This is a genomic window from Streptomyces sp. NPDC055189 (assembly GCF_053606765.1).
Genome location: NZ_JBSGSG010000066.1, coordinates 1 through 55465, shown reverse-complemented (window position 1 = coordinate 55465; position 55465 = coordinate 1). Strand labels below are relative to the sequence as shown.

General features: G+C 69.8%; 43 protein-coding genes and 3 pseudogenes. 18 read left to right on the top strand and 28 right to left on the bottom strand.

Annotation, left to right across the window (positions count from 1 at the left end):
* Positions 1-109 precede the first annotated feature (109 nt).
* The 3 genes from ACWFR3_RS33870 to ACWFR3_RS33860 all read left to right on the top strand — a co-directional run bounded on the left by ACWFR3_RS33870 (position 110) and on the right by ACWFR3_RS33860 (position 2128).
* Positions 110-553 carry an RrF2 family transcriptional regulator gene (locus ACWFR3_RS33870; RefSeq protein ID WP_453738508.1) on the top strand — a complete coding sequence of 148 codons (444 nt, stop codon included), beginning with the start codon at positions 110-112 and terminating at the stop codon, positions 551-553.
* Positions 554-627: 74 nt separating this feature from the next.
* A complete protein-coding gene (locus tag ACWFR3_RS33865; protein ID WP_453738507.1) occupies positions 628-1815 on the top strand; it encodes a globin domain-containing protein in 1188 nt (395 codons plus the stop codon).
* 7 nt (positions 1816-1822) lie between these two features.
* Positions 1823-2128, top strand: a complete 306-nt coding sequence (locus tag ACWFR3_RS33860) for a hypothetical protein (protein WP_453738506.1) — start codon at positions 1823-1825, stop codon at positions 2126-2128.
* Positions 2129-2429: 301 nt separating this feature from the next.
* Here the strand turns inward: ACWFR3_RS33860 and ACWFR3_RS33855 are convergent, their stop codons facing one another.
* On the bottom strand, positions 2430-3548 hold the full coding sequence (locus ACWFR3_RS33855; RefSeq protein WP_453738505.1) for an FAD-dependent oxidoreductase: 1119 nt from the start codon (positions 3546-3548) through the stop codon (positions 2430-2432).
* 142 nt (positions 3549-3690) lie between these two features.
* Between ACWFR3_RS33855 and ACWFR3_RS33850 the strand changes: the two genes are divergently transcribed.
* Positions 3691-4377 (top strand): TetR/AcrR family transcriptional regulator, encoded by a 687-nt coding sequence (locus tag ACWFR3_RS33850; protein WP_453738504.1) that lies wholly within the window; start codon positions 3691-3693, stop codon positions 4375-4377.
* A 65-nt stretch (positions 4378-4442) separates the two neighbouring features.
* Here ACWFR3_RS33850 and ACWFR3_RS33845 read toward each other — a convergent pair whose 3' ends face one another.
* From ACWFR3_RS33845 to ACWFR3_RS33820, 6 genes and pseudogenes are all read right to left on the bottom strand, one after another.
* Entirely contained in the window at positions 4443-6368 is a 1926-nt protein-coding gene (locus ACWFR3_RS33845) for a glycosyl hydrolase family 28-related protein (protein WP_453738503.1), read from the bottom strand.
* Between the two features lie 14 nt (positions 6369-6382).
* Positions 6383-8047, bottom strand: a pseudogene (locus ACWFR3_RS33840) (glycosyl hydrolase); the annotation flags it as partial.
* Between the two features lie 831 nt (positions 8048-8878).
* Positions 8879-10441, bottom strand: a complete 1563-nt coding sequence (locus ACWFR3_RS33835) for a glycoside hydrolase family 13 protein (protein ID WP_453738502.1) — start codon at positions 10439-10441, stop codon at positions 8879-8881.
* A 65-nt stretch (positions 10442-10506) separates the two neighbouring features.
* Complete coding sequence (locus tag ACWFR3_RS33830; RefSeq protein WP_453738501.1) at positions 10507-11388, bottom strand: carbohydrate ABC transporter permease; 882 nt, start codon at positions 11386-11388, stop codon at positions 10507-10509.
* Positions 11389-11393: 5 nt separating this feature from the next.
* Positions 11394-12341 carry a carbohydrate ABC transporter permease gene (locus ACWFR3_RS33825; RefSeq protein ID WP_453738500.1) on the bottom strand — a complete coding sequence of 316 codons (948 nt, stop codon included), beginning with the start codon at positions 12339-12341 and terminating at the stop codon, positions 11394-11396.
* A 5-nt stretch (positions 12342-12346) separates the two neighbouring features.
* The gene (locus ACWFR3_RS33820; protein ID WP_453738499.1) at positions 12347-13714 is read right to left on the bottom strand and encodes an ABC transporter substrate-binding protein; all 1368 of its coding nucleotides are present in this window, start codon (positions 13712-13714) and stop codon (positions 12347-12349) included.
* Positions 13715-14119: 405 nt separating this feature from the next.
* On the opposite strand from ACWFR3_RS33820, the gene ACWFR3_RS33815 reads away from it, so the two are divergent.
* The gene (locus ACWFR3_RS33815; protein WP_453738498.1) at positions 14120-18403 is read left to right on the top strand and encodes a discoidin domain-containing protein; all 4284 of its coding nucleotides are present in this window, start codon (positions 14120-14122) and stop codon (positions 18401-18403) included.
* Positions 18404-18540: 137 nt separating this feature from the next.
* Positions 18541-19566: a LacI family DNA-binding transcriptional regulator gene (locus tag ACWFR3_RS33810; protein WP_453738497.1), complete on the top strand. Its 1026-nt coding sequence runs from the start codon at positions 18541-18543 to the stop codon at positions 19564-19566.
* Between the two features lie 17 nt (positions 19567-19583).
* Here ACWFR3_RS33810 and ACWFR3_RS33805 read toward each other — a convergent pair whose 3' ends face one another.
* The 3 genes from ACWFR3_RS33805 to ACWFR3_RS33795 are packed head-to-tail and all read right to left on the bottom strand — an operon-like array spanning position 19584 to position 21299.
* Positions 19584-20600, bottom strand: a complete 1017-nt coding sequence (locus ACWFR3_RS33805; protein WP_453738496.1) for an NADPH:quinone oxidoreductase family protein — start codon at positions 20598-20600, stop codon at positions 19584-19586.
* Between the two features lie 46 nt (positions 20601-20646).
* Positions 20647-21018 (bottom strand): MerR family transcriptional regulator, encoded by a 372-nt coding sequence (locus ACWFR3_RS33800; RefSeq protein WP_453738495.1) that lies wholly within the window; start codon positions 21016-21018, stop codon positions 20647-20649.
* A gap of 44 nt (positions 21019-21062) precedes the next feature.
* Positions 21063-21299, bottom strand: coding sequence for a hypothetical protein (locus ACWFR3_RS33795; protein WP_453738494.1), 237 nt, complete (start codon positions 21297-21299; stop codon positions 21063-21065).
* Positions 21300-21540: 241 nt separating this feature from the next.
* Here ACWFR3_RS33795 and ACWFR3_RS33790 point away from each other — a divergent pair, with 241 nt between their 5' ends.
* A complete protein-coding gene (locus tag ACWFR3_RS33790; RefSeq protein ID WP_453738493.1) occupies positions 21541-22713 on the top strand; it encodes an acyltransferase family protein in 1173 nt (390 codons plus the stop codon).
* Positions 22714-22740: 27 nt separating this feature from the next.
* Here ACWFR3_RS33790 and ACWFR3_RS33785 read toward each other — a convergent pair whose 3' ends face one another.
* Together ACWFR3_RS33785 and ACWFR3_RS33780 are read right to left on the bottom strand one after the other, a co-directional pair.
* Positions 22741-24057, bottom strand: a complete 1317-nt coding sequence (locus ACWFR3_RS33785) for a lipase (protein WP_453738492.1) — start codon at positions 24055-24057, stop codon at positions 22741-22743.
* A 111-nt stretch (positions 24058-24168) separates the two neighbouring features.
* Complete coding sequence (locus ACWFR3_RS33780) at positions 24169-24915, bottom strand: haloacid dehalogenase type II (protein ID WP_453738491.1); 747 nt, start codon at positions 24913-24915, stop codon at positions 24169-24171.
* 90 nt (positions 24916-25005) lie between these two features.
* Between ACWFR3_RS33780 and ACWFR3_RS33775 the strand changes: the two genes are divergently transcribed.
* Complete coding sequence (locus tag ACWFR3_RS33775) at positions 25006-25545, top strand: CGNR zinc finger domain-containing protein (RefSeq protein WP_453738490.1); 540 nt, start codon at positions 25006-25008, stop codon at positions 25543-25545.
* Between the two features lie 22 nt (positions 25546-25567).
* Here ACWFR3_RS33775 and ACWFR3_RS33770 read toward each other — a convergent pair whose 3' ends face one another.
* A complete protein-coding gene (locus tag ACWFR3_RS33770; protein WP_453738489.1) occupies positions 25568-26782 on the bottom strand; it encodes a serine hydrolase domain-containing protein in 1215 nt (404 codons plus the stop codon).
* Positions 26783-26919: 137 nt separating this feature from the next.
* Complete coding sequence (locus ACWFR3_RS33765) at positions 26920-28437, bottom strand: hypothetical protein (protein WP_453738488.1); 1518 nt, start codon at positions 28435-28437, stop codon at positions 26920-26922.
* 244 nt (positions 28438-28681) lie between these two features.
* Here ACWFR3_RS33765 and ACWFR3_RS33760 point away from each other — a divergent pair, with 244 nt between their 5' ends.
* Positions 28682-29287, top strand: coding sequence for a hypothetical protein (locus ACWFR3_RS33760; RefSeq protein WP_453738487.1), 606 nt, complete (start codon positions 28682-28684; stop codon positions 29285-29287).
* An 80-nt stretch (positions 29288-29367) separates the two neighbouring features.
* Entirely contained in the window at positions 29368-30015 is a 648-nt protein-coding gene (gene thpR / locus ACWFR3_RS33755; RefSeq protein ID WP_453738486.1) for an RNA 2',3'-cyclic phosphodiesterase, read from the top strand.
* Here thpR and ACWFR3_RS33750 read toward each other — a convergent pair.
* Entirely contained in the window at positions 29967-30584 is a 618-nt protein-coding gene (locus ACWFR3_RS33750) for a CGNR zinc finger domain-containing protein (RefSeq protein WP_453738485.1), read from the bottom strand. The two genes, thpR and ACWFR3_RS33750, sit on opposite strands and share 49 nt — an antisense overlap.
* Positions 30585-30745: 161 nt before the next feature.
* Between ACWFR3_RS33750 and ACWFR3_RS33745 the strand changes: the two genes are divergently transcribed.
* Positions 30746-31489: a metallophosphoesterase gene (locus ACWFR3_RS33745; protein ID WP_453738484.1), complete on the top strand. Its 744-nt coding sequence runs from the start codon at positions 30746-30748 to the stop codon at positions 31487-31489.
* 115 nt (positions 31490-31604) lie between these two features.
* On the opposite strand, the pseudogene ACWFR3_RS33740 reads toward ACWFR3_RS33745, so the two are convergent.
* Positions 31605-33104, bottom strand: a pseudogene (locus ACWFR3_RS33740) (glycoside hydrolase family 30 protein); the annotation flags it as partial.
* Between the two features lie 286 nt (positions 33105-33390).
* Between ACWFR3_RS33740 and ACWFR3_RS33735 the strand changes: the two are divergent.
* Positions 33391-33933 (top strand): TetR family transcriptional regulator C-terminal domain-containing protein, encoded by a 543-nt coding sequence (locus ACWFR3_RS33735; protein ID WP_453738510.1) that lies wholly within the window; start codon positions 33391-33393, stop codon positions 33931-33933.
* Between the two features lie 132 nt (positions 33934-34065).
* Here the strand turns inward: ACWFR3_RS33735 and ACWFR3_RS33730 are convergent, their stop codons facing one another.
* Complete coding sequence (locus tag ACWFR3_RS33730; protein WP_453738483.1) at positions 34066-34254, bottom strand: antitoxin; 189 nt, start codon at positions 34252-34254, stop codon at positions 34066-34068.
* A 197-nt stretch (positions 34255-34451) separates the two neighbouring features.
* On the opposite strand from ACWFR3_RS33730, the gene ACWFR3_RS33725 reads away from it, so the two are divergent.
* A complete protein-coding gene (locus ACWFR3_RS33725; RefSeq protein WP_453738482.1) occupies positions 34452-36017 on the top strand; it encodes an oleate hydratase in 1566 nt (521 codons plus the stop codon).
* Positions 36018-36052: 35 nt separating this feature from the next.
* Here the strand turns inward: ACWFR3_RS33725 and ACWFR3_RS33720 are convergent, their stop codons facing one another.
* The 8 genes from ACWFR3_RS33720 to ACWFR3_RS33685 all read right to left on the bottom strand — a co-directional run bounded on the left by ACWFR3_RS33720 (position 36053) and on the right by ACWFR3_RS33685 (position 45220).
* Positions 36053-37093 (bottom strand): LacI family DNA-binding transcriptional regulator, encoded by a 1041-nt coding sequence (locus ACWFR3_RS33720; RefSeq protein WP_453738481.1) that lies wholly within the window; start codon positions 37091-37093, stop codon positions 36053-36055.
* 62 nt (positions 37094-37155) lie between these two features.
* Positions 37156-39603, bottom strand: a complete 2448-nt coding sequence (locus tag ACWFR3_RS33715) for a glycoside hydrolase family 3 C-terminal domain-containing protein (RefSeq protein ID WP_453738480.1) — start codon at positions 39601-39603, stop codon at positions 37156-37158.
* Positions 39604-39649: 46 nt separating this feature from the next.
* A complete protein-coding gene (locus tag ACWFR3_RS33710; protein WP_453738479.1) occupies positions 39650-41401 on the bottom strand; it encodes a discoidin domain-containing protein in 1752 nt (583 codons plus the stop codon).
* A gap of 89 nt (positions 41402-41490) precedes the next feature.
* On the bottom strand, positions 41491-42579 hold the full coding sequence (locus ACWFR3_RS33705) for a DUF1996 domain-containing protein (RefSeq protein ID WP_453738478.1): 1089 nt from the start codon (positions 42577-42579) through the stop codon (positions 41491-41493).
* Between the two features lie 547 nt (positions 42580-43126).
* Entirely contained in the window at positions 43127-43480 is a 354-nt protein-coding gene (locus ACWFR3_RS33700; protein ID WP_453738477.1) for a hypothetical protein, read from the bottom strand.
* 86 nt (positions 43481-43566) lie between these two features.
* A complete protein-coding gene (locus ACWFR3_RS33695) occupies positions 43567-44400 on the bottom strand; it encodes an MBL fold metallo-hydrolase (RefSeq protein ID WP_453738476.1) in 834 nt (277 codons plus the stop codon).
* 177 nt (positions 44401-44577) lie between these two features.
* Positions 44578-44886, bottom strand: a complete 309-nt coding sequence (locus tag ACWFR3_RS33690; RefSeq protein WP_453738475.1) for a hypothetical protein — start codon at positions 44884-44886, stop codon at positions 44578-44580.
* 100 nt (positions 44887-44986) lie between these two features.
* Positions 44987-45220, bottom strand: a complete 234-nt coding sequence (locus ACWFR3_RS33685; protein WP_453738474.1) for a hypothetical protein — start codon at positions 45218-45220, stop codon at positions 44987-44989.
* A 125-nt stretch (positions 45221-45345) separates the two neighbouring features.
* Between ACWFR3_RS33685 and ACWFR3_RS33680 the strand changes: the two genes are divergently transcribed.
* Complete coding sequence (locus ACWFR3_RS33680; protein WP_453738473.1) at positions 45346-46365, top strand: YdcF family protein; 1020 nt, start codon at positions 45346-45348, stop codon at positions 46363-46365.
* Between the two features lie 90 nt (positions 46366-46455).
* On the opposite strand, the gene ACWFR3_RS33675 is transcribed toward ACWFR3_RS33680, so the two are convergent.
* Positions 46456-47265 (bottom strand): LysR family substrate-binding domain-containing protein, encoded by an 810-nt coding sequence (locus ACWFR3_RS33675; RefSeq protein WP_453738472.1) that lies wholly within the window; start codon positions 47263-47265, stop codon positions 46456-46458.
* Positions 47266-47323: 58 nt separating this feature from the next.
* Between ACWFR3_RS33675 and ACWFR3_RS33670 the strand changes: the two genes are divergently transcribed.
* Both ACWFR3_RS33670 and ACWFR3_RS33665 read left to right on the top strand, forming a co-directional pair.
* Positions 47324-47722, top strand: coding sequence for a DUF5997 family protein (locus tag ACWFR3_RS33670; RefSeq protein WP_453738471.1), 399 nt, complete (start codon positions 47324-47326; stop codon positions 47720-47722).
* 103 nt (positions 47723-47825) lie between these two features.
* Entirely contained in the window at positions 47826-48647 is an 822-nt protein-coding gene (locus ACWFR3_RS33665; protein WP_453738509.1) for a YqjF family protein, read from the top strand.
* 36 nt (positions 48648-48683) lie between these two features.
* Here ACWFR3_RS33665 and ACWFR3_RS33660 read toward each other — a convergent pair.
* A pseudogene (locus ACWFR3_RS33660) lies at positions 48684-50101 on the bottom strand (SLC13 family permease).
* A 248-nt stretch (positions 50102-50349) separates the two neighbouring features.
* A complete protein-coding gene (locus ACWFR3_RS33655) occupies positions 50350-51141 on the bottom strand; it encodes an IclR family transcriptional regulator (protein WP_453738470.1) in 792 nt (263 codons plus the stop codon).
* Positions 51142-51237: 96 nt separating this feature from the next.
* On the opposite strand from ACWFR3_RS33655, the gene ACWFR3_RS33650 reads away from it, so the two are divergent.
* Together ACWFR3_RS33650 and ACWFR3_RS33645 are read left to right on the top strand one after the other, a co-directional pair.
* Positions 51238-52404 carry a pyridoxal-phosphate-dependent aminotransferase family protein gene (locus ACWFR3_RS33650; RefSeq protein ID WP_453738469.1) on the top strand — a complete coding sequence of 389 codons (1167 nt, stop codon included), beginning with the start codon at positions 51238-51240 and terminating at the stop codon, positions 52402-52404.
* A 52-nt stretch (positions 52405-52456) separates the two neighbouring features.
* Positions 52457-55408: an FAD-binding and (Fe-S)-binding domain-containing protein gene (locus ACWFR3_RS33645; protein ID WP_453738468.1), complete on the top strand. Its 2952-nt coding sequence runs from the start codon at positions 52457-52459 to the stop codon at positions 55406-55408.
* Positions 55409-55465: the final 57 nt, after the last annotated feature.

The window sequence follows — 55465 nt, the reverse complement described above, 5'->3', positions numbered from 1 at the left end:
GGGCCCCGGAACATCCGGGGCCCCTCGCCGCGTCCGGAACCCGACCCCCGGGACGGACCGGCGCCCCTTTAAATTCGCCTTTCAGATGCAACATTAATAGCGTGCGGCCATGCGGCTCACACGGTTCACGGATCTGGCTCTTCGCGTACTGATGCGCCTCGCCGTCCAGGAGGGGGACCTGCCCACCACGCGCGAGGTCGCCGCCGCCATGGACGTTCCCTACACGCACGCGGCGAAGGTCGTCGCCAGGTTGCAGCACATGAGCCTCGTCGAAGCACGGCGCGGCCGGGGCGGCGGGCTCGCGCTGACCGCGGCGGGGCGCGAGGCCTCGGTCGGCGGGCTCGTGCGCGAGCTCGAAGGGTCGGGGGAAGTCGTGGACTGCGACGGCACGACGCCGTGCCCGCTGCGTTCCGCGTGCCGCCTGCGCGGAGCTCTGCGCCAGGCCCAGGAGGCATTCTTCGCCGCGCTCGATCCGCTCTCGCTCGACGACCTCACCAAGTCGCCCACCGGCCCGCTCCTCGTCTCGCTCTCCCCCGCTCCCCGGACGCACTGACCGCACCACCGGCGGCCCGGCGTCGCCGCACACCCTTAAATACGAATCTCAAATGCATATTAAGGAGTCCGCTGATGCTCACCGAGTCGTCGGCCGCCGTCGTCCGCGCCACGCTTCCCGCCGTCGGCGCCGCCATCGAGGACATCACCGAGCGCTTCTACGGGAAGCTGTTCGCGGCCTATCCGGCGTTGCTCCGCGACCTGTTCAACCGCGGCAACCAGGCCGCAGGCACCCAACGCCAGGCGCTCGCGGGATCCATCGCCGCCTTCGCCACGTATCTGGTCGAGCACCCGGACGAGCGGCCCGACGTGATGCTGCGCCGCATCGCGCACAAGCACGCGTCCCTGGGCGTGCGGGCCGACCAGTATCCGGTCGTGCACCAGCACCTGTTCGACGCCATCGCCGAGGTACTCGGCGACGCGGTCACGCCCGAGGTCGCCGCTGCCTGGGACGAGGTGTACTGGCTGATGGCGAACGCCCTGATCGCGATCGAGGCCGGCCTGTACGCGGAGCAGGGCGTGGTCGACGCGGACGTGTGGCGGACGTGGGAGGTGGTGGACCGCACCGAGGAGTCGCCGCGGGTCGCGTCGTTCCTGCTGCGCCCGGCCGACGGCGGTCCTGTCCCCTCCTTCAGAGCCGGACAGTACGTCTCCGTGCAGGTCCAACTGGCCGACGGCGCACGGCAGATACGCCAGTACAGCCTCATCGGCGCGCCGTCCGCCACTACCCGCGCGATCGCGGTCAAACAGGTCGACGGGACCGGCACGGACCCCGACGGAGAGGTCTCGCACCACCTGCACACGCACGTCCGCCGGGGCGACCTGCTGCGTGTCTCGGCACCCTACGGCGACCTCGTCCTGGAACCGGGCGACGCGCCCCTGCTGCTCGCCTCCGCCGGCATCGGCTGCACGCCCATGCTGGCCATGCTCGAAGAGCTGGCGGCCGCGGGGCACCAGGGCCCCGTGACGGTCGTGCACGCCGACCGTTCCCCCGAAAGCCACGCGCTGCGTGCCCACCACGAGGCACTGGCGGCCAAACTCCCCGCCGCCACGGCCCACTTCTGGTACGAGCAGCCCGGCTCGGGACACCGCACCGGCCGCGTCGACCTCGCCGATGTCCCGCCGGCGCCCGGCACCCGCGCCTATCTCTGCGGACCGCTGCCGTTCATGCGCGCGGTGCGCGGACAGCTCCTGGGCCAGGGGGTGGCGGCGGCCGACATCCACTACGAGGTGTTCGGCCCCGACCTGTGGCTGGCCTCATGATGGCTTCGTGGCGGCAGACGACATGCAGTACACCGAGGACGGCCATTTCGTCATCATCAAGGGCAGGCGCTGGCGGGCCACCGACCCCCGGCTGCCCGAAACAGTGGAAAAGCGTCTGACCCACCACCTGATGTCCGCCCGCCGGGCCGTGGCCGCCGCAGGCGACGACGACAAGGCACGGAAGGCGGCCCGTGCGCGCGTGCAGCTCGCCAAGACGGGGCTGGGGGAACGCGGCACGGCCTGGTGGGAGCAGACCCTGGCGCAGCGGCGCCGGCGCTGGAACGACTGCCTGCACCAGCTGGACGAGCACTAGTTTCCTGCTGGCCGCTCCCGGCTCCCGGCAGTGTGCTGTAGTTCACCCCGTGAGCCCTACTGGCCAGGAACATCCGGGCCCGGGTCCTCGTTCTTCTAGGTGTGGCTGCGGAGGGGACAGTGTCCCCGGGCCTCACCTATAGCCCATGGGGAAGATCGTTCGGCTGAAGCCCCATGGAGCCTTTCGCCGAGAGGCGACCGCCCTCCGCTTGCCACGCTCTACGGCCCCGGTTGGTCTCCCCCGTCCAGCCGGGGCCCCTTTATGCCCGGAGCCATCCCAGCACTCATCCGGCCCGCTTCGGCTACTCACTCTCGGCGAACATGCGCAGCAGGCCGTGGGGTGCCTCGTCGCCGTAGAGCAGCTCCAGGAGCTGGTCGCCGTCGGTGGCGGCCGCGGTGCTGCGCCGGAACATGGCCTGCTCGTACTCGGCAAGCGCGGCCTCGATGTCGTCGGGGCGCGCGGCGATGGCCTTGCCGAGTTCCGCGCCGTCGTACATCGCCAGGTTGGCTCCTTCTCCGTTCGGGGCCGCCAGGTGCGCGGCGTCGCCGAGCAGGGTCACGCCCGGCACCCGCTCCCAGCGGTGATCGGCGGGCAGGGCGTTGAGGGTGCGCAGGACCGGTGCGGTCTCGCCGTCGGTGATCAGCGCGGTGAGCTCCGGCGCCCAGCCCTCGAATTCCCGCGCGATCCGCGCGGCGGCCGCGGCCGGATCGGCGAAATCGATGCCGTCGAACCACTCCCGCGGCTCGGTCAGCACCACGTAGGTGTGCAGGGTGCCGCCGCTCTCCCGGTGTGCCTGGATCCCCCTGCCCGGCGTGAGCGCGAACATGGACCCGCCGCCGACCGCTTTCGCGCTGGCCGGGTGCCGACTGTCGGCGTCGTAGAGGTAGGTCTCGACGAACGATCTGCCGATGTACGAGGGGGTCGCGTCGGAGAGCAGCGGGCGGACCCGTGACCATGCGCCGTCCGCGCCGACCAGCAGGCCGGTGACGGTAGTGGTGCCGTCGGCGAAGGCCACCTCGTGGCGGCCCTCGCCCAGGGCGCGGACGCCGCTGACCTTGTGCCCCCAGCGGACGGTGCCGGCGGGGAGCGATTCGAGCAGGATGCGTCGCAGTTCGCCGCGCAGTACCTCGGGGCGCCCGCGCTCGCTGTCGTCGTCGAACAGGATGGACCCGTCCGTATCGAGGACGCGGGTGGCCTCGCGGCCTTCGAGGATGAGGCTGCGGAACTCGTCCGTCAGGCCTGCGGCCTGGAGCGCCGGCTGGCCGTTGTCCTCGTGGATGTCGAGCATTCCGCCCTGTGCGCGCGCCGTCGCGGAGGCCTCCGCCTCGTAGACCGTGGCCGGTATGCCGTGGACGTGCAGGACGCGGGCGAGCGTGAGGCCGCCGAGTCCGGCGCCGATGATCGTGACGTGGGTATTCATGGCAGGGCTCCTTGTCTGTCGTACGCCCGCCGGTGAAGCCACGGCAGGACATCTTTGGAATGACGTTCCATGAACAGACTGGAACCTCGTTCCAGAGATGTCAAGCTGGAACGGTATTCCAGAGATGTGCCAGGATGTGTGCATGGCAACCAGGACGCGTCGTACCGAGCGACGAGAGGAACCGCTCTCCCGCGAGCGCATCGTCGGGGCGGCGATCGAGCTGCTCGACTCGGTGGGCGAGCGCGGGCTCACCTTCCGCGCGCTGGCCGAGCGCCTCACCACCGGACCCGGCGCGATCTACTGGCACGTCACGGGCAAGGACGAACTGCTCGGCGCCGCCACCGACGCCGTCGTCGCGACCACCATGCCCGCGGGCCCCGCCGACACGACGCCGCAGGAGGCGATCCGCGTCCTCGCCCTCGGCGTGTTCGACGCGATCGAGACCCACCCGTGGATCGGCACGCAGCTCGCCCGCTCCCCCGGCAAGTCCCCGATGCTGCGGGTCTTCGAACACCTCGGACGCCAGGTCCAGGCCCTCGGCGTACCAGCGGCCTCCCAGTTCACCGCCACGTCCGCGCTGCTGAACTACATCGTCGGGGTGGGCGGCCAGAACGCGGCCGACGCCCGCGCGCACCACGCGCGCACGCCGGACACGGGACGGGCCGAGTTCCTCGGCAACGCCGCGGCCGCCTGGGCCGACCTCGACCCCGTCGAGTACACGTTCACCCGCAGCGTCGCCGACCAGCTGCGCGAGCACGACGACCGGACCGAGTTCCTCGCGGGCATCGACCTCATCGTCGGCGGCATCGTCCACCGGCGGACGGGCTGACATCGGGCTGACACACGAATCCGCCGGGGCGCGAAGGCCCCGGCGGATTCGGTCGAACCGAGCGGCTACCGCTGTGCCCGGGGCTTCTCCCGGGCGGCCGCGCAGCCCTCGTTGACCGTGAACTGGGATCCGGGCTCGACCAGGATGTCGCCGTCGGCCGAGTCGGTGATCGTCACGTCGCAGAGCGCCGCGCTGCCGCGGGCCCCGCCGTGGGCGCGTACGCCCGCGCCGTTGCCGGACTTGGAGATCTTCACGTTCGTGATCTTCACGTCCGGTGTGGCGCCGCCTCCCGACTTGAACTGGATGCCGTCGTAGGTCGAATCGTGGATGTCGGTGTCCCGGATGGTGACACCGGGGATGTCCTGGCCCTGCGCGAACAGGGTGATCGCGCCGAACTCCTGCTGCTCTCCCCAGAACGCCCCGCCCGTGCGGTACAGACCGTTGTTCGCGATCAGCGTCTGCCCGGAGAAGGGCAGCGGGTCGTGGTCGGTGGCGAGCATGATGCCGGGGTAGTTCATCGTGTCGGAGACAAGGTTGTTCTCGATGCGGTTGCCGTAACCCCCGTAGACCGCGATGCCGTTGGCGCGCCAGGGCAGCTGGATGGTGTTGCCGGTGAAGGTGTTGTCGTGGCCGACGTCCGTCGAGGGGTCCTTGACGTACTTGTTGGCCCAGACGGCCAGGGCGTCGTCACCGGTGTTGCGGAAGGAGGAGTCCGCCACCGTGGAGTTGCGGGTGCCGTTGGAGAAGTTCACGCCGTCCGCGTAGGTGTTGCGGATGCGCATGTCGCTGAACTCCAGGCCGTCGCCCGGATTCCACAACTCGGGGATGTTGCCGTGGTCGCGGCCGACCCAGGCGCCGACGTTGGCGTGCTCGATCCACACATCATTGATCTTGGTGTTCTTGCCGAAGCGGCCGTTGAGGCCGACCCCGCCCTCCTGGCCGCCGTCGCCGCCGCGGATGGTGCCCGAGCCGAAGATGGCCAGGTCGGAGATCTTGGTGTTGTCGTCGATGTCGAAGCCGAAGTTGCCCTCGTGCGGATGGTTGATGCCGCCCGCCTCGTGCGGCGGGGTCAGCGTGTACAGCTGCGAGTGCCACATGCCCGCGCCGCGGATCGTCACATCACGGATGCCCACCTGGTTGTGCGGGTTGCCGGGGTGCTTCGGGTCGACGGCCAGGATCTTCTGCTCCTGGCGCCACTGACCGGCCGGGATCCACACGCAGTCGATCTCGCCCTTCTGGTCGGCGTCCACCGCCGCCTGGATCGCCTTGGTGTCGTCCTCGCCGTCGTCCGGCTTCGCGCCGTACTCGGTGACGGAGGTGCACTCGGCCGGCTTCTCGGCGGGCGGCGCGACCTGCTCCAGGTCGACCAGGTCGACGACGTAGTACGCCGCGTCGTCGTCGGCGTCGCGCTGCAGCCGGAACTTGGTGCCCGCCGGGTAGGACTCCTTCAGGAGCGCGTGCGACTCGTCGAAGAGCCGCCGGGCGTCGCCGCCCGGCCGGTTGGTCAGACCCTCGGGGTCGTCGGTGCTGCCGTACAGCCAGCTGTGCTTGGAGGACAGCTTCACCTTCTGCACGAACGTGCCGTCCGCGTAGAGGCTCAGGGTCTTCTCCTGGCCGCCGCCGTCCGGCGCGTCGGGGATGGAGTTGCGCACGACGATGGAGTTGCTCGTCTTGGTGGTGGTGAACTCCACGTGCTGGCCGGTGGAGTTGAGCCGGACCGACTTGCGGCCCGAGGACTCGGTGGCGAAATTGGTGTGGCCGAAGGGGCGGGTGGGCTCGGCTTCCAGGAGCGTGCCCTCGTACGTCCCGTCCTCCGCCTCGTACTCGACGTAGGGCACGTTCGCCCCGCGTTCGGCCGCGGCGGTCTTCTTCGGCCCGGCGGGCGGGGCGTCGGTGACCGCGCCGGCCGTGGCGGGCAGGAGTTCCGCGGTGGCCAGGCCCAGGCCGAGTGCCGCGGCGATCAGGCGACTGCGGCGTGGTGTGCGTGTCATGGCAGTCCTCCGCATCAGTCGGTGTTGATCGTGAAGGTGGACGTGGTGTTCCGGATGTCCTCGGCGTTGTCTTTGAGCGTGAGCCCCTTGAACGTGGCCTCGCCGACCGCCGGGCCCTGTCCCTGCTCGGGCATCTCGTTGGCCCAGATGCCGAAGCCGGACTTCGCGTCGTACTCGTCGCCGGACTTCTTCGCGCCGGAGATCGTGACGTTGGACAGGACCGTGTCCTGCACCGCGTTCTGCGGCTGGCCGCCCGCGTAGTTCGTCTGGAACATCACGCCGTGGTAGGTCGGATCGGTGATGCTCACGTTGTCGACGCGGATGGCCCTGAAGGGCTTGGAGGCGGAGAACATCCAGATGCCGGGGAAGGTCTGACCGTTCCAGAAGTGGCCGCCGGCCCTATCGACGCTGATGTCAGAGAAGTTGGTCGGGTCGGGTCCGAAGCCGTTCATCGGGTAGCCGAAGTCCAGCGAGGAGATGGTGATGCCGGAGTAGACCAGGGTGTCGGCGATGTGGATGTCGCGGAAGGTGTTGAGGTGGCCGCCGTACACCGCGAGGCCGGCCGCCCGCCAGGTGAGCTTGCTGGTGAGGTTCTCGTAGACGTTGCCGGTCTGGTCGCCGCCGCCGGAGTCGGTCGCCGAGAACAGCGCGAACGAGTCGTCGCCGGTGGCGCGGGTCTCGGTGTCGGTGACCAGGTTGTCGCTGGAGCCGTTGGTCATGTTGAGGCCGTCGGCGAAGGTGTTGCGGATGCGGTTGTTCTTCAGCGTCATCTTGTCCGTGTTCGCGCCCCAGTAGAGGCACACCATGTGCTCGGTCCAGATGTTCTCGATGGTGATGCCCGAGACGTTCTGGAAGTCGAAGACCTTGCCCGGGCCGTCGATGCGCGAGGTGTAGTTGCCGAAGTAGGCGAAGCCGGAGAAGACCGAACCGTTCGCGCCCTGGTCGGCCCGGAAGCCGATGTCGGTGTTCTCCTGGCCCTTCGGCGCGTGGAAGCGCGTGAACCACGCACCGGCGCCGATCACCTTGACCGGCTTGCCGTAGACCTGGAACTTGCTGCTGGTCTCGTAGTCACCCGGCGGCAGGTAGACACCCTGGATCTTGCCCGTGGTGTCCATCCGCGCCTTGTCCAGGGCGTCCTGGACGGCCTGGTGGCCGGTGCCGGCCGGCTCCACGTAGGCGGCCGGGTCCGGGTTGGCGGCGGCCTCGGCCTTCTCGAAGTCGACGAAGTCGATCGCGTACTGCGAGGCGTTGTCGCCGTCCTTCTGCAGCCGTATCTTCGCGCCCACCGGGACGGTGGTGCCCAGCTCCAGCTGCGCCTCGTCGTAGATGTGCCGGGGCGGGCCCGCGCCCGGGTCGTTGCCCGGCGACCCTTCCGGCCCGTAGAGCCAGGCGTACTTGGAGGTCAGGTCGAACGCCTTGGTCTTCTGGCCGTTGACGTAGACGTTGAGCGTGGTGTTCGTGCCGTCCGGGATCGAGAAGCGGGTGACCAGGGTGTTGGTCTCGACCGGGGCGGTGAACTCCACGTACTGGCCGGTCTCGTTCAGCGTCACGGCCTTGCGCCCGGACGCCTCTCCGGACAGGTCGCCGATCTTCCGGTTGGGCTCGGTGACCTGCGCGCCGCCGCCCGCGGTGGCGGACTCGGCCTCGACGGTGGTGTAAGGCATGGCGGCGCCGCGCCCGTCGGCGGACGCCCGCTTGGCGTGCTTGCGTGCGAGGGCCGCGCCGCTCTTCGGCGGAATGAACGCCGACTTGCCGCGCGCCTGTGGTCCTGCGGAGAGGCGGCGGGCGACGGTGCGGCTGTCCGGGGACTGGTTGCCGGCCGCGTCCCGGGCTCGCACCGAGTAGGTGATCTTCTCGGCGTCCGGGCCGGGGGCGGCGGTGTCCTTCCAGTGGCGCGTCCCGGCCGGGAGTGCGGCCCGCAGCTCGCCGTTCGCGTACACGTCGTACGCGGCGGCGCTCTGGCTCGCGCGCCAGCTGAGGGTGGTGCCGTCCAGGGTCGTGCCGGTGGGGGTCTTCGGCGGTGCGGTGTCGCCGGAGCGCGCCGGATACACCGCGAGGTCGTCCGCCTCCTTGGCGCCGGTGACGCGCAGATGGCGTACCCCGGCGCCGTTGAGCGCGAAGGTGACCTTGCCCTTGCGGGCCTTGGCGTCGGACAGTTCGGTGAAGTCCTTGCCGTTGGCCGAGCCCTCCAGGCGTACGGTGCGTGCCTCGCCCGGCAGGCTCACCTCGGCGCGGTCCAGGCGCCGGGTGGCGCCCAGGTCCGCGGTGACCCAGCCGTTGCTGCTGCCCTCGCGCACTGCCAGCGAGTTGTCCTCCGTGGCCTGCTGCGCTTGCGCCACCTGCCAGCTGGAGATCAGCAGGCCGGCGCCGAGGGTGGCGGCCAGGGCCGAGCGCAAGGCCCGACTCCGGCCACTCCTTCTTCTGATTGTGCCCATGACAGTGCCCATGGTGTTCCTTTCGGTGGGGGGACACATGTGGGGGAAGATGTGCGGCCTGGCCGCGGGTGCTCCTTAGACCCGCAGCCAGACCGCTGTGTCCTGTGGCAACTGCCCCCGCGGGGACAAGGGGCCGCTGGCCAGCAGGAGTTCGGTGTCGGCGGGCAGCGCCACGTCGTCCGGGCCGAAGTTGGCCAGGCACAGCCACGTGGTGCCGTCCCGCTGGGAGGTGCGGGCGAAGGAGAGCACCCGCGGCTCGTCGGCGCGCAGCCGCCGCAGCGGTCCCGCGTCGCCGAAGGAGCGCCGCAGCCGCAGTGCCGTTCGGTACAGGGAGAGCATCGATGCCGGGTCGTGCGCCTGCCGTTCGGCGGCATATTCCGCCCAGTCCGGCGGCACCGGCAGCCAGCTGCGCGCGGGGCTGCCGTCCCAGGGCAGCGGCACCCGGCAGCCGTCCCGGCCCGGATCCACTTCGCCGGAGCGGGCGTGCATCGGGTCCTGGATGCGCTCGCGGGGTATGTCCGCCTCGGGCAGCCCCAGTTCCTCGCCCTGGTAGAGGTAGACGGAGCCGGGCAGCGCGAGGGTGAGCAGGGCGGCGGCGCGGGCCCGGCGGGTGCCGAGCTCCAGGTCGGTGGGGACGCCGAAGCGCTTGCGCTCGAAGGCGAAGCCGGTGTCCTCGCTGCGCCCGTAGCGGGTGACCGTGCGGGTCACGTCGTGGTTGGCGAGCACCCAGGTGGCGGGCGCGCCGACCGGGGCGTGGGTGGAGAGGGTGAGGTCGATCGACTCCCACAGCTGGTCCGGGTCCCAGGGCCGGGAGAGGAAGTCGAAGTTGAAGGCGGTGTGCAGCTCGTCGGGGCGCAGGTAGCGGGCGAAGCGCTCCGCGTCCGGCAGCCAGATCTCGCCGATCAGCGCGGCGCCGTACTCGTCGGCGATCCGCCGCCAGGAGCGGTAGATGTCGTGCAGTTCGGGCTGGTCGTGGAAGGGGTGCGGGCGTGCCGAGTCCATCGGGGGCAGCCCGTCGGCCTTGGCGAGCAGCGCCGCGGAGTCGATGCGCACGCCGGATGCCCCGCGCTCGAACCAGAAGCGCAGCACGTCCTCGTGTTCCTGACGGACCTTGGGGTGGCTCCAGTTGAGGTCGGGCTGTTCGGGCGCGAAGAGATGGAGGTACCACTCGCCGTCCTCCGTGCGCGACCAGGGCACCCCGCCGAATTCGCCGACCCAGTCGTTGGGCGGCTGCTCCGAGTACGGCCGGAAGTGGAACAGTTCCCGTTCCGGGGAGCCGGGCCCGGCCGCCAGCGCGGACTTGAACCATTCGTGCTGGTCGGATACGTGGTTGGGCACGATGTCCACGATGCAGCGCAGGCCGAGTCCGCGTGCCTCGGCGATCAGCTGTTCTGCCTCGCGGAGGCTGCCGAAGGCCGGGTCGATGGTGCGGTAGTCGGCGACGTCGTAGCCGCCGTCGGCGAGCGGCGAGAGGTACCAGGGGGTGAACCACAGGGCGTCGACGCCCAGTTCGGCCAGATAGGGCAGGCGGGCCCGGACACCGGCCAGGTCGCCGGTGCCGTCGCCGTTCCCGTCCGCGAAGGAACGGACGTACACCTGATAGATGGCAGCGCTGCGCCACCACTCCGTGCTGGGCAAGAGGGTGTCCTTTCGTACGGATCGCGTACGGACCTGAGGGCCGGGGGAAGTCGGGCGAGCGGGGCTCAGCCCTTGAGACTGCCGGCGCTGAGCCCGGCGACGATGTGGCGCTGGAAGACCAGGAACAGGGCGATGAGCGGCAGGGATGCCATCACGAGTCCGGCCACCAGGCTGTTGAGCGGGGTGTCCTGGGCCACGCGCTGGAGGAAGACGCTCAGCGGCTGCTGGGCCGGGTCGGGCAGGACCAGCAGCGGCCAGAGGAAGTCCTTCCAGGCCGTGACGATGGAGAGGATGGAGACCACGGCGAGGATCGGCCGGGCCAGCGGGAGCACGATGCGCCACATGGTCGTCAGGGGGCCCGCGCCGTCCACCTTGGCCGCGTCGAGGAGTTCGTCGGGGATCCGGTCGAAGAAGTTCTTCAGGATGTAGATGTTGAAGGCGTTGGCGGCGGCCGGCAGCCAGACCGCGCTGGGGCTGTTGATCAGGTTGCGGTTGAAGAGGGGGACGTCGACCACGGTGAGGTAGACCGGCACGAGCAGGGCGGTGGCGGGCATCATCAGGGTCACGAGCATCAGGCCGAGGACCACGTTGCCGAAGCGCGGGCGCAGCTTGGACAGCGCGTAGGCGGCCGGCACCTGTACCGCCAGCTGCACCAGCCAGGCGCCGCCGGCCAGGACGACGGTGTTGAGGAAGTAGCGGGTCAGGTCCATCTCCCGCCACGCCTTGGCGTAGTTCTCCGGGTGCCAGGATTCGGGCACGTACGTGGGCGGGTTCTGCGCCAGCTCCGTGGAGGACTTCATGGCGCCGGTCGCGGCCCAGTACAGCGGCACGACGAAGGCCAGCGTGAACAGTACGAGTGCGACGGCGAGCGTCGACCAGTAGATGAGCCGTCCCTTGCGCGTCTTGAGGACGGCGGGGCGCACCAGCGTGCGCATCGAGGCGGACATCCTTCTCACTCCTTCGAGGCGCGGGTGATGCGCAGGTAGAGGGCGGAGAAGGCGCCCAGGACGAGCAGGAGCAGCAGGCTCAGCGCGCTGGCGGTGCCGAAGTCGTTGTAGACGAAGGCGTAGCGGTAGACCAGGAACATGACGGTCACCGTGGAGTCCTCGGGGCCGCCGCCGGTCATCACGTACGGCTCGGTGAACACCTGCATGGTCGCCACGATCTGCAGCAGCAGCAGGACCAGGAGCACGAACCGGGTCTGGGGGATGGTGACGTGGCGCAGACGCTGCCAGATGTTGGCGCCGTCCAGCTCGGCGGCTTCGTACAGCTCGCCGGGGATGGTCTGCAGGGCGGCCAGGTAGATCAGGGTCGTGGTGCCCATGTTGGCCCAGGTCGAGACGATGACCAGGGAGATCAGCGAGGTGGACGAGGAGTCCAGCCAGGCCGAGGTCGGCAGGTGCAGCGTGCGCAGGATCTCGTTGAGCAGGCCGGGGCCCGGGTCGTAGAACCACTTCCACATCAGCGCCACCACCACCGGCGGCAGCATCACCGGCAGGTAGACAAGGACCCGGAAGTAGGCCCGCGCGTGGCGGAATTCGTTCAGGAGCACCGCGGTCAGGAACGGCACCCCGAAGCCGAGCAGCAGCGCGTACAGGGTGAACAGGCCGGTGTTCTTCCAGGCGGTGAGGAACAGCGGGTCGTTGAACAGCTTCCGGAAGTTGTCGGCGCCCACCCAGGTGTTGCCGGTGGCGAAGTTGACTTCCTGGAAGCCCAGGAGCACGTTGCGGATGATGGGCCACCACGAGAACAGCGCGAAGATCACCACGGCGGCGCAGAGGAAACCGTACGCCGTCATGTGCTCGCGCAGTGCGCGGCGCCGGGCCGCCCGCCGCCGCCGCTGGGGAGCGGGCGGCAGCGGGGGCGCGGCCACGGGCCGGGGGGAGGTCTTCAGCGACATGCTCATCAGGAGGCGCTGTAGATCGCGTTGACCTTCTTCTCGGCGTCGTCGAGAAGCGCGTCGATGTCGGCGTCCTTCTTGGTCAGGACGGACTGCATCGCCGAGTCGAGGATGGCGTAGACCTCCTGGGCCTTGGGCGGCTCGATCACGCCGGGCACGTCGGGCGCGGAGTCCATGAACGCCTGGTAGTTGCCGGTGGGCATGTTGGCGTTCTCTTCCTTGACCTTCTCGACCTGGTCGCGGACCGAGCCCTCGAAGACGTCGGGGACCATGGGCATCGGGATGCCGACCGGGAGTTTGGCCTTGGCGTAGTCGGCGACGTTCTTCTCGATGAGCTCGGGGTTGAGGTAGCGCCACTGGAGCCACTTCACGCCGGCCTTGATCTTCTCCGGGGACGCCTTGGGGTTGATCATGTAGCCCTCGCCGCCGAGCAGCGTGGACTTCGCGTCGGGCACCGGGGCGAGGGCGTAGTCCTCGTACTTGCCGCCGAACTGCTTGGCGATGACGGTGATGTTGTCGGCGGCCGAGACGTACATGCCCAGCTTGCCCGAGCCCATCATCCGCTGGACGTCCTCGACCTGGAGCAGCTGCTTGCTGCCCATCGAGTTGTCCTTCCAGCGCATGTCGTACAGGTCCTGGAAGGTGGCCTTGCCCTCGGGGGTGTTGAACGCCGCCTTCCACTTGCCGCCGCTCTCCGTGGCGATCTTGCCGCCGCGGGAGTACAGCTCGGCCGTGTAGTGCCAGCCGCCCTGGTTGTTCTTGGAGAAGTCGGCGTAGCCCACTGTGTTGTCGCCGAGTCCGGCGATCTTCTTGGCGGCCTTGCGGACGTCGGCCCAGGTCTTGGGCGCCTTGTCGGGGTCCAGGCCCGCCTTCTTGAACAGTGCGCGGTTGTAGACCAGGCCCATCGAGTAGTTGGACGTCGGCAGACCGTACTGCCGGCCCTGGTCGTCCTGGAAGATCTTCATCAGCGGGTCCTGGATGTCGCCGCTGTGCGGCATGTCCTTGACGGCGTCCGTGATGTCCGCGGCCTGCTTCTTCTCGATCAGGGAGCGGGTGTCGGTGAAGTAGACGTAGAAGACGTCCTCCAGCTTGCCGCCGGCCAGCTTGGCGTTGAAGGTCTTGGGGTCCATGAAGCCCTCGTGCGGCACGATGTCGATGTCCGGGTTGGCCTTCTCGAACTGCTTCACGTGCTTGTCGAAGAGCGTGCGCTCGAAGGCCTGGGTCTTGGGCGGCTGCCCGTTGACGTCGAGCTTCACCTTGCCGCCGGAATCCGATTCGGTTCCGTCGCTGCTGGTGCCGCAAGCGGTCAGCGAAACCAGCGCAAGAACGGCCGCTGTGGCGAGCGTGAGCGTTCTGCTGCTCGTGGATGACATCAGGAGACCCCCTCCGGGTCGTGCTTTACGGCACGGCGCCGCCCTGCTCGGGCAGGACGGGCAGCGCGCCCCTCACTGGCACGTCCGGCCGCCGCGGTGCTGGTGGGTGCCGGGTGCGGCGCATACTCAACCACCGCCGTAACCCCTGCGCAATATCTTGAACGAAGTTTGCAAAAAATGGATAGCCCCCGCACCGGCCCGCTACTGCGGGGCGACGCCCGCCCGACCGACCGGCGGCGATGCCCGAAACGGGGGTGGCAGTCGTGCCGGGGGCGCCCTCGGCGGCCGCAATGAGGCGGTCACAAGTTCCGCTTCGCCTGTAGTCAACTCGACACTTCTCTGCAATTCTCCCACTTCCCAACGCGAAAACGTGCGCGTTGCGAGAGTGAGGGAGTCGCACGAGCCATGAGACGCATCAGAGACGCCCGGCGCGCCGACCGAAGATCCCGCTGGTGGTGGCGGCCGTTCGCCGCCGCGCTCACCGCGACCCTGCTCCTGCTCGGCCTGCCCGCCCTGTCCGCCTCGGCCGCGGGCGGACCCGACCAGGCCGCCGGCAAGCCGGCCAAGGCGAGCAGCGCCAAGGAGGCACACGGCGCCGGTCAGATCACCGACGGCAACACGGACTCCTACTGGGAGAGTTCGTCGTCCGACCTGCCGCAGTGGGTACAGGTCGACCTCGGCCGCGCCACCCGTGTCGACGAGGTGGTCCTCAAGCTGCCCCCGGCCTGGGAGACCCGCAAGCAGACCCTGTCCGTGCAGGGCAGCTCGGACGGCTCCGGCTTCAGTACCCTCGCCGCCTCGGCCGCGCACTCCTTCGAGCCCGGCGCGGGCAACACGGTCACGGTCCGCTTCGCGGCCGCACAGACCCGCTACGTCCGGGTGCACGTCACCGCCAACACCGGCTGGCCCGCCGCCCAGCTGGCCGAACTGCAAGTACACGCCGCCGCCGACGCATCGGTGAACCTGGCCATCGGCAAGACCCTCAAGGCCAGCAGCCACACCCAGACGTACACCGCCGCGAACGCCAACGACGGCAACCGCTCCAGCTACTGGGAGAGCGAGAACGCCAAGCTGCCCCAGTGGATCCAGGCCGACCTCGGCGCGTCGCTGCGGGTCGACGAGGTGGTCCTGCGGGTACCCGACAGCTGGGGCGACCGCACCCAGACCCTGAAGATCCAGGGCAGCACGAACGGCTCGGACTTCACCGATCTGACCGCGTCCAAGGAACACGCCTTCACCACGGCGTCCGACCACTCCGCGACGCTCTCCTTCGACTCCGCCACCACGCGCTACGTCCGCGTCCTGATCACCGCCAACACCGGACAGCCGGCAGGCCAGCTGTCCGAGCTGGAGATCTACGGCCCGGCGGGCGGCGACTCACAGGCACCCACCGCGCCCAAGAACCTCGCCCTGACCGAACCGGAGCCGGGGAAGATCAAGCTGGCCTGGGACGCGTCCGACGACGACAAGGGCGTGACCGCCTACGACGTGTACGCCAACGGGGAGCTGCTCACCAGCGTCGCCGGTGACGTGCGCACCTACACGGACACGCGCCCGGCGAGCGCCGACGTCACCTACTACGTGCGGGCCCGCGACGCCGCGGGCAACGCCTCGGCCAACAGCAACTCCGTGACCCGCAAGGGCGATTCGGGCGACACCCAGGCCCCCACCGCCCCCTCGAACCTCGCTCTCACCCAGCCCTCCGGCGACCAGATCAAGCTGGCCTGGGGAGCGTCGGACGACAACGTGAAGGTCACGGCGTACGACGTGTACGCCGACGGCAAGCTCCTGAAGTCCGTGGCCGGCGACGTGACCACCTACACCGACACCCGGTCGGCCGGCGTCACGGTCTCCTACACGGTGCGGGCCCGCGACGCGGCGGGCAACGTCTCGGCGCACAGCAACACCGTCACCCGGCCCGGCGGCGGCAACACCGACCTGGCCGCGGGCAAGCCGATCACGGCCTCCTCGGTGATCCACACGTTCGTCGCCGAGAACGCCAACGACGGCCAGACCTCCACCTACTGGGAGGGCGCCGCGGGCAGCTATCCCAACACCCTGACCGTCAAGCTCGGCGCCAACGCCGACGTCGACGCGGTCGTCGTCAAGCTCAACCCGGATGCCGCCTGGAGCCCGCGCACCCAGAAGCTGCAGGTCCTGGGCCGGGAGCAGAAGGCCGGCGACTTCACCTCGCTGGTGGCGGAGAAGGAGTACTCCTTCAGCCCCTCCGGCAACCAGAACACCGTCACCATCCCGGTCTCCGCCAAGGTCGCCGATGTGCGCCTGCGCTTCACCGCCAACAGCGGCGCCACGGCCGGCCAGGTGGCCGAGTTCCAGGTCATGGGCGCCCCGGCGGCCAACCCCGACCTGGAGATCACCAAGCTGTCGTACGCGCCCGGCACACCGACCGAGACCGACGAGCTGACGCTGTCCGCCACCGTACGCAACCGCGGCAGCGAGGCCTCGACGGCCACCGACGCCACCTTCCGCCTCGGCGGCAACAAGACGGGCACGGCGGCCGTGGGCGCGCTCGGCGCGGGCGAGTCGGCGACGGTCAGCGCCAAGTCCGGCGCCCTTGCGGCGGGTTCGTACCCCTTCAGCGCGGAAGTCGACGAGAAGAACGAGGTGATCGAGCAGGACGAGGGCAACAACACCTACACCAGCCCCAGCCCGCTGGTGGTCAAGCAGGTCGACTCCTCCGACCTGGTGGCCTCGCCGGTGAGCTGGACCCCGTCCGCGCCCACCGCGGGCAAGGACGTCACCTTCAGCGTCGCGATCAAGAACCAGGGCAGCAAGGCGTCCGCGTCCGGCGCGCACGGCATCACGCTCCTCGTGCAGGACGACAAGGGCGCCACGGTCAAGACCCTGACCGGCGAGCACAACGGCACGATCGGCGCGGGTGACACCACGGCTCCGGTCAAGCTCGGCACCTGGACGGCCGCCAAGGGCCGCTTCACGGTCAAGACGGTCATCGCCGACGACGCCAACGAGCTGCCGGTCAAGCGCGAGAACAACACCAGCACCCGCTCCCTGTTCGTCGGCCGCGGCGCCGACATGCCCTACGACACCTACGAGGCCGAGGACGGCGTCCTGGCCGGCGGCGCCAAGACCGTCGGGCCCAACCGCACCGTCGGCGACCTGGCGGGCGAGGCATCGGGCCGCAAGGCCGTCACCCTGAACTCGACCGGTGAATCCGTGGAGTTCACCGCCAAGCAGGACACCAACACCCTGGTCACCCGCTTCTCCATCCCGGACGCACCGGGCGGCGGCGGCACCCAGGCGACCCTGAACGTCTACGTCGACGGCACCTTCCGCAAGGCGATCGACCTCACCTCCAAGTACGCCTGGCTGTACGGGGACGAGGCCGCACCCGGCAACTCGCCGGGCGCGGGACCGGCCCGGCACATCTACGACGAGGCCAGCATCATGCTCGGCGGGACGGTCAAGGCGGGCAGCAAGATCAAGCTGCAGAAGGACAACGCCAACACCTCCCGCTACGCGATCGACTTCGTCGACTTCGAGCAGGTGGCCCCGAAGGCCAACCCCGATCCGGCCGCCTATGTCGTGCCCGCCGGATTCGGCCACCAGGACGTGCAGAACGCCCTGGACAAGGTCCGCATGGACACCACCGGAAAGCTGACGGGCGTCTACCTGCCGGCGGGTGACTACGAGACGAGCAACAAGTTCCAGGTCTACGGCAAGACCGTCAAGGTCGTCGGCGCCGGGCCCTGGTACACCCGCTTCCACGCACCCACGTCCCAGGACAACACCGACATCGGATTCCGGGCGGAGGCCAGCGCGAAGGGCTCGTCCTTCTCCGGCTTCGCCTACTTCGGCAACTACACCTCGCGCATCGACGGCCCCGGCAAGGTCTTCGACTTCCAGAACGTCTCCGACATCACCATCGACGACATCTGGAACGAACACATGGTGTGCCTCTACTGGGGCGCCAACACGGACCGCATGACCATCAAGAACTCGCGGATCCGCAACATGTTCGCCGACGGCATCAACATGACCAACGGCAGCACGGACAACCTGGTCGCCAACAACGAGGCACGGGCCACCGGCGACGACAGCTTCGCCCTCTTCTCGGCGATCGACGCCGGGGGCGCGGACATGAAGAACAACGTCTACGAGAACCTGACCACGATCCTGACCTGGCGGGCGGCGGGCGTGGCCGTCTACGGCGGCTACAACAACACCTTCCGCAACATCCGCATCGCCGACACCCTGGTCTACTCCGGCATCACCATCTCCTCGCTGGACTTCGGCTACCCGATGAACGGCTTCGGCACCGACCCGACCACCTTCGAGAACATCACCATCGAACGCGCCGGCGGTACCTTCTGGAAGGGGCAGGACTTCCCCGCGATCTGGGCGTTCTCCGCGTCCAAGGTCTTCCAGGGGATCCGGGTGAACGACGTCGACATCATCGACCCGACCTACCACGGGGTCATGTTCCAGACGAAGTACACCGGCAGCACTCCCGAGTTCCCGGTGAAGGACACCGTCTTCACGGACGTGTCCATCTCGGGCGCGCCGATCGGCATCTACGTCAACGAGATGCCGGAGGCGGGCCAGGGACCGGCCGTCGGCGAAGCGACCTTCGTTCGGCCCAAGTTCAGCAACAACGGACAGAACACCAAGAACGACACGTCCACCTTCAAGCTCACCCTGCAGCCCTGAGCCGCCCCTCCCCGAGGGAGGCCCGACACACCTGAGGAGGAACGCGCGTTCACGGCCGTCCGGATTCCGGGCGGCCGTGAACATTGACCGCTGCATCAACGTAACTGGCTTGCATGCCTTGCGCTATTCTTGCGTTCATGACGCGACGACTTGCCCAAGTTGCGAAGAAGGTGGGGGTCAGCGAGGCGACGGTCAGCCGCGTCCTCAACGACAAGCCCGGTGTCTCCGACGCGACACGACAGTCCGTCCTGACGGCCCTGGACGTCCTCGGGTACGAGCGGCCCACGCAGCTGCGCGGAGAGCGCGCCCGGCTCGTCGGTCTCGTCCTTCCGGAACTGCAGAACCCGATCTTCCCCGCCTTCGCCGAGGTCATCGGCGGCTCGCTCGCGCAGCAGGGACTCACGCCGGTGCTGTGCACGCAGACCAGGGGCGGGGTCTCCGAGGCCGACTACGTGGATCTCCTGCTCCAGCAGCACGTCTCCGGCGTGGTCTTCGCGGGAGGTCTCTTCGCCGAGGCCGACGCACCGCACGACCACTACCGCCTGCTCGCGGACCGGAACATCCCGGTCGTCCTGATCAACGCGTCGATCGAGGGCCTGGACTTCCCCTGCGTCGCCTGTGACGACGCCGTCGCCGTCGAACAGGCCTGGCGCCACCTCGCCTCGCTCGGGCACGAGCGGATCGGCCTGGTGCTCGGCCCCGCCGACCACATCCCCTCGCGCCGCAAGCTGGCAGCCGCCCGCGCGGCGGCGCGGGCCGCGGGCACCGAACTCGCCGAGGAGCACCTCGAGCGCTCGATCTTCTCGCTGGAGGGCGGCCAGGCCGCCGCCGCACGCCTCCTGGAGCGGGGCATCACCGGCATCGTGTGCGGCAGCGACCCGCTCGCCCTGGGGGCGATCAGGGCAGCGCGCCGCCGGGGGCTGTCCGTCCCCTCCGATGTGTCCGTCGTCGGATTCGACGACTCGGCCTTCATGACCTGCACGGAACCGCCGCTGTCGACCGTGCGCCAGCCCATCGAGGCGATGGGCCGCGCGGCGGTCGATCTGCTGTGCGCGCAGATCCGGGGCACCCAGCCCCACCCCGGAGAGCTGCTCTTCGAGCCCGAACTGGTCGTCCGCGGATCGACGGCGCAGCTCTCGTCCGCGCAGCTGCGGGCCGGCTGACCGCGGCTGTTGCGTGCCTAACGCCAGGGATCCAGGGCGAGCTTGCCCTGCGTCCGGCCCGCTTCGAGTTGCTCCAGCACCATCGCCCCCTCGGCCAAGGGGTGGACCCGGGGGGTGCCGGGCCGGTACACGCCGCGGGCGATGAGGGCCTCGATCTCGACGAGCAACGACTCGTAGAGGGAGGGGGCCGCGACCGCCAGCGCACCGATGTGCAGACCTTTGACCTGGACCTGGTGGGTGAAGACCAAATCGTGCGTGGTCAGGGTGGCATCTCCGGAAGCGGCGCCGAACACGATGACGCGTCCGGTGAAGGGTCTGGTGACGGACAAGCTGGTCTTGAACGTGGCCTGTCCCACCGATTCCAGGACCAGGTCGACACCGCCGGTCAGGCGGGTTATCTCCTGTGCCAGGTCGGGCCGGCGGCTGTCCAGGACTTCGTCTGCGCCGAGGGACTTGACGGTGTCGTGCTTCGCCGGTGAGGCCGTGGCGATCACGCGCGCACCGTAGTGCCGGGCGAGGCGCACGGCGGCCTGGCCCACCCCTCCGGCCGCCGCGTGCACGAGGACGGTCTCGCCCTTCTTGATCTCGCCCAGCGTCTTCAGTGCCGCCAAGGCGGTGGCCCAGTTCAACACGAGCCCAAGCGCCGCGGCGTCGCTCCACCCGGTCGGCACGGGAAGCACCCCCGCGGCCGGCATCGTCATGTACTGCGCGAAGGCGCCCGGGCCGGCTCCGACGACACGGGTGCCGAGCTCAAGCGGCTCCTCGATGTCCGGGCCGACACCCACGATCTCGCCGGCGGCCTCGAAGCCCGCCACGTAGGGGGCCTGCGGGCCTCCCCCGTACGTTCCGCGGGTCTGCAGCACGTCGGCGAAGTTGACCCCGGCGGCACCCACGCGGATCAGGTACTCGCCGGGCCCCGGGACGGGGCGGCGCTGATCGGTCGTGAGGTTCAGGTCCTTCGGTCCCCGGTGCGAGCGCTGGACCAGTGCTCGCAGCGGCTGCTCGGCGGTGTTCTGCTGTTCGTTGATCTCCATGCGCCGAACGTAGGAGCCTGACACTTATGTGAAGGTCAAGCGGCGGTCAGTGGGCAGCTCGCCGGGCCTCGCGCAGGTAGGTGTCCAGGGCCGTCTGCTGGTCGGCGAGAATCGCGATGCGGGCGGCGAGCCGGTCGCGATAGCTCTGCACCTCGTGCAGGAACTCCGCGCACACCGTGTCCGTGTCCGTGCCGGCATCGGAGCCGTCAGCCAGGCGGGGCAGCAGTTCCCTGATCAGCCGCACCGGCAACCCGGACTCCAGCAGCGTGCGGATCACGAGCACCCGGTCGATGGTGGTCTGGCAGTAGTCACGGAACCCGTTGCCGAACCGACCAGGGACGATCAAGCCCTCATCCTCGTAGTGCCGCAACGACCTCGCGCTCACACCGCTGGCTCTGGCAGCGTCACTGATCTTCATGCCTCAAAGCAACGCCCGGCAGCACCGCGGTCTTCCGGCACGTTCTAGTCGTCGATGCACTTGGGGTACTTCGAACCCCGGTTGCAGTCGTGGTAGTCGTACTTGCTGACGCGGAACTTCGTCGCGTCGCCCGCCTTGGCCGGGTCGACGACCAGGTAGAACTTCTTCCCGTCCTTGATCTTGTCAGTGACCTTCCCGGCGGGACCCTTGTCGAAGTCCTGCGCGCACCCGGTGAGGGCGAGTGCGCAGACTGCCACGAATACGGCAGCGAGGCGGTACATGTCGTGCTCCGATCAACTCGATTGAGGAGCACAGTGTAAGGGCGATCGAGCGGCTGCCGGACGCGCAGGAACGGTCACACCTGCGAATCACTCCACCACGGTCAACAGTCGATTGCACAGATGCAATTGATGGCGTCCACATGTTGCCGACGCCCCTCGGACGAGTGAAATCTTTCAGCAGAAGGGGGAGCTCGCGGGGATGTGCTGTGTTGACGGCCGCCCCGGGTGCTGTCGTCCACTCATGCGCAGCAGCAACCGGCAGTACCTCGTGTCCGTAGACCATCTGCGTGCCTACGCTGCCGTGCTCGTGCTGCTCTGCCACGGAACACAGATGATCTCTCCGTTCCTCAGAGAGACCCCGAACAGCGCCCCGCGCGGCTGGCTGTACACGGAGAACCCCCTGGGCACCCTGGTGCTGGAAGGCCACACCGGGGTGGCCCTCTTCATGGTCCTTTCCGGATTCATCTTCACCATCGGCACCCTGGGCAAGGACGTCCACTACGGCCGGTTCCTGGGCAACCGGGTACTGCGGATCTTCCCGCTCTACATCGCGCTGATCGTCCTGGGTGTCGGCGCGTACAAGCAGGGCGCGGACCTGCTGGCCGTGGTCCAGTCCCTGGCCGGTCTCGGAAACCTGCCCGGGTCCCTCGACCTGGGGGCGGTGTCGAAGATGTGGTGGGCCATCGCGGTCGAGCTGCAGTTCTATCTGCTCTTCCCGCTGTTCAGCAGGATGCTCAGCAAGCACGGCCCCACGGCCCTGTTCAAGCTCCTGGCCGCCATCGCCGTGATCCGCACCCTGGTGTGGGCCTCCGCGACCGGCAGCATCAACGTGAACTCGATGCTCTACTACAGCCTCGCGGGCAGGATCGACCAATTCCTGCTGGGCATGGTGGCCGCCTGGTTCTTCGTCCACCACCGGGAACGGTTCCGGGGACTTGCGAAGGTCGCCCTCGCAACAACCCTGATCACGGGCGCAGTCTGGGCCTTCAACCAGACCCACTCCTTCCAGGAAGGGCACGCCACGCGTCTGCTCTGGGTCGACGTCGAGGGAGCCCTCTGGTCCCTGGTGGTGCTGACTTATGTGGCCACCATCTCTTCGACGGGACTCGTATCGAGGGGAATCGCCAAAGTCGGCGAGATGAGCTTCTCCGTCTACCTGCTCCACTACATGATCATTACTGCGCTCATCTCCCGCCGCTGGTGGATCGAGTTGACGGGGCGCCCGGTGGTGGACGCCTTCATCACCGCGGCGGCGGCAGTCCTGCCCCTCACCCTGGCCGCGGCCGTGGTCACCTTCCACGGCATCGAACGCCCCTTCCTCCGATGGCGACGCGCCTACCTCATCCCGGACCCCCCGCCCACGGCCACAGCCGAGCCCTCTGCCCCCAAGCCGGCACTCGTATCACCCCGGTAGCCAGATCTGGCTCATCGCCGGCGCAGCTCATCGCCGGGGCAGCTCACCGAACCAGCGCACGATCGCCGACGTGGCTGCCACATTGGACCCCAGGTGACGGGATCGCTGGTAGTCGACATCGCCCAGATCGACGACCGGGGCGTCCACGCCCTTCCTGCGCAGAGCCGCCTGGCAGTGCTCGGTGTTGTCGGTGGCGGCCTGCTCGTCCCCGGTCGCCATGTAGAGCCGCACCGGGGCGCGGGGTGCCCAGTTCGTGCATACGGCGTCGGTGGCGCGCAGCGCTTCCGCCAGCGGCCCCGTCGGATGCGCGAGCAACTCGCGGCCGTGCTCGGTCAACAACTCGTCCAGGGCGCCAGGGGTGCCCCGCATCAGCTGCTCCCCCGTGTGGGCGCCGTCGAAGAGCGCCTCGACGGTGCCGTCATAGGGGGCCCGGAAGACCTCGGCAGGACTGTCGTAGATGTGGTGGAGCCGGTTGAACGCGACCAGGGTGTACGCCGCGTACAGCACGCTGGACTTGGGTTCCAGCCGCCCTTCGAGCAGTGCGGGCAACTCCGCGCCTCCGAAGTCGTAGGCGCCGCTGACCGGTGCCAGCGCGCCCAGCCTGAACCACCGGTCCTCCCCCGCCTCCAGAGCCCGGCCGAGCCCCAGCGCCGCCGAAGCGCCCTGCGAGAAACCGGTGACCATGACCTCGCGCTCCAGCACATGCCCGGTGCGGGGCGCGAAGGCGCGGGCCGCCCTGAGCATGTCCAGGGACGCCGTGGTCTCGGAGTCGATGTCCATCCAGGGGTGCAGACCCGGTCCCTTGCCCAGCCCCAGATAGTCGGGGGCGACCGCCGCGGCACCGGCCGCCGCATGCGCGATCACCGGCGCGGACACGAACTCGGCGCGCTGCATGGACGGGGAATCGTCCTTGTGACTGCCGGTGCCGTGCGCGAAGGAGACCGCCCGCAGCCGTCTCTCGCTGTTGAGCGGCAGCACGAAGAGCCCGCTCGCCGTGGTGGGTTGTCCGTGCGGATCAACGGTCCGGTAGACCAGCCGGTACGCGACCACGCCGTGCCGGGCGGTGTCGCCTTTGAACCCGGCCTCGTTCAGTTCGGCGGCCACGGCCTGCGGGGTCGCGAGGGTGTACAGCTTTTCCGCGGAGACCAGCGTGCCTCGGCCACGCTGGTCGTACTGTGCCCGGGCTTGGGCAGCGGGCGAAGCAGCGGCGGCGGTCGCGGTGGCGACGGCTGGTGCGAGCAGCAGGCCGCAGCAGACGGCTGCGACCTGTATCCGGCGACGGCCTCTGTGCCGGGTGCCGCTGCGCGACGGTGTCGAGGTGGAGATGACCACAAATTCCCCCAAGTGTGGCTCGGTGACGACCCCTTCACCCTCACGCGTTGCGAACGTCCATACAGTGTGGCTAAGCCCCCGAATCCTCCTGGTGCCTGCACCCGACAGCACGGAGCAGGGCCTTCAACGCATGTGCTGCGATCGTGCTGGCAGCAGGTCCGCCAACGCGACACCCGTCGCGCTTCGGCTCACCAGGCTCTCCGCCCGCCAGTCGAAGCAGTCAGTACTCCGCGGCGGGTCCCCGACCGGCCGCTGCACATAGGCAGTTCGCATGCCCGCCGCCCGGGCGCCGCGAAGGTCCCACGCATGGGCGGCGACCATCAGTACCCGCTCGGGCGGGCACCCCGCCGCCTCGACGGCCAGCCGGTAGACCTCCGGGGCGGGCTTGTGTGCGCGGGCGTCCTCGGCCGACAGGGCCTGGTGCCAGCGCAGCCCGGCGTGTGCGTTCAGACGCAGCAGAGCCCCCCGGCTTGCGTGGGAGAGCCCAAGTACGGGATACCACTGTGCCAGGCGCGCGAGTCCGGCAACCGAGTCTTCCCAGGGGCTCAGGCGCTCCGCCGCCCTGGCCAGGCGCCCGATGGCCACCGGATCGGTGAGTCCGGCGATCACGGCCACCCGCTCAGCCGCCTCGCGGTCGATGACCTCGCTGTTGGCGTAGGCCCTTCTCCCCTCCCCCATGCGCCGCTGCTCGCCGTCGACGTGCTCGCGCCACGCCGTGAGCAGACGGTCGACTGTCGCTTCGTCGGGGATCTCGCCGGTCGCGGACACCGCCTCGACGATGGCCGCACGCAGTCCCCCTGACTCGTCCACCATCGTTCCCAGTACGTCAAAGACGACGGCCTCGATTTCGGCCTCGCTTGTCCCGGGCATCCGTTCTCCTCTCCGCCCTCCCGCTCGGCGTCACCGGTTGAACCGGTGACGAGTCTTGCCCGCCCGGGCGTCACCGGTCAAGATGGTGACGTGCAATTCGCCTTCGTGAGCGGCAACCCCGCCCTGGACCTGGTCGCCACCGTGGAAAGCCGCCACGACCGGCCCGTTGACCTCTTGGCCACCCCCGCCGACCTCGAGCAGTGGGTCCTCGCCTGCGAGGAGCTTCCCGATCAGGTGACCGCCGACCCAGGCACGTTCGCCTCCGCCCTGCGACTTCGCGAAGCCATCCACCAGCTCGCCCTCGACCGCCTGCAGGGCCGCCCCTACACCCCGGCCGACCTGGACACCGTCAACAACGCCGCCGCCGCACCGCCGCCCGCCGCCCAACTAACCGACGCAGGGCTCCACTTGACGGGAAATCTCCCCGCCGCTCTGGCTCACGTCGCCCGCCGGGCAATCACCCTGCTCGCCGACCACGACAGCTGCCTCAAGGAGTGCAGCCGCCCGAGCTGCTCCCGGCTCTACCTCGACCGCTCCCGCGGCACGCGCCGCAACTGGTGCGGCATGCAGGCCTGCGGCAACCGCGTCAAAGCAGCCGCCTACCGCGCCCGCAAACAGAACACGCCGTGACCCCACCACCCCCGATGCACCCTCAGTTCCGACAGAACTCGGCCTCGACCGCCGCGTCCTCCAGCTTCTGCTCGCCCCAGTCGCCGTTGCGGTTCATGGTCATCACGTGCCGGCCGTCCGCCGACGCCAGCGTCCTGGTCGCCGATCCGGGGATCATGCCGCCGTGACCCCACGCCCAACAGTCGTCCGCGAGCTCGAAGTGCCGGATGCCCAGGCCGTAGACGTCCTCCGGACCGCCGTGCCCCTTGTCGCCGTCGACCGGCACCGCATCGAGCAACTCCCGCTGCTGGGCCGCGGGCAGCACCTCGCCGCCCAGCAGCTTCGACAGGAAGGTGTTCACGTCGCCGACGGTCGAGATCATCTGCCCTGCGGAGAACGCCACCGTGGGGCTGAACTCCGTGACGTCGTACACCTTGGGGCTCGGTCCGTCCTCGAAGAGCGTGGAGTAGTGCCTGGCATGCGGTGACGGGATCTTGGGCGAGGCGGCGGGCACCACGGTGCCGCGCAGGGCGAGCGGCTTGATGATCAAGCGCTCGACTGCCTTCTTGTAGGTGCCGCCGGTGACCTTCTCGATGATCATTCCGGCGAGGATGTAGTTGGTGTCGGAGTAGTCCCACTTGCCCGGCCTGCCGGGCCTGCTGCCCTGCTCGGGCTGGAAGTTCGGTGGATGAGCCAGCGCTATGTCGACCAGCTCTATGGGGGCCCACCGGGTGTAGCGGTTCTTGTCGAACTCCTCACCGGCGTACATGGCACGGAACTTCTCGTCCATGTTGTAGTCGAAGATCCCGCTCGTGTGGTTGAGCAGGTGCCGCACGGTGATGGCCCCGGGCCGGTAGCCCTCGGCACGCACCACACCGGGCAGCCACTTCTCGAGGCTGTCGTCCAGCGACAGCTTTCCCTTGGCCTCCAGCTTGAGCAGCACCGTGGCGGTGAAGATCTTGGTCACGCTGGCAATGCGGAACTTCTCGCGGGTACTGCGCGGCCGGTCGACGGACAGGTCACCGACACCCGCCCTGCCGTTCCACACCCGGTGGCCGTCGCGCACCCCGGCGATCACACCGGGCGTGCCCTGCTCCACGATGTCGTTCAGGGCTGCTTGGGTCCGGTCGTGTAGTCGCGGGCTCTCGGGGCGGGCGTCGGCGGAGGCGGGCAGGGCGATAGCGGGCACGGCGACAAGGAGCGCACCCGCCACGGCAAGGACGGCTGACAGACGGCGCGTTGACTGGAGATATCTCATGACAACAGCTGACCAGCCACGCAAACCGCGCACCATCGGGGAAGCCCCGGAGATCGCTCAGGGGCCGCCTCAGGGACCTGTCAGGGGTGCGCCTCAGGGTCTCGGGGTGTCCCCGTAACCGCTCACGAAAAAGACGGTCACAGAGTGGCGAACACCCGCCGGAACAGGTCCAGGGCCTCATCGGCCCAGCCCAGGACGTTCAGGGCCGAACCCAGATTCCCTGGTGGGCGGTTGATCAGCGTGTCGTGGCGGATGAGCCGGTCGAAGTCCACGAGCACCGGGTCCTGGCGGGGCGTGGTGGCGTCGGGGCGGAAGAACGGGACGCCCGCAAGCCGCATCACGTTGATCACCTCTTGCGCGAGGATCCCGTACCCGACCGTCGTCGGGTGCACGCCGTCGAGCGAGAACAGGCCGCCGTCGCTGCGCCGTCCGTTCTTGACCGCGAGGAAGTGGGAGTTGGGCGGCGGCGACAGCGCCTGCAGCGACGACGGCAACGGGTAAGGCTGCCACCAGTCCGGGCGCGCCAGCGGATCCTCGGCGTAGCGGCGCGATGCCAGCCGGTCCATCATGCCGCTGGTCTCCAGGAGGTACCAGTCCTTGCCCTTGGTCCGGGCAGCCCGGACCGTCTCCGTGATCGCGTAGTTGTACGCGTCGATCGCGTCATCGACCTGCCGCGCCTGCTCAGCCGTGATGTTGGGATCCCTGCCCTTGTCGAAGTCCCGGTCCTTGATCCACGGCCGGGTGTAGTAGGGGAAGTAGCGCGAACCAGGCTCGATCTTGTCCGCCACGCCGCGCGCGATGGGCGCGATGGTCACATGCGGAACGGTGCACCAGATGACGTGCCGCGCCTTGATGCCGGCGACCTGCGCGGCGACCTTGCGCAGCTCGGAGATGAAGTGCTTGGGCCGCCAGACCGTGAAGCGCCGCTTGGCGTCCAAGTCGTCGAAGCCGGAGTCCTCGCTCCACACCACGCGGAGTTCGGTCACCGCCCGCAGCGCGTTGTTCGCGCCGAGGAAAACAATGAGAGTCTCGATGCCGTGCGGCGAGCCGGAGCCGTCGGTGTCCTTGCCGAGCTCGGCCGCCGCACCCAACTGCGTCAGGGCGCCCGCCGATTCGGGCTGGGTGGGCAGCACCCGCAGGGCAGCGCGCTCGCCGGCGTTCTGCACGATCTGATTCACCAGATCGTCCTTGGGCACATCGATCCGCTTGCGGCACTCGTCCGCCGACTTCGACAGCGCGTCGCGCAGATCCCACCCGAACACGGCGAGGTTGTGCATGATCGCCGTGGTCGACGGCACCTTGCTGCCGGGCCCCCGCTCCCAGTAGTCCTCCACCCGGTCCATCACATTGCGGGCCCGGAACAGGGCCTGCGGCAGCTCCCACCAGTCCACGGTCCGCCCGTAGCGGTCCTCCAGGTCGCGCAGGAAGAACTCCAGGTTGAACGGCATCCCGCCGAAGCCCCCGTAGAGGGGATAGCGGAAGCGCGGAAGCCATCCCAGCTCATGCGCGATGATCGCCGGGTACGACAGCCCGGTGTTGAAGACGGCCGCGCTCTGGAATCCCTGCGTCAGCGAATCCCCCACCGCGACCAGCCGGTGCCGGGGCTCGCCGACCCGGTTCGGACTGACCTCGACCCCCAGCTTCGGATCGGTCACGGGCACCCGCGGGCTCTCACGTTCGGGCGTCCGCGAACCTTCACGACGTACGGAATCGCGCATGATTCCCCCCCCCTTGGCACACTGCGGCGCACCGGCTGCGCTCTCGCGCTGTGCTCTCGCGCCAGGCCAGTTCCTGCGTAGCAGAGCCCGGGCCCGGGCGGCAGATCCCCGACGGGAGTTACGCAGAACTCGGTGCGGCCCGGGCATCGCGCAACGGCGCGCGTCTGCAAGGGTGCACGTCATGGAATCCGCTTCGGGCACCGGGCCTGTCCGTCATCAAGACACCGGCGCGTGGCTGGCCCGGTTCGCCGGCCGCATGCTGGTGGTCTGCCCGTCATGCGGCGGCCGTGCGGTCCTCGTCCCCCGGCCCGGTCTGCCCGCACCCAAGTTTTTCAACGAACTCCTCTTCCGGCCGCGGCGACTGGCCTGCGGCGGGTGCGGGGCCGTAGCCGACTGGGAGCCCGAGATGCGGGGCGCCGGTCTGGTCGGGGTCGTACTGGGCGGCAGTGAGGACCCGTTCTTCGGGCGGCCGCTCTGGCTGCAGACCCGCTGCGTCGGCAAGACCCTGTGGGCCTACAACGAAGAGCACGCCGCCGAACTGACCGCCTACGTCGGCGCCCGACTGCGCGAACGCGGCGGGTGGCAGTCGACGATGTCCATGATCCCGCGGCTGCCCTCGTGGATGAAGAGCGCGGACAATCGCTGCGCTGTCCTGGCCGGTCTGGAGACACTGCGGGCGCTCGCCACGCGGTCGGCTCCCTCCGATCGGTCCGACGCCGCGCATGAGCGCGGCGTCCGTTCCCGTGCGGGCCGGAGCATGTACTTCCGGGGCGGCCCCTATGAGTGAGGGGCGGGCGCCCGCCCCGGGCCGGGATCGGGGCGGGGCCGGTAGCCGCCCGATCGGCTGGATGCGGTACGAAGTCTTCTGTGAACGATCAGATTCAGCCCGCGACGGTGCGTGTGTTCATCGCGCTCGCCCCGCCCGACGACGCGAAGCAGGAACTGGCGGAGGTACTCGGCCCCGCCTATCAGGCGCATCCCCGTATGCGGTGGAACCGCATCGAGGACTGGCACATCACCCTGGCGTTCCTCGGTGAAGTCCCCGCCTCGGTGGTTGAGCTCCTGAGCACGCCGCTCGCGCGCCTCGCAGCCGCCCGCCGCCCCCTCACGCTGACGCTGCGCGGCGGCGGGCACTTCGACGAGCGGGTGCTGTGGAGCGGGATCGGCGGGGACCTCGATGAGCTGCATGTGCTCGCCACCGAGGTGCGTGCCGTGGTCGGCGACTGCGGAATGGCTCCGCCGGATCGGCCGTTCCGGCCGCATCTGACGCTGGCCCGGGCCCGCCGGGACACCCCGTCCTGTGCGGTGGAGGCCGCTGCCGGGCTCGCCGGGTTCACCGGTCGTCCGTGGCAGGCCGAGCGTTTGCATCTGGTCGCGAGCAACATCGGGCGCGGTCCGGGGCCCATCCGCTACCGCGACGTCGGCGCCTGGGATTTCGGCGGCCGCGACCAAGGCACCGGCTTTGGTCACGACGGCGCGGAATCGCCCTCGGGTGCCCCGCGATGGCGCCGGTAGTGGCGGGCCGCGCGGGCCCGGTTGCCGCATGACGTCTTGCACCACTCCTGGCGGCCGTGGCTCTTGACGAAGTAGCGCACGCACCGGGGCGCCGTACAGGCGCGCAGCTGCTCGCGCCGCGGGCCGCTCAGAAAGTCGACCGCGGCGCGGGCCAGGGCCGCCACGAGGCCGGTGTGCGGATCGTCCTGCGCCGACAGCAGCCGTGTGGTGGGGGATCCGTCGCGCGGCCATTCCAGCTGCGGGGCGATCAGTTCGCGAGCGGCGGTCGTATTGAGGTGGGCCAGCGCTTCTTCGGCGGGCATCAGGCGGTGGGCGTCGGCCGGGCTGGGCGGCGCGGGGCTGACCGCCCGCGCGAACAACGCCCGTACCGCACGCCGCAGTTCGATGATCTGCTGCTTGAGGTCCTCGTCCGCCGCGAGTTGCCCGGCCCGGATGTGGGCGGGCAGCAGGCTGTCCTGCCCGCGGATCCAGCGCGTGACGTCCTCGACCGTGGCCAGGTCGTCGGCGACGCCGCCCTCCCCGTCGTGGCGGATCGTGCTCGCCAGTTCCAGTGCCAGCCAGCGCTCCACGGGCCGTCTCCTGTTCCCACCGCCCGTCTCCGGGCGCTGCCGTCAACCGCTTGTTCACAACCCCCGGCACACTCTAATGTTCTAACGGTAAATTGAAAACTTCCGTTAGACAGGCGAGGCGGGCGCCCCCGCACCCCGCCCCACCACGAGGAGACCGAGCGATGACAGCGCTGCTTGCCCAGATAAGTGACCTGCACCTCGACGGCACCGAGCGGGCGACCCGTCGCGCCACGCGCGTCATGGACTATCTGCGCGCCCTGCCCCGACCGGTCGACGCCCTCCTGGTCACCGGGGACATCGCCGATCACGGCGACGAAGCCGAGTACGAGGAAGCAGCCCGGATCCTGGCCGCACCCTTCCCGGTCCTGACCTGTCCCGGCAATCACGACGCGCGCCCCGCCTACCGCAAGGCGCTGCTCGGCCGGGCACCCGGCGAGGGCCCCGTCAACGAGGTCCACCACATCGCGGGCACCGCCATCCTGATGTGCGACTCCACCATCCCCGGCCGCGACGAGGGGCTCCTGGACGCGGAGACACTGGCCTGGATCGACACCACCCTGGCCGCGCTGCCCGGCGACACCCCGGCGCTGATCGCCTTCCACCAGCCGCCCGTCGAGCTGCACCATCCGCTGCCCGACGCCTACCTCCTCCAGCAGCCCGAGAACCTCGCCGCGCTGCTCGAAGCACACCCGCGCGTAGCCGCCGTCCTCACCGGCCACGCCCACACCGCGGCCGCCAGCATCTTCGCCGCACGCCCGCTGATCGTCGGTCCCGCCATCACCTGGACGCTGCGTCTGCCCTGGGAGGGCGACGAGCCCGCAGACCGCGAGCAGCCGCCCGGCCTCGCCTTCCACGTCCTGGACGACGACCACCGTCTGACCACCCATTACCGCGTGCTGCCGTAACCGCACCCGGCGTCAACCCTCGCCCTGGACCTGACGGTGAGACTTCCCCGCAGCTGAAGCGTCTGTCCCGCACCCCGGCCGGGGTGCGGGACAGACGACCGCTCGCTCAGGGGCGCCAGGTGAAGGTGGCCACCGCCCCCGCGGGGAGCGTGTAGGTGAAGGTGCGGCCCGCGTCCGTGACCGAGAAGGTCTTCGCCGCCGAGCCGGTGTTCACCGCGTACACGGCCCGCGAGCTGTCCGGGTTCTGGAACGCGACGTTCCTGATGGTCGTGTCCCCGGTGGAGCCGATCCGGGTCGCGCCCTCGTCCACGAACTTGGTCAGGTGGCCGAGCATGTAGAACTCGGCGTTCTTGGTGACCGTGTCGTTGCTCCTGGTCTCGACGACGCCGTTGCAGCGCGTGCCGCACAGTCCTTGGTGCGGGCCGCCGTTCTCGTCCAGGGCGAGGTTCCAGCTGACGACGGTCTCGCCGCCGCTGCGCATGTTGCGTACGACGAGGTTCTCGGCGTGCCACTTCAGGGTGTCGGCGAACGTCTTGGAGGTGTCCGAGGAGTCGGTGCCCGAGCACTCCGTGAAGAACACGCGCTTGCCCGCGTCACGCACCTGCTGCTCGGCTTCGGGGCTGCCGCCGTAGCAGTGGAACGCGGCGCCGATGAGGCGGTTCATGCCGGAGGTCTGGCCGAACACTTCAAGGGGGTAGTTCGGGTGGTCCCAGTTGTGGTCGTAGGCCAGGAGGTTGGTGCCGAGGCCCGCGGCGGTCAGGGTCTTGTCGAGGACCTTGAGGAAGGCGGCCTGCTGGCCCGAGGTCATCGACATCGACGGATAGGTGGAGTTGGCGAACTCCGGCTCGTTCTGGACACTGAGGTCGGTGAGCTTCACGCCCTCGGCCTGGTACGCCGTGATCGCCTTGACCAGGTAGTCGGCGTAGTCCTGGTAGTGCGCCGCGTTGAGGCTGCCGCCCTTGAGTGAACCGCCCGACTTCATCCAGGCCGGCGCCGACCAGGGCGATCCCATGAAGCGGATGCGCGGGTTGACCGCGAGCGCTTCCTTGAGGACGGGCAGGGTGTCCTTCTTGTCGCGGTCGATGGTGAAGCTGCCCTTGGTGTCTTCGTACGTGGTGAAGTTCGCGTCCGTGTTGAAGTCACTGCTGCCCAGGGGCTGACGCAGGTAGTTGAGGCCGATGCCTGCGCCCTCGCGCGAGAAGAGCGACGTCAGGAGTGATTTCCGCTTGTCGGCGGGCAGTTGGCGGATGAGGCGGGCGGAGGCTTCTGTCACCGAGGCGCCCGCGCCGGTGAAGCGCTGCGCCCTGGCGCCGGGGTCGATGCGGATGTCCGTGCTCTGGGGGCGGCCGGTGAAGGGCGCTTCGCCCGCGTGCGCGAGTTTGCGGCTCCCGTCCGGCGTGGTGATCCACACCTGTGCCGCGGGATCGGCTGCCGCCTGCCCGGCCTTTGCGTGGGCCGTCGCGGAGGCGGGGCGCGCCTGCGCCTCGGTGAGCGGGCCGTAGGCGATGGCGGCGCCGGTGAGCGCGAGGGCGGCTGCCGCCCCGGCGGTCTTCAGGCCGGTGCTGCGGCGCGTTCTGCTGCGTGTCCCAGCGGGTGTCCTGGCGGGTGTTCTCATGTGCGGCTCCTTGGGTCTGCGATGCACGCGTACGTGGTGGGGCCTGCGCAGTGGGGGGTGAGCGGGCAACATGGAAGCACACTTACTAAGTACTCAGTAAGTGGTTGGGGCGCGCTTCTTTCCGGACGATCAACTCGCGCCTAGACTCCGCACCGTGACCACCCAAAAGGCAGCGAAGACCGCGGGCGCGAAGACGCCGGCAGACCGCCGGCGCCAAGGGGAGGTCACCCGCCGCGGGCGCAGCCAGGCCGCTCAGGAGCGTCACGACGAGATCCTGCAGATCGCCATGGAAACCTTCGCGGCGCGCGGTTACGGCAAAGCCTCGCTGGCGGAGATCGCCGAGCGGGCGGGCCTGACGCAGGCGGGCGTCCTGCACTACTTCCGCACCAAGGAGAACCTCCTCACCGAGGTTCTCGAGCTGCGCGACAACGCCGAGATCGCACCGCTGGGCCCGCAGCGGCCCCGCGGCATCGCCTTCCTGCGCCACCTCGTGGACACCGTGCGCCACAACACCGAACGTGAGGGCATCGTCCGCCTCTACACCGTTCTCTGCGCGGAGAGCGTCACAGACGACCACCCCGCGCAGCCCTACTTCCGGCGGCGCTACGCGGGCCTGCGCGCCTTCATCGTCGAAGCCCTCACCGAGGCCTGCGAACTCGACGAGGCACGGCCGGACCTGGACATCGAGAACACCGCCAACGTCATCATCGCCGTCATGGACGGCCTGCAGGTGCAGTGGCTCCTCGACCCGGCGGCGGTGGACATGGCAGCCGCCACGGAACAGGCCCTCGACGCCCTTCTCGCACAGATCCGCGCCCACGGCGCCTGACGCGGCCGGACAGCCGAACGCCCCGCCCCCGCTCCGGCATCACTCGGAGCAGGGGCGGGGCGGCAGCGCTGCAGCCACAGCGCGGATGGAAGATTCCACGCTAGCGGCCGGCACTGACAACGCAGACGGCGGCTACGACTGCGGGGGCTGGCCCTGGTCCCTGCCGAACTGGTCCTTCAGCTTGTCCTGGGCGGTGTCGACCTGACCGGAGTACTTGCCCTGGGTCTTGTCGTCGACGAAGTCACCCGCCTTGTCGATGCCCTGCCCGGCCTTGTCCTCGTGGCCCTTGAGCATCTGCTTGAGCTTGTCCATGACTGACATGGGCCAACCACCTCTCTGTGTCTCCCCCACATCCAGGCTCACATTGCGCGGCGTGTTCCGCATCCGCTGGCGCCCTCCGCCCGCCCCTGCCTGCACTAACCCGTTCGGCCGCCCCCTGCTGCACGGCTCCGGGCATCCGCCGAAGCTGGGGGCGCGAGTGGCACGGCGTACGAAAAACGACCGGGAAGAAGGCGTTCATGGCAAAGGCGTATCTGGTGGGCAGCGGCATCGCTTCCCTGTCGGCGGCGGCGTTCCTGATCCGCGAGGGCCGGTTCGCGGGGTCCGACATCGTCGTCCTGGAGGAGCAGGACCGTGAGGGCGGCAGTCTGGACGCCTCCGGGTCGCCCGAGACCGGCTACACGATGCGCGGCGGCCGGATGTTCGAGATCCACTTCGAATGCACCTACGACCTGCTCGGTTCGATCCCCTCCCTGGACGACCCGTCGAAGTCGGTCACCGACGACACCTTCGCCTTCCACGAGGACTTCGCCTGGGACGACCACGCCCGGCTCGTCGACGCCGCAGGCAAGGTCATCGACGCGCACTCGATGGGCTTCTCCGAGCGTGACCGCCTCGAACTGATCAAGTGCGTGGGCACCCCCGAGAAGCAGCTCGACGGCAAACGCATCACCGACTGCTTCAGCCCGGAGTTCTTCCACACGAACTTCTGGTGGATGTGGTGCACCACCTTCGCCTTCGAGCCGTGGCACAGCGCGATCGAGTTCCGCCGCTACCTCAACCGGTTCATCCACCTCTTCAAGACCTTCGACTCCATGTCGGGGATCTACCGGACCCGCTTCAACCAGTTCGACTCCATCGTGCGCCCGCTGCTGAAGTGGCTCACCGACCAGGGCGTGACCGTGCAGCTCGGCACCACGGTCACCGACCTGACCCTTGCCGACGGTGATGCCCTCACCGTCACGGCTCTGAGCTGCACACGAGGTGACCGGGACGAGGAGATCACGCTCGGCCCCGACGACCTCGTCATGATCACCAACGGATCGATGACGGCAGGCTCGACCCTGGGGTCCACCGACACGGTGCCCGCCCTGGACACCACGGGAGCCGACGGCGCCTGGCGCCTGTGGGAGACCCTCGCGGCCAAGCGGCAGGGCCTCGGCAGGCCCGCGGTCTTCAACTCGTCCATCCCGCAGTCGACCTGGGAATCCTTCACCGTGACCACGAAGGACCCCACGTTCTTCAAGCTGATGGAGAAGTTCAGCGGCAGCGAGGCCGGCAAGGGCGGCCTGATCACCTTCAAGGACTCCAAGTGGCTGCTGACCATCGTCCTCAACCACCAGCCGCACTTCCACGGCCAGCCCGAGGACACCTACGTCTGGTGGGGCTACGCCCTGTTCCCCGACGAGGAGGGCGACTTCGTCCGCAAGCCGATGCGCAAGTGCACCGGCCGGGAGATCCTCGACGAGGTCCTGCACCACCTGCGCTTCGAGGACGGCCCGCAGATCCTCGACAACTCGATCGTGCTCCCCGCTCTGATGCCGTACATCACCAGCCAGTTCCTGGTCCGCAGCGCCGGCGACCGGCCGCCGGTCGTGCCGCGGGGATCCACCAACCTCGCCTTCATCGGCCAGTACGCGGAAGTCCCCGACGACGTGGTGTTCACGGTCGAGTACTCGGTACGCACCGCCTGGACGGCCGTCGCGCAGCTGCTCGGGCTCAAGAAGCAGCCGCCGCCCGTCTACAAGGGAGGGCACGACCCGAAGGTCCTCGTCGAGGCGCTGCAGACCATGCACCGGCGCTGATCACTGCCACCGCGGGACGACGCCGCCCCGGTGCTCTAGGCCGACTCGCGCACCACCAGTTCCGGCTCGAAGATCACCGAGGTGGGGTCGGCCCGTACGCCCTCGATCTGCTCCTGCAGCAGCCGGGCCATCTCCGCGCCCATCTCCTCGACCGGCTGCCGCACCGTCGTCAGGGAGGGCACGCAGGTGACCGCGACGCTGGAGTCGTCGAATCCGACCACCGCCACGTCCCGGGGGATCTGCTTGCCCGCTTCCCTCAGGGCCTGGCATACGCCTTGTGCCATCAGGTCGTTGGCCGCGAACACCCCGTCGATGCCGGGCTGCTCCACCAGCAGCCGGCGCATCGCCTTCGCCCCGCTCTCCAGGGTGAACCCGCCCTCGGCGACGGGGATGTAGGGCTGTCCGCCGCGCTCCATGCCGTCCTGGAATCCGGCGAGGCGTTCGCGGCCCGCGGGGATGTCCAGCGGGCCCGAGACGGTCGCCACCCGGCGGCAGCCGCGGGCCAGCAGATGGTCCGCGGCCAGCCGTGCCCCGTCCCGGTGTGCGAAGTCGACGAACGTGACACGGGCCCGCAGGGCGGGGCGGGCGAAGAACACCGCGGGCAGTTGCGCTTCGGCAAGGAGCTCCGGCAGCGGGTCCTGGGCGTGGGTCGAGACGACCAGGGCGCCGTCCGCGTTGCCCTGGCGCAGGTAGGTCAGGACCTGCCGGCGGGAGTCCTCGGTCTCGGCGAACATCAGCACCGGATGCATGCCGCGCGGCCGCAGGAAGCCCACCACCCCGCTGACGGCCCGGCCGAAGAACGGGTCGGCGAACACCCGCGCGGCGAACGCGTTCTGTGCCGTGTCGGAGTGGTCGCCGGCGCCCGAGACGACCAGGGCAATGGTGCCCGCGCGCTGGGTGACCAGGGAACGCGCCGCCCGGTTGGGCGCGTAACCGGTGCGCTCGATGGCCGCGTTGACCACGTCCTGGATGGCGGGGGCGACATTGCGCACGCCGTTGACCACCCGGGAGACGGTGGCGCGCGAAACCCCCGCTTCGCGCGCCACGTCCTCGAGCGTCGGCATCTGTCTGTCCATCCGGGAACCCTAACGCCCCACGTCCGGGCGTCATAGAGCGCTCTCCCGCGCCTGCCCGACTGCTACCGGCACTCGCCCGGCCCGCGCACCGTCGCCGTCGTCGCCGTCAGCGGCAGATCAGCGGCGCTGCGCCCGGCAAGGATCCGCCAGGAGCCCTCTTCGGTCCGCCAGGCGCCGGCGTCCGTGTCCCAGTGGCGCAGCATCCTCGCCGGTATCTCCACGGTTGCCGTCACCGTCTCCCCCGGCTCCGCGCGCACCGCCGTGAATCCCGCGAGCCAGCGGACGGGGCGCTCCACGGCGGAATCGGGCCGCGCGAGGTAGACCTGCACCACCTCACGTCCCGGCCGCACGCCGGTGTTGCGCAGCCGCACCTCCGCGAGCAGGGCCGCTCCCCGGCCGTGCGGGCCGGCGACCCGCAGCCGCTCGTAGCTCCAGGTGGTGTAGCCCAGGCCGTGGCCGAACCAGTACGCGGGCTCGTGCCCGGCCCGCAGCCAGGCCCGGTAGCCGATGTGCAAGCCCTCCTCGTAGACGAGTCGGCCGTCCTGCGGGCGGGTGCGTGTGACCGGCACGTCCGCGAGGGCGGCTCCCCATGTGGTGGGCAGGCGTCCGCCCGGTTCGGCCTGACCCAGGAGGACGTCGGCGAGCCCGGTCCCCGCTTCTTGTCCGGGGAACCACGAGAGCAGCACCGCCCCGGCCTCTTCCCGCCAGGGCATCTCCACCGGGCCGCCCGAGTTGACGACGACCACGGTGCGCGGATTGGCGGCGGCGACCGCCGAGACCAGCTCGTCCTGCCGGCCGGGAAGGGTGAGTGAGGTGCGGTCATGTCCCTCGGACTCGCTGCCCTCGGTGGTGCCGACCACGACCACGGCCACGTCCGCCTGCCGCGCGGCCTCGACCGCCTCGGACAACGCCTCTTCGGGGTCCGGCTCGGGCGCCGCGGCCGTCACCACGACGGCGCGGCCGGTGTCGGGGGCCAGCTCCCGGCGGGCCACGACATGCGCGGGCTGCCCGCCCGCGAGCCAGACCGAGGCGTGCCGGCGCGGCGGGTCGAGGTGAATGACCGCGGGGTCCTCGGTTTCCCGCGCGAACTCGCCTTCCACCAGCGGCTGTCCGTCCACGGCGAGACTCATCCGGCCGTAGCCGCCCACTCCGAACGTCCACTTTCCGTCGGCGGCCGGGCGCACCAGCGCGCTGATCTCCACGGTGTGGGCTTCCGGTGCGACCGGGGGTTCCAACTGCCGTCCGGAAAGGCGGTGTTCGGCGTACAGCTCACGGCCGGTCGCGGTCAGGACCCGTAGCAGCACACCGGGCTCCCCGGTGAGCGGGTTCTGGCACCGGGCGGGATCCAGCGGCAGGGGCAGCCCGCCCAGGTCCGGGCCCGGCGCGTGCAGCACTCTGGTCCGCCCGGGCAGGCGGGCCCTGATGCCGTCCAGCGGGGTGACGACGTCCGACGGGAAGACCCCGGCGCTGCCTCCTCCCTGCAACCGCGGTGCCGAGGCGTGCCGTCCGATGACCGCCACGCTGTGCAGTGCGGAGGCGTCCAGGGGCAGGACGTCCTCGTTGCGCAGCAGGACAGTGCCGGCCGCGACGGCCCGGCGCAGCAGTTGCCGGGCGGTGCCGCCCGGCCAGGCGCGCGGCGGGATACTCCGTGCGCTGCCAAGGGCGCCGACGCGGTCGGCCAGGGTGAGCAGGCGCACCACCTTGTCGTCGATCGCCTCCTGCGCAACACTTCCGCCGCGGACCGCCGCCACCAGAGCCGCACCCCACGGACTGTCCGGCCCCGGCATCGCGAGGTCCTGACCTGCCGCCGCGCTCTCGGCCGTCAGCCGCACGGCGCCCCAGTCGGAGACCACGGCGCCGTCGAACCCCCACTCTCCCTTCAGCGGTTCGGCAAGGAGTTCGTTGGCGGTCATCGTCGTGCCGTTGACGCCGTTGTAGGCGCTCATGACGAGCCACACGCCCGCGCGGACGGCGGCCTCGAACGGGGCCAGATACACCTCGCGCAGCGTCCGCTCGTCCACCCGTACGTCCAGGGTGAGCCGGTCGGTCTCCGAGTCGTTGGCCACATAGTGCTTGGCCGTCGCGGCAACCCCGTGGGCCTGGATGCCGCGGATGAGGGCGACTCCCGTGCGCGCGGCCAGCTCCGGATCCTCGGCCAGGCACTCGAAGTGGCGCCCTCCCAGCGGGGAGCGGTGGAGGTTCAAGGTGGGCGCCAGGACCGCGTGCACCTTCTTGCGCAGCGCCTCCAGGGCGAGCAGCTCGCCGAGTTCACCGGCCAGCTGCTCGTCCCACAGGGAACCGAGGGCGGAGGCGGAGGGCAGGAGCAGCGAGGGCCGGCGCTCGTCCCACTCCTCCCCCCGCACCCCGGCGGGACCGTCCGAGAAGACCATTTCCCGCAGCCCCAGCGCTGGTTCGGCACGGGTGCGCCACACCGTGGCTCCGGTCAGCAGACCCACCTTGCGCACCAGATCAAGGCTGTCCACCAGCTTCAGCAGTTCGTCCCGCGTCATCTCTTGCTCCTTCTGCCCCCGACGGGAAGCGGCGCCGGCGTTCAGATCACTTGTAGACGCCGAATTCGTAGAGCGAGTAGCCGTAGCCGGTGCCTCGCTGGGTGCCGTTGACCCGCACGTAGCGGCCGGAGCCGCTCACGTCGAAGTCGTCGATGCCGCCGTTGCCGGCGCTCACCTCGTGCACCGTCTTCCAGTCCCTGCCGTTGTCGGAGGTCTGGATCGTGTACGCCTTGGCGTACGAGGTCTCCCAGTTGAGCTGGACGTGCTTGAAGGAGGTGGTGGAGCCCAGGTCGACCTGGAGCCACTGGGGATCGCTCCAGTCGCTGGCCCAGCGTGTGCCGTTGTTGCCGTCGACGGCGTTCGCGGCGGTGCACGGGCAATCGCCGCTGCCGGGCTGGAAGGAGGAGGCGGTCGCGGTCTTGCCCAGGGCGACGTTCGTGCCGTTGACCGGCGGCGGCACCACGCGCACGGAGCGTGTCTCGATGCCGACGTTGCCCTTGCCGTCGCTGACCTTGACGTAGATCTTCCAGACGCCGGGCTTGTCCGGGGCGGTGACCTTCAGACGGCCCGATCCCTGGTTCGACACGGTCAGCGGGGTGAGGTCCTTGTTCTTGTCGATGTACATGCTGTTGGCCAGCACTTCGTAGGACAGCGCGTCGCCGTCCGGGTCGCTGACCTTGGTGGTGAGCGTGAGCGGGGCGCCCGCGGGGACCTTGCCCGCATCACCGTCGACGGTCAGATCAGCGATGACCGGCGGGGTGTTGTCACCGGCGGTGCTGCCCTTGTAGGCCTTCTTCACGGCGTAGTACGAAAGGCGCTTCTGGCCCGCGGGGAGCAGGTTGAACCAGACGCCGCCGAAGTCGTACTCCGTGCCGTAGTGGAACATCGTGGCACCCAGCGCGACACCCCGGTGACCGGTGACGCAGTCCCAGGCCTTGGTGTATCCGGCTGCCTTCGCCCGGTCGGTGGGCTCCTCGGGAACCCCGTTGGCGTCGTCGGGCACCTCCCACTCGCCCGCGGGCCCGGACTCCGTGACGATGTAGGGCTTGGTGTATCCGCCCTTCTCCCAGTCGGACTTGATGTCACACGCGGCGTTGTAGGAGTTGACCGCGTAGAGGTCCAGGTCGGGGGCGTTCTTCTTGTAGTAGGGCCAGGCCCCGGTCCAGGCGTCGGTGGAGGTGACGGGGTGGTTGGGGTCCACCGCGTGAATCTTCTTGGCGACGTCGTTGACGAAGGTCGTATAGGCGTTGCGCTGCTTCTCCAGCTCGTCACCGGCATAACAGTTCTGCAGGCCGAGCACCGACTCGTTGCCCACGTTCCACATCAGGACACCGGGATGGTCCTTGTAGGTGTCCACCCACTTGGGGAACTCCTGGAGCATCTGGTTCTTGTACGCGGTGTCCGTCAGGTAGTTGACACACCCGCCGCTGCCCGGTCCGCCGCCGGGCTGGAGCCAGAAGCCCGCGACGACCTTGATGCCATGAGCGGCCGCGGAGTCGAAGAGCGGCTTGCTGGAGGCGTCGGTGCCCCAGGTGCGGATGGTGTTGACGCCCATGGACCGCACATCGGGCATGTACTTGTCGGCATCGGCGACGGACGGGCCCCAGGTCAGGCCCTTGACCTGGTACGGGGAGCCGTCGACGGTCAGCTGCCAGTTGCCTTGCGAGCCGGTCACCTTCACGACGCTGCCGGCCGCGTGGGCCTGCTGTGCGGGCAGCACGAGCGCGCCTGCCACGAGCAGGCCGGCAGCCGCGGGGGCCACGAACCGTAGGGAGAGTGCGGTACCAGGTCTGGACATGGTGGTCTCCTGTGCGGGGGGGGGGAGGATGCGGAACGGGGGGGCACCTGCGAAGGGCGGAAGGGAGCCCCGCCCTTCGCAGGCCGGGGTCACGGCAGCTCGTAGTTCTCGTCGAGGGCCGCGCCCGCCTCGGGGTGCGTCTGGTCATAGCCGCGCGGGTCGCACTGCAGCCCGCCGACGATGCAGTGATCCACCAGCGCCTTCAGCGTCGCGTCGTCCCACGCGTTGAAGAAGTCGTAGTGGAAGGAGTGGCCGGTCCCGCTGGCCAGGCGGACCTTCGACATGTCCCCGTTGACGGGGAACGCCATCTTGAACTCGACCATCGGCAGGGCGACGGGGTGGCTCGTCGGGCACACATTGTCGTTCGTGCCGTTCTTGACCACCGGGTAGGACATGTGGCTCTGGTGGTCGGGTGAGTCCAGCGTCTTGCCGTCCCAGCAACTCGGGGCCTGGAAACGGATGTTCAGCTGCGTGTCCCGGCTCGTGGGGCAGTTCGCGGGGAAATCGACGTTGAAGTAACTCTCCCCGCACTCCCACCCCTCGACGAAGCCGGGGTGGTCACGGAACTCCTGCGCGCTCTGCATCGGGCTGCCGACGACGAACCTGAGCCCCTTGGGGAACGGCCGCACGCTCGTGTAGTCCGTGACCCCGGCCTTGTAGTAGATCGTCTGATCCCCTACGGGCCGGATCTCGTCGTCGCCGTTGTAGAGCGTGGGCATCCAGTACGCCGACCTGTCGCCGGGCGCGAGGCACTTGGTGGAGCCGGCGTCCAGCGAGGCCGTGGTGCTGTTCGCGTTCGTGGTGGTGTTGCCCATGAACGTGTGGTCGTGCGACTTGCCGGGCTGGCCGGGATAGACGATGGGGTCGTCGGGGGCGGTGTGCGTCACCGAACAGTGCGCCTGGAACTCGTGGAAGTAGCGGTGCGGCGGCGCTTCGGCGGACGGCTTCGCCGCCGTGACGGGCGACTTGGCGGGGATGTACCCGTCCGCGTCGGCGTCCTCCGCCGACATGCGGGTGGACGCGGCCATGGCGTGCCCCGCGTGTGACGCCTGCGCCTCCTGCGTCTGGGGCTGCGATGCGTTGTCGGCGCTCACCGCGATGCCGCCGATGCCCAGAGAGCTCAGTATCAGGGCGCCGGCGATCAGCGCTCCCGAGATCGTTTTCGATCTCCGTACCATGGAGACCTCCTGCCACGTGGAAAGGGATGGGGGGACCGGCCTGCCGGGAGCCGTGGCCGTGCGCTCCCGGACACCGGGCGGAGGGGCCGAGGGCGCCAACCGCGCACCCGTGGACACCTGTTGAGGAGCGCCCGGTCGAAATCGGAGTGTGGGAGAGCGCTCTCCCGGAGTGTTCCCATCGTGACGCGAGCGTGTCAAGAGACGGTGAACAACTACGTGCCGGCGGCGGGGGCCCGACGGCGCACGAATGAGGGACGAGACCGACCACGCCGCCGGAACACGCGAGTCAAGGGAGGTAAGTTCCTTGAGGTCAGCGGGTGTTGAGAGTTCGGCGTCGCGACTCCCCGGACCTCCGAGAACGGTTCGGCGCCGCTCGGCGGCAACTTGAAGCGCCGGATCACGAGCGTTGACGTATCGGTCGGGCGCGGGCAGGATGCCGTACGGGGAGAGCGCTCTCCTACAGACCGCAGGCCCATCGGGGAGTTACACCACTCCCCGATGGGCCTGCACTGCTCACCAAGACGCGAGGCTCACTGCAAGGCGAGACTCACCGGAACGTGTGGACCAACTCGATCTTGCCGACGATGTGGGCGTTGAACTCGTCGAGCTCCTCGGCCGGAACCCACAGTTCGAGGATCGTCCGGCCGCCCGCCTGCTGGACGGGGTAGCGGCGCAGGAACTCGGAGTCGACCTCGAAGCGCGTGACGTATCCGGAGCCGTCGTGCTTCACGTTCCAGTCCCTCGCGATCCTGATCGCGTAGTCCTCGTTGAGGACGGGATAGAAGATCGGCTGCTCGGGCAGCCGGGGCGGCCAGGCGCGCCAGTCCGACTCCCGGACCAGGTCCAGCTCCTTGGGGCCCGTCGGGCGCCACAGGGTCGTCGTCGCGGGCCGGCCGGTCATGAAGAATCCACCTCTGTGTAGGGGCCGCCGAAGCGGCTGGTCAGGAGGTGGACGATACCGGTGCGGCAGGGACGCGGGCCACGGGGTTAGCTGCCGGGCGCCGTCCCGTCGCGCGGATCCTTCTGCGCTCGGCGCTGGGCTTGCCCTTCGTGGATGTCGCTCACCCACTCCCAGCCAGGCTTGGCCGACGGGCCAAGGCGCGGGTCGCTGGGCACTTGGGCATCACGCAGGGCGTACAAATACGCTCGATCCTGTTTGAACCTCGCGCGTACCTGATCAGCCCGGCCGACGGACCCGTGACCGGGGATGACGACATCAATGTCGTCCGCCAGGTCCTCGAGCAGCCCAAGACCGACGAGGTAGTCCTCAATCGGCTCAGGAGTGTCGTCAAGCATCGGAATGAGGACATCGGAGAGCATGTCGCCGGCGACGAGTACCCTGCGCTCTTCGATCAACAGCGCCGCGTGGCCCGGGGCATGCGCCGGATGCTCGATGATCCGGACCCTGGGGCCGTCCCACGGAATCTCCGCGGTTCCGGCAGGCAGACCTGAGATGAGGCCGAACAGGTCCAGCGGTACGTCCTCGGCGATTTCCGGCGGCAGCCCCTCGGCGGCGCGCGCCTTCCAGTCCGGTTTCGACCGCACGTCTTGCATGAAGGCCGCACAGCGGGCCGTGCCGTAACGCGGCGCTTCGCCGAGTTCGGCATGCCAGAGAACGTGATCCCAATCAGGGTGCGTCGCGAAGCCTGCGACGACGGGCCGGCCCAACTTCCGCAGGTCGTTCGCCAGGCAGACCATTTCGTCGCCGGTGATCCCGGCGTCCACGAGGAGCACGCCGTCCCCGCCCTGCACGACAACGGTGTTGTTCTCCAGCAACTCGCTCCGGTGGACCAGCACACCCTCCGCCACCTGCTCCAGCATGGGGCTCCTCCCGATTGTGGTCCGCGACCGCGCTCGACCGGTACCCGGTCGCCGCTCCTGCCCGAGATCGAACTCCCGGGCACGGTCTGCCGCGAAAACCCTGCCGGAGAGTCTGGCGGACACCACCCTCGACGGCAACGGTGAACGCGGCTGGAGCAGATCCGCCGTGAGGCGCCGTCAGCCGCCGTCGCACCGGAGGTCGGCGGGCCGCATGTAGCCGAGCTTCTGGCCGTTGTCGGTGCGCGAGACCTGCCACAGGGCGTCCGTGCCCTGGCGGGTGCCGTTCACCGGAATGCCCGGATCGAGATGGCCGACGATCTCGGTCCACGGGTTGTCCCCGGCGTAGATCGGGGCATCGGCGTGGGTGGCGAAGCAGGTGCCGCCGGCCGCGGCGGTACCGCCGAGCATCGGCAGAGTCAGCAGGCTCAGTGCAAGGACGGCCGCGATGCGCGTGGCGCTCCTGCGGGCCTGTCGGGTGCGGGACATGCGGGTCCTCCTTGTGCGGGCGGGTGCTCCACGTGTTCCGCCGGAGCGTGTGATGGCGACGGGGCCGGAAAGTGTGCGTTCCGGCCCCGGGTACGTCGCCTCAGAGTCCCTGCGTGCTGGAGATGTCAGGGGCGACCACACCGCTGTCCGCGCCGGGCGCCGGCGCATCACTGTCGACCCACCGCTCGGCCTCGCCGAGGTCGTCGACCATCTCCGCCGCGTGGGCGGGCTCCTTCGTGTCCGCCGCCGTGTCCGCTCCCGGCGGCGGGCTGATCGCGGCGATGACCGCTCCCGCGGCGAGAGAGGCAACGGCCAGTACGCTTCGCTTCTTCATACCGGGGTCAACTCCCGACGCCCGGAAAGGGCACGGCCTGCCCACGGAGATCACCACAGCGGACGCCCTCGCTTCCGGCCCGGGCCGGGGGTGGCGCGCCGACGCACGCCCCCTACGCTGTGCGGATGTTGGTCTACGCCCCGGCGGCGCTCCTCTTTCTCATTTTCTGCGTGCGCGTGGTGCGTGAGCGCAGGAAGTTCAGCAATGCCGTGATTCTGGGGCTCGCCGCGCTGTGCGGTGTCGCGGCCTGGGTGTTCCAACTGGTCAAGCACGGACCGGCATCAGGTCAGGCGGTCGCGTGGACGGTGCTCGTGCTGGGGTCACTGGGCATTCTCGTACTGACATGTCTGCTGTTCCTCAACGGCCTGCAGATGGTGCGCAAGGAGGGCAGGAGCCCCACCAACCTGCTCTCGTTGCTGGCCGCCTTGTGCATCCTGGCTGTCGTGGGGCTGGTGGTCACGGCCGTGGTCGTGCGGACGCCGGTGTGGGTCGGGGTGGGGACGGCGGCCGGTGGTCTTTCCGTCTACCTCTCGTTCCTGTTCCTGAGCTTCGTCTGCTACGCGTTCCTCTACGGGCGGCTGCGGGTGCACCGCGATGCCGACTACGTGGTGGTACTCGGCTCGGGGCTCATCGGCGGCTCGACCGTGCCGCCCCTGCTTGCCAGCCGTCTCAAGCGGGCGCAATCGGTGCATGCGCGGCTTTCCGAGCGGGGCGAAGCACCGGTGCTGATCACGTCGGGGGGCCAGGGGCCGGACGAGGACCTGCCGGAGTCACACGCCATGGCCGACTACCTGATCGACCGCGGGTTTCCCGCCGCCCTGATCGAGCGGGAGGACCGCTCGACGACGACGGACGAGAACCTGAAGTACAGCAAGGCGATCATGGAAAAGGCGCGGCCGGACTACCGGTGCGTCATCGTCACGAACAACTACCACGCCTTCCGCGCCGCGGTCACCGCTCGCCGGACCGGGATCAACGGCCAGGTGGTGGGCTCCCCCACCGCCGCGTACTTCTGGCCCACCGCGACGATCCGCGAATTCACCGCGCTCCTCGTCGCCTACCGGCGGACCAACCTGGTCATCTGCCTGCTGGTGCTCCTCGGCGGGGTGCTCGCCTGGTGGGCACAGCAGAACGGCTCCTTGTGACCTCCGGTCTCCCCTGCCCGGCGGCTGGACCCTCACTCCGAGACTGCGCTGGTGCTGGCGGTCGGTGGCCCGGGCTCATGCACCGGGCGGTCAGCGGCGGGGTTTGCCGCGCTTGCTGCTCTTCGATCCGCCGCTCTTCGAGGCGCCGCCTGAAGAGCTCCGCGGGTTCTTGCCGGGCTTGCCCGTCTTTCCGGTCGGCTTGCCCGCCGTGGGCTTGCGGCGGGCGCCGTCCTTGGCGGGGCTCTTGCGCTTCGACTGGTCCGGAGCCGGAGCGGCGGGCTGCGTGCGGCCCCGTGAGCTGTTGACCGTGCGGCCCCGGACGATGCCGATGAAGTCCTCGACCAGGTCCGTGGTCGCGTCCTCCGGCCAGGACAGCGCGACCCGCGATTCGGGAGCCTCGGTGAGCGGGCGGTAGGTGAGGTCCTTGCGGTGGTGCAGGCGGGCGAGCGACTGGGGGACGATCAGGACGCCTACGCCTGCGGCCACCAGTTCGATGGCGTCCGCCGTCGTATCGGGGCGCTCGTTCGCGGGGCGGCCCGGCAGCCGCCCGCTCTGCCAGTCGAGGGTGTCGTCGAGGGGGTGCAGCACGATCTCGTCGGCCAGGTCCTCCGGGGACACCTCGTCGACCGCCGCGACGACGTGGTCCTTGGGGATCACGACGACCGTCGCCTCGGTGTAGAGGGGGATCGCGCTGAGGTCGGGTGCGTCGACCGGGAGCCGCACGAAACCGGCGTCGGCGCCGCGGCCGCGCAGGAGCTCGAACGCCTCGGTGGGAGCCACCGCGACAAGGGTCAGCGGCACGTCGGGCAGCCGCTCGTTCCAGATCCGCACCCACTTGGTGGGCGTCACCCCCGGGACATACGCGAGCCTGAACGAAGGGGTTACTTGCGAGTCTGTCACTCCGCCAGGTTACCGGTCGTGGTCGGCGGTAGCTCACACGCTCGATACCCTGGTGACCATGACGTCGCACCAGACCGCCCAGACCATGAAGCCCGCGACCGCGGCGAAGAAGCTGGGTGTGTACCTCGAGGCCACCCCCGCCGAATTCCAGGAGGGTGTCGTCTCGCGCACCGAGCTGAGCACCCTGCAGGCCGAGCCGCCCGAGTGGCTGCAGGAGCTGCGCCGCAACGGCCCGCACCCCCGGCCGGTCGTCGCGTCCAAGCTCGGTGTCTCCATCGCCGGTCTCGCGCGCGGCGGGGTCACCGAGGCCCTCACCACGGAGCAGATCGACGCGCTGAAGACGGACAACCCGGAGTGGCTGCAGAAGGAGCGCGCCACCCAGGCCGAGGTCCGCAAGGAAACGGTACGCATCAAGGAGAAGAACGCGGCCGAGCAGGAGCGCCGCTCGCGTTCCTGAACATCGCCCTGATTCGAGCCCCCGGCCCCTGACACGATCAGCCGGGGGCTCAGTCATGCGCGGCCGCCCTGGTCAGCGGCGCGCGGGCCGCGCGCCCGCCTGGATGCCCGGACCCCGTGCCGGGCGCGGCCAGGGCCCCTGCGATCCTGATGGCGTGGTCCTCACCCCCGCCGTCCCGGAACCGATAACCGCCGATCCGCCCGCCGCCTCCTCCACCGAGAACCCGCTGCTGACGCAGTCGTGGCTGGACCTGGCCTTCGTGCACTGGGCCGTGGACCCCGCGGACGTGGCGCCCCTCCTCCCGGCCGGGACGGTTCCCGATCTGCACGACGGGGCGACCTACGTGGGCCTCGTCGCGTTCCGCATGCACCGGGTCGGCTGGTTCCGGCTGCCCGGCATCCCCTATCTGGGTACGTTTCCCGAGACCAATGTGCGCCTCTACTCGGTGGACGCCCACGGCCGCCGCGGGGTCGTCTTCCGCTCCCTGGATGCCTCGCGCCTGATTCCGGTGGCCGTCGCGCGCGGTGCCTTCCGGCTGCCGTACCAGTGGTCGCGGATGAGTATCCGGCACAGCGGCGACACCGTCACGTACACCAGTGCCAGGCGCTGGCCGGGGCCGCGCGGCGCGCACAGCCGGATCGCGGTGCGGGTGGGCGAGCGGGTCGAGGAGCCCACCGATTTCGAGCATTTCCTGACGGCCCGGTGGGGCATGCACAACACGTTCTTCGGGCGGCAGATGTTCCTGCCGAACGCGCATCCGCGCTGGCCGCTGCACCGGGCGGACCTGATCGAGTGCGACGAGGACCTGGTGACGGCCGCGGGGTTGCCACGGCCGGCCGGGGAGCCGGTGAGCGTGCTGTATTCGCCGGGCGTTCCGGTCCGTTTCGGGCGGCCGGCCAGGCCCGGCGGCATCCCGACTCCCTGACGGGCGGCGCCGGGCGTACAGCTGCCTCGGTACGCCTCACAGCGAGGTCGGCACGACGAACAGGCCCCAGGTGACGAGTGGGCCGATGACGGCGATGCCGAGTCCCCAGGCCATGAGACGGCGGAAGACGAAGTCGCGTTGGTCGGCCGGGGTGTTGGCGGTCACCAGGGCGCCACTGGTGGAGAACGGCGAGGCGTCCACCACGGACGCGGAGATGGCCAGTGCGGTGATGAGTCCGACGGCTCCGACCTCGCCGGCCAGCAGGAAGGGCACGGCCAGCGGGATCAGGGCGCCGAGCATGCCGGTGGTCGAGGCGAAGGCGGAGACCAGGGCGCCGATGAGGCAGATCAGCAGGGCGCCGACGAGGGGCGCCTGGATGGAGGCGACCTGCTTGCCGAGGTAGTCGATGGTGCCCATGCGCTCCATCTGGCTGACGTAGGTGACGATGCCGCAGACCAGGAGCACGGTGGACCACGCGCACCGGTCCACGGCGCCGGTGACCGACTTCGGTGAGACGAGGGAGAGGACGACGGTGATGGTGAGCGCCATGAGGCCGACGTCGAGGTCGAAGAAGAGCGCTCCGGCGACGAGGCCGAGCAGTCCGAGGAGGGTGAGCGCGCGCGGGCCGTCGAGTTTGAGGGGTTCCTCGGGAGCGGCCGTGGAGGTGGTGACGGTTGCGGTGGTTGCGGTGGTTGCGGCGGCGAGGGTGCGCCGGGGTGCCCCGCCCGACCCGTCCGACCCGCCCGCCTCGACCAGCTCGCCCCGCTCGCCGCCGGGCGGCGGAGGACCGTCGCGCCGCTCGCTGCCGCCGCTCCCCCCACCGCCGCCGCTGTACGTCTGTGCGCGTTGCCCGAGCAATTTCCGTCCGCCGAAGGCGAAGAAGACGATGACGCAGAGCATCACGTTGAACAGGAACGAGGCGGTGAACAGCAGGGCGGGGTTGCCCGGCAGGTGGTTCCGCTCGACCACATTGTTGGTGATGCTGCCGAACACGCCGATCGGCGAGAAGCCTCCCGCGCTGGCTCCGTTGGCGATGAGCAGGCCCATGAGCACGGGGTTGATGCCGTAGGCGGCGGCGAAGCCGAGGCCGATGGGGGCGACGATGCCGACCGCTGCCGGGGTGACCGCGCCGACCGCTGTGAGCAGGGCGGTGACGAGGAACATGACCCAGGGATCAGGGCGATGCGGCCGTGCACGGCTTTGACCGCCGCGTTGACGAGCCAGTCCACGGTGCCGTTGTTCTTCGCTACGGCGAACAGAAGTGTGACGCCGACCAGGACGACGAACAGGTCGCCGGGGAAGCCGGAGAAGAGGTCGTCCGTCGATTCGTCCGCCACGGTGGAGCCGACGACGAAGGCGGCCACGAGGGCCAGTGCGCCCAGGTGGACGGCGGAGAAGGTGGCGATGGTGAAGACAAGGACCAGGGCGATGATGGAGATGACTTGATCTGACACGAGGGCTCCCTTGCCGTCGGCCGATGGTCATGTCGCGGTGCGCCGGGACGTGTGTCGAGGGGTGCGCGCGGCGCCGGGGAGTGCGCGGTACATGAGGGTGCGCACAGACGTCTCCCCGGGACCGAAGGACCCCAGGGGAGATGATTAATTCCGCCTGACGGAATTTAGCTTTCGCAATGGGGAGTATTGAAGCGGGCTTCGCGGGGCGTCAAGGGGCGTGCCCGAATGCGTTGCGCGGGCCCGGTCCGCTAGCTCCCGGCCGCGGACCCGCCCGCAGGACCGTCCGCGCCGCCCTGTCGGGGATGCCCCAGAGCCGCGCTGACCTGCCGCGCCGTCTCGCTCACCAGCGCGCCGTACTCGGCGCTCGCCTCGGGTGTCATCCGGCTCGTCGGCATGTTGACGCTGATGCTCGCGACCGGCGCCCCCGACTCGTCCCACACGGCGGCGGCGACCGCGGACACGTCGTCGCGCCATTCCCCGCCGTTGGTGGCGTATCCCCGCTCCCTGATCCGCGCGAGTTCGGCAAGGAGCCGTTCCCGGTCCGTGATGGTCGAGCCGGTGAATCCCTCCAGGCCCAGGTCCAGTTGACGCTCGATGGTCTCCCGGGAGCTCGCCGCGAGAACCGCCTTGCCGTTCGCGGAGGCGTGGATGGGCAGTTGAGTGCCGAGGGCCAAGATGATCCGTACCGGCTTGGAGGTCTCCAGGCGCTCGATGAGCACCACCCGGTCGCCGTCCGGGACGGTCAGGTGAACCGTCTCGTCGATGCGCCGCCGCAGCTCTTCCATCAGCGGCACGGCGACGTCGCGCAGGCTCAGCTCCCCCGTCGCGCGGCGCCCGACCTGCAACGCCTTGGTGGTCACGACCCAGCGGGTGACCTCTCCCCCGGCCGGGCGGATCCAGCCCGCCTCGTGCAGCGTGCGCAGGGCGCGCTGCGCCGAGCTCTTGGGCAGTTCCAGGCTGCGGGCCAGGTCCGCGACCCCGACCGGCTGGCGCGCCGCGACCTCTTCGAGCACCCGAAGTGCGTTGAGAACGCTCTGCATCCGTTGACTCCCCACGCGGTCGGCCCTACGCTCCCTGTGCCACTTTACGACACACCGTGCCACAATGCGGCACGCTTCTCAAGGGAGTTGGCCACAGTGACCTACCGATCCGGGCGGCACTTCCTGCAGATACCGGGCCCCACCAACGTTCCCGACCAGGTCCTCCGCGCCATATCGGCACCGACCATCGACCACCGGGGACCCGAATTCGCCGCTCTGACCACGGAGTTGCTCGACGCGCTGAAACCGGTCTTCGGCACCACCGGCCCCGTCGTGGTCTTCCCCGGCTCCGGCACCGGCGCCTGGGAAGCGGCCCTGGTCAACACACTCAGCACCGGCGACCGGGTGCTGCACGTGGAGACCGGCCACTTCGCCACGCTCTGGCAGCAGATGGCCGCCGGCCTCGGTCTCCTGGTCGACTTCGTGCCCGGCGACTGGCGCCACGGCGCATCGCCCGAGGCCATCGCCGATCACCTCACGGCCGACAGCGCTCGTACGATCAAGGCCGTCTGCGTGGTGCACAACGAGACGTCGACCGGCGTGACCAGCCGGATTCCCGAGATCCGACGGGCGATGGACGCCACGGGACACCCGGCGCTGCTGCTCGTCGACACCATCTCCTCGCTGGGTTCGATCGACTACCGGCACGACGAATGGGGCGTCGACGTCACGATCGCCGGATCCCAGAAGGGGCTGATGCTCCCGCCGGGGCTCGGTTTCAACGCGGTGAGCGAGAAGGCCCTCGCCGCCTCCCGCACCGCGCGGCTGCGCAAGTCCTACTGGGACTGGCAGCCCTACATCGAGGCCAACCGGCGCGGCTTCTTCCCCTACACCCCCGCCACCAACCTGCTCTACGGTCTCGCCGAAGCGCTGCGGATGCTGCAGGCGGAGGGGCTGCCCGCGGTCTTCGCGCGGCACGAGCGGCATGCGGCCGCGACCCGGGCGGCCGTGCGCGGCTGGGGACTTGAGGTGCTGTGCGCCGACGAACGCGAGCACTCGTCCTCGCTGACGGCGGTGCTCCTGCCCGATGACCAGGACGCCGACAAGGTACGGAAGATCATCCTTGAGCGGTTCGACATGTCCCTGGGCGCGGGCCTCGGCAGGCTCGCCGGACGCGTGTTCCGCATCGGCCACCTCGGGCACCTGGGCGATCTGACGCTGGCGGGCACGCTCGCCGGAGTGCAGATGGGCCTGCAACTGGCCGGGGTGCGCATCGACCCCGGCGGCCTCGCCGAAGCCCTGGACGTCCTGCGCGCCGAGTGACGGCGGGCCCGCGCCCGTCGAACTCCCCATCTTGCCGAGGAGGCTGCCGAGCATGACCGTCACCGAGGGCGAGAGCCCCGCGCACGAAAACGCCGAGAGCCGGGATCAGGCCCGCGCTCTCGAGCAGGACCTGGCCAGGGATCTAGACGGCGAGGTCCAGTTCGACGACTACACCCGGCACCTGTTCGCCAGGGACGCGAGCATGTACGCCATCACGCCGATGGGTGTGGTCTTTCCCCGGCACGCCGACGACGTCGCCGCGGCGGTCGCGGCGGCGGCCGCCCACCGGGTGCCCGTCGTACCGCGCGGGGCCGGCACCAGCCTGGCGGGCCAGACCGTGGGGCCCGGTCTGGTCCTGGATCTGTCCCGGCACATGAACCGCATCGTGGAACTCGATGAAGGCAGCGCTACGGCCCTGGTCGAGGCCGGTGTCGTACAGGACCAGCTCAATCGGGCCGCGAGCCCGTGGGGGCTGATGTTCGGCCCGGACACCTCGACCAGCAACCGCGCCACCATCGGCGGGATGATCGGCAACAACTCGGCGGGCAGCGGGTCGGTGCGCTACGGCATGACCATCGACCACGTCCGCGAACTCGACGTGGTGCTCGCCGAGGGCAGCCGGGCGGCCTTCGGCCGGGTCGACGAGGCCGAACGCGCCCGCCGCGCCGGGCAGCCGACGCTCGAGGGCGCCCTCTACCGGGAGCTCCCCGAGATCGTCCGGGCCAATGCCGCGGCCATCGCCGAGGGCTTCCCCGAACACTGGCGCCGCGCCTGCGGCTACCGCCTGGACCGCCTCGCACGCGAGGACGCCTCCTTCGACCTGGCCAAGTTCGTCGTCGGCTCGGAGGGGACCCTGGCCGTCGCCACCACCGCCCTCGTCGACCTGGTGCCCAAGCCGAGCCGCACCGTGATCGCCGTGGGCCACTTCACCTCCGTGGCGGGAGCCATCGCCGGCACCCAGGACGCGCTGGCCTGCGATCCGGCCGCCGTGGAGCTGATGGACCGTACGATCCTCGACCTGTCCCGGCGCAAGATCGAGTACGCGGCGCTCGGCGACATCCTCGAAGGGCAACCCGAAGCCCTGCTCTTCGTCTCCTTCACCGGCGACGACGAAGCCGAACTCCTTGAGCGCATGCGCCGGCTCACCCAGCTCTGGTCCCGCCACGGGCACGGCTACCACACCCTCCAGGCGATCACCCCGGCCCAGCAGTCGTCCCTCCTGAAGGTCCGCAAGGCCGGGCTCGGCCTGCTGATGGCCGCCAGCGAGGGCACCAAGCGCCCGCTGGCCTTCGTCGAGGACACCGCGGTCGACCCGGTGCATCTGGCCGACTACACCCGCAGGTTCAAGGACGTCCTGGACCGCCACGGGATGACGGCCGGGTTCTACGGCCACTGCTCGGTGGGCTGTCTGCACATCCGGCCCTATCTCGACCTCACCGATCCGGCGGACGTCGGCCGGATGCGCGCGGTCGCCCGCGAGGTCAAGGACCTGGTCGCCGAGTACGGCGGTGTCAACTCCAGCGAGCACGGCGACGGTCTGGCCCGCAGCGAGTTCAACCGGGAGATCTTCGGCGAGCAGCTGTACGAGGCGATGCGCCAGGTCAAGCGGCTCTTCGACCCCGACGGCGTCCTGAACCCCGGCAAGATCGTGGACGCGGCGCCGATGACGGAGAACCTGCGCGACGCGGCGCTGCCGCCCGCCGAACCGCTGCGCACCCGCCTTTCCTTCGAAGTCGTGGGCGGGGGCGGCATGCGGGCCGCGGCCGACCGGTGCATGAACATCGGCCTGTGCCGCAAGTCCGGCAACGGCGCCATGTGCCCCTCGTACATGGCCACCCGCAAGGAGGAGGACTCCACCCGCGGCCGGGCGGGCGCCCTGGTCAAGGCGCTGTCCGAGCCCGACCCGAAGGCCGCGCTCGGGGACGAGCGGCTGCACGAGATCCTCGACCTGTGCCTGATGTGCAAGGCGTGCAAGAGCGAATGCCCGCTCGGCGTCGACATGGCCACGCTCAAGAGCGAGACCCTCTCGCACTACCACGACACCCATGGCGTGCCGCTGCGCTCCCGCCTGTTCGGTGCCATCCGGCTCCTGAACCGCCTGGGCTCGGCGACCGCCCCGCTGTCCAATCTGCCCGGGCGCATCGCCCCGGTGCGCCGCCTCATGGACCGCCTGGCCGGCATCGCCCCGCAGCGGCCGCTGCCGGTGTTCGTGCGCCGCAATCTGCTGCGCTGGTTCCGGCGCAGGACGCCCGGCGGGCACCCGGTCACCCGGGGCACCGTCACCTATCTGGCCGACTCCTTCACCACGTACACCGAGCCGGGCATCGGCCGGGCGGCCATCGAGCTGATGGAGCGGGCGGGGTGGCAGGTGCGCCTGGAGAGCGGGGGCTGCTGCGGTCGCTCCAGTCTCTCCAAGGGCCTGGTCGACGACGCGAAGAACAAGGCGCGCCGACTGGCCCGCACTCTGCGGGAGTCGACCGAACCCGGCTCACCGATCGTGGGCTGCGAGCCCTCGTGTCTGATGACGCTGCGCGACGAACACCGGGCGCTGCTGCCGGACGACACCGCCGTCAAGGACGTCGCCGGACGGGTCCGCCAGGTCGAGGAGCTGCTCGTGGAGGCCATCGACGACGGGCGGCTGCGGCTGCGCGAGAACTCCTGGCTCGCCGGGCGCAAGCTGCTCTACCACGGGCACTGCCACCAGAAGGCGGAGGTGGGCACGGCCGCGACCGTCGCGCTCCTCAAGAGGATCCCCGGTGTGTCGGTGTCCGAACTGGACGCCGGGTGCTGCGGGATGGCCGGTTCCTTCGGCTTCGAGTCCGAGCACTACGAGGTGTCGATGACGGTCGGCGAGGACCGTCTGTTCCCCGCGATCGAGGCGGAGGACGGCGACACGGTCGTGGTCGCCACGGGCGTCTCCTGCCGCCAGCAGATCTTCCACGGGACCGAGCGCGACGCCTGGCATCCCGTGCAGCTGCTGCAAGAGGCGGTGGAACCGGCCTGAGCCCGCGAGCGGCCGTGGTGCGCGAGAACCCCGGCCGCCCTTGCACACGGTCAGATC

Excerpts from the sequence above, each read along its gene's own strand:
- ACWFR3_RS33795 (WP_453738494.1), bottom strand. The coding sequence starts at position 21,299 with ATGTACCGCCTCGCTGCCGTATTCGTGGCAGTCTGCGCACTCGCCCTC.
- ACWFR3_RS33735 (WP_453738510.1), top strand. The coding sequence starts at position 33,391 with ATGGAAACCTTCGCGGCGCGCGGTTACGGCAAAGCCTCGCTGGCGGAG.
- ACWFR3_RS33865 (WP_453738507.1), top strand. The coding sequence starts at position 628 with ATGCTCACCGAGTCGTCGGCCGCCGTCGTCCGCGCCACGCTTCCCGCC.
- ACWFR3_RS33670 (WP_453738471.1), top strand. The coding sequence starts at position 47,324 with ATGACGTCGCACCAGACCGCCCAGACCATGAAGCCCGCGACCGCGGCG.
- ACWFR3_RS33815 (WP_453738498.1), top strand. The coding sequence starts at position 14,120 with ATGAGACGCATCAGAGACGCCCGGCGCGCCGACCGAAGATCCCGCTGG.
- ACWFR3_RS33810 (WP_453738497.1), top strand. The coding sequence starts at position 18,541 with ATGACGCGACGACTTGCCCAAGTTGCGAAGAAGGTGGGGGTCAGCGAG.
- ACWFR3_RS33665 (WP_453738509.1), top strand. The coding sequence starts at position 47,826 with ATGCCCGGACCCCGTGCCGGGCGCGGCCAGGGCCCCTGCGATCCTGAT.
- ACWFR3_RS33760 (WP_453738487.1), top strand. The coding sequence starts at position 28,682 with ATGGAATCCGCTTCGGGCACCGGGCCTGTCCGTCATCAAGACACCGGC.
- ACWFR3_RS33790 (WP_453738493.1), top strand. The coding sequence starts at position 21,541 with ATGCGCAGCAGCAACCGGCAGTACCTCGTGTCCGTAGACCATCTGCGT.
- ACWFR3_RS33685 (WP_453738474.1), bottom strand. The coding sequence starts at position 45,220 with ATGAAGAAGCGAAGCGTACTGGCCGTTGCCTCTCTCGCCGCGGGAGCG.
- ACWFR3_RS33655 (WP_453738470.1), bottom strand. The coding sequence starts at position 51,141 with ATGCAGAGCGTTCTCAACGCACTTCGGGTGCTCGAAGAGGTCGCGGCG.
- ACWFR3_RS33725 (WP_453738482.1), top strand. The coding sequence starts at position 34,452 with ATGGCAAAGGCGTATCTGGTGGGCAGCGGCATCGCTTCCCTGTCGGCG.
- ACWFR3_RS33645 (WP_453738468.1), top strand. The coding sequence starts at position 52,457 with ATGACCGTCACCGAGGGCGAGAGCCCCGCGCACGAAAACGCCGAGAGC.
- ACWFR3_RS33770 (WP_453738489.1), bottom strand. The coding sequence starts at position 26,782 with ATGAGATATCTCCAGTCAACGCGCCGTCTGTCAGCCGTCCTTGCCGTG.
- ACWFR3_RS33800 (WP_453738495.1), bottom strand. The coding sequence starts at position 21,018 with ATGAAGATCAGTGACGCTGCCAGAGCCAGCGGTGTGAGCGCGAGGTCG.
- ACWFR3_RS33820 (WP_453738499.1), bottom strand. The coding sequence starts at position 13,714 with ATGTCATCCACGAGCAGCAGAACGCTCACGCTCGCCACAGCGGCCGTT.
- ACWFR3_RS33830 (WP_453738501.1), bottom strand. The coding sequence starts at position 11,388 with ATGTCCGCCTCGATGCGCACGCTGGTGCGCCCCGCCGTCCTCAAGACG.
- ACWFR3_RS33710 (WP_453738479.1), bottom strand. The coding sequence starts at position 41,401 with ATGTCCAGACCTGGTACCGCACTCTCCCTACGGTTCGTGGCCCCCGCG.
- ACWFR3_RS33805 (WP_453738496.1), bottom strand. The coding sequence starts at position 20,600 with ATGGAGATCAACGAACAGCAGAACACCGCCGAGCAGCCGCTGCGAGCA.
- ACWFR3_RS33850 (WP_453738504.1), top strand. The coding sequence starts at position 3,691 with ATGGCAACCAGGACGCGTCGTACCGAGCGACGAGAGGAACCGCTCTCC.
- ACWFR3_RS33690 (WP_453738475.1), bottom strand. The coding sequence starts at position 44,886 with ATGTCCCGCACCCGACAGGCCCGCAGGAGCGCCACGCGCATCGCGGCC.
- ACWFR3_RS33705 (WP_453738478.1), bottom strand. The coding sequence starts at position 42,579 with ATGGTACGGAGATCGAAAACGATCTCGGGAGCGCTGATCGCCGGCGCC.
- ACWFR3_RS33695 (WP_453738476.1), bottom strand. The coding sequence starts at position 44,400 with ATGCTGGAGCAGGTGGCGGAGGGTGTGCTGGTCCACCGGAGCGAGTTG.
- ACWFR3_RS33855 (WP_453738505.1), bottom strand. The coding sequence starts at position 3,548 with ATGAATACCCACGTCACGATCATCGGCGCCGGACTCGGCGGCCTCACG.
- ACWFR3_RS33680 (WP_453738473.1), top strand. The coding sequence starts at position 45,346 with ATGTTGGTCTACGCCCCGGCGGCGCTCCTCTTTCTCATTTTCTGCGTG.
- ACWFR3_RS33700 (WP_453738477.1), bottom strand. The coding sequence starts at position 43,480 with ATGACCGGCCGGCCCGCGACGACGACCCTGTGGCGCCCGACGGGCCCC.
- ACWFR3_RS33720 (WP_453738481.1), bottom strand. The coding sequence starts at position 37,093 with ATGGACAGACAGATGCCGACGCTCGAGGACGTGGCGCGCGAAGCGGGG.
- ACWFR3_RS33730 (WP_453738483.1), bottom strand. The coding sequence starts at position 34,254 with ATGTCAGTCATGGACAAGCTCAAGCAGATGCTCAAGGGCCACGAGGAC.
- ACWFR3_RS33825 (WP_453738500.1), bottom strand. The coding sequence starts at position 12,341 with ATGTCGCTGAAGACCTCCCCCCGGCCCGTGGCCGCGCCCCCGCTGCCG.
- ACWFR3_RS33870 (WP_453738508.1), top strand. The coding sequence starts at position 110 with ATGCGGCTCACACGGTTCACGGATCTGGCTCTTCGCGTACTGATGCGC.
- ACWFR3_RS33745 (WP_453738484.1), top strand. The coding sequence starts at position 30,746 with ATGACAGCGCTGCTTGCCCAGATAAGTGACCTGCACCTCGACGGCACC.
- ACWFR3_RS33845 (WP_453738503.1), bottom strand. The coding sequence starts at position 6,368 with ATGACACGCACACCACGCCGCAGTCGCCTGATCGCCGCGGCACTCGGC.
- ACWFR3_RS33780 (WP_453738491.1), bottom strand. The coding sequence starts at position 24,915 with ATGCCCGGGACAAGCGAGGCCGAAATCGAGGCCGTCGTCTTTGACGTA.
- ACWFR3_RS33715 (WP_453738480.1), bottom strand. The coding sequence starts at position 39,603 with ATGACGCGGGACGAACTGCTGAAGCTGGTGGACAGCCTTGATCTGGTG.